The sequence below is a fragment of the Nostoc sp. JL33 genome (genome assembly GCF_017114985.1).
Classification (GTDB): Bacteria; Cyanobacteriota; Cyanobacteriia; order Cyanobacteriales; family Nostocaceae; genus Nostoc.
Genome location: NZ_JABXKP010000100.1, coordinates 197775 through 255445, shown reverse-complemented (window position 1 = coordinate 255445; position 57671 = coordinate 197775). Strand labels below are relative to the sequence as shown.

The following is a 57671-nucleotide window of genomic DNA, read 5'->3' as shown; positions in this document are numbered from 1 at the left end:
GGGGCAAATTTTAGGTTATGGTGCGATCGCTTTAGGATTTGTTGTAGATTTTTTGACCAGAGAATTAGTCACTGGTTTGTGGATTGCGCTGTTAGGTTGGTTTGCTGTCCGCAACGCCAACACCTATGACAACATGACTACATTACAAGAAAGCCTACTCAAGGTAGTGGCGGCTGATGCAATGACCCGTGACTTTCGCGTAATTGATGCTGACCAGACATTGCGCTCCTTTGCCGATTTATACCTGTTGGAAACCGCTCCCTCACAGGTTTATTTTGCTGCTTCTGATGGACGTTACCGGGGTCTGGTTTCCATTGACGATTTGCGTTTAACCCAAAGGAGTGAATGGGAAACCCAAACCTTACACAGCATTGTGCATCCCCTGACAGAAATACCTACCGTTACAGAAGCAACATTGATAGCTGAGGTAATTAACAAGCTGGAAAATGAGCAATTACCTCGAATTACCGTACTTTCTCCGGCTGGCGCTGTAGCTGGTGTAATTGATCGGGGAGATATTGTGCGATCGTTGGCACAAAAGTTAAATTTGCGAATAACGGATGCAGAAATTAAGCGGATCAAAGAAGAAGGTAGCTATCCGCCTGGGTTGCAACTGGCAGGAATAGCGAAATCAATTACAAATTAAACGTCATACACTCGTCATAGTTTTGCAATAGACGCGTCAAAAGAGTGTGTGATATTTAAATTGGTATTTGGTTACAAAATGCTTTTTTTGGGTAAAAGGTAGGATTTCCTACCTTTTTTTATTTTAAAAGTATGGCGATCGCCCATTGGAGAAAAGTAACGAAGTTCAATTAGACGTAAGCTAATGAATGGAGTCTTTTTCGTACCAGAACCCAGACATATCAAACGGTTTCGTAAACCAGATTTACTCGCTTTTTACTTGTCACCAATAGCCCGGAAAACCTATTTAAGGGTTCTTTGTTGGAGTTTCACCTGGAATTGTAGTGCCATACGGTAGTTTTTGGGCAGGTGGCTCCACTTTTTCTCCAGGTAATGCTTCCGGCTTACCTTGTTGTGGGTCAACAAGCTTTGATTCATCTGGCAATGTTGAGTCGTTAAGGGCATTACGGAAGTATTTTCCTGTCAGCCCTGTTGCTGTTAAACTAGGTATACCAGCTCGGAGGTCAAAAACATAAGCAATATACTTTGTTGAGCGAGGAGGATTTGAAGTTTGAAAACGGCGAGCTACAAAACCAGTAGTGTCAAAGTCTCCTTTAACTACTACTAACATCAATGGCGGTTCTTCACCCATAAAGTTAATCTCACCCAAACCAGTAGAAGGAATTTCAGCAGCTTTGATTGGACGGGCAAAGATTGCTTCAGGTGTGCCGCTTAGTATATTAAATTCAAAAGAGTGAGCAAGGGTATAGTTGACAGCAGCTTGCTTAATTTCCTTTTCCGAAGCTGAGGTTAGCGGACGTTTTTGAAATATAGTCAACCGATTGATTTCTTCAGGAGACATTTTTTTGAGTATTTCAGAGGGAATGTTGCTTGGTTGATTTTGAGTTAAACCACATCTGATGGAAAGTTATTAAAACTTCCAGTTTAAAGTGAGTAAAATGTAAGTACATGATATACTACGTCTCTCACTTACCCTGGTTTTATGGCACTGCCAATTGTTGCAATTATCGGACGCCCAAATGTGGGCAAATCCACCCTGGTTAATCGACTCGCCGGGGAACAAACGGCGATTGTCCATGATGAACCGGGAGTGACACGCGATCGCACTTATCTACCAGCTTTCTGGAACGACCGGGAATTTTTAGTGGTAGACACTGGTGGTTTAGTTTTTAATGATGATACCGAATTTTTACCACTGATTCGCCAACAGGCAATGACAGCCCTTGCAGAAGCGTGTGGTGCTATTTTTGTCGTAGATGGTCAAACAGGCCCCACATCGGCAGATTTAGAAATCGCCGAATGGATGCGCCAACAACCCGTACCAGTGCTACTAGCTGTAAATAAATGTGAATCCCCAGAACAAGGCTTAATGCAAGCTGCTGAATTTTGGGTATTGGGATTGGGCGAACCTTACCCCATCTCCGCAATTCATGGTAGTGGCACAGGAGAGTTACTCGACGAGTTAATTAATCACATACCTGCAATTGAAGACATCCCAGATACTAATGAAATCAAAGTAGCAATTGTGGGACGTCCGAATGTGGGCAAATCGAGCTTACTCAATTCTTTTGTCGGGGAAGAGAGGGCAATCGTCAGCCCAATTTCTGGCACAACCCGCGATGCTATTGATACCGTCATTGAACGAGACGGGCAAACCTACCGCTTGATTGACACCGCAGGCATTCGCAAAAAGAAACACATCGAATACGGCACAGAATTCTTTAGTATTAACCGCGCTTTCAAAGCGATTCGCCGCGCTGACGTGGTTTTATTAGTAATAGATGCCGTAGATGGAGTCACTGAGCAAGACCAAAAATTAGCTGGGCGGATTATCGAGGAAGGTCGAGCTTGCATCATCGTCGTTAATAAGTGGGATGCTGTCGAAAAAGACTCTTATACAATCTACGACTACGAAAAAACTCTGCAATCACGGTTACATTTTACCGAATGGGCAGAAACAATTTTTGTGAGTGCCTTGTCAGGACAACGGGTAGAAAAGATTCTCGAATTGGTGAAAACTGCGGCGGAATCACACAAACGCCGTGTCAGCACATCAGTAATTAACGAAGTCTTAACAGACGCTGTTAGTTGGCATTCACCGCCAGCATCTCGTGGTGGGCGTCAGGGCAAGATTTACTATGGTACACAAGTAAGTAGCCAACCACCAACGATCGCTCTATTTGTGAATGATTCCAAACGCTTCAACGACAACTACCGCCGCTACGTTGAACGCCAATTCCGGCAACAGCTAGGATTTAAAGGCACGCCAATTATTTTACTGTGGCGGAGCAAAAAAGTCCGTGATGCCGAAAGTGGTAATGTTAATAGAGCAACTCGCGTCAAAATAAGTTAGGAGACGCGATGAATCGCGTCTGTACAAGGGAGACGCGATGAATCGCGTCTGTACAGGAGTTATGAGTTAAAGCCAAAATTGCTAACTACAGAACCCTATCGACTTGAGTTTGATAGCGGCATAAGGTAAAAGTTATGAGTTAAAGTCAAAACTCCTAACTCCTCATTCCTCACTCATAACTCTAAAATGGATTTATTGCGATCGCTGCCACTTGGACTTTATTTAGAACAACCCCAAACTTGGTTGCATAAAATTGATCCGCGAGTTAAGTTCGCCTGGTTGATGAGCTTTTTAACAAGCTATGTTTTGGCTAACAACCTTTGGCGTGTACTGCTGGTGGTATTGTTGATTATTGCCACCGTAATTGCTAGAATTCCGCGACGAGTATGGCGGCAGCAAATGGGTTGGCTATTAATACTATCGTTTTTTGTCTTAGCGATCGCCGCTATCAGTCCTGATGGAATGGGTGTAGATTATCAGTCACGCCTGCCAGCGAATGAACAAATATTAACCCAGCCATCAAAGTCCAATAATATTGTTCAAGAGCAAGTAGTTGAGAAAAAAAAATACAGCTACGTGCTATTTCACAAAGGGCCAGTGAAAGTGACTCGCTACTCCTTGAGTTTGGCAGTACGCTTGAGTACACTTATATTTACCGTGATTTACAGCACTAACCTGTATCTGCTGACAACCGCACCAGAAGAAATCACATCTGGCATAGAAAGCTTAATGCAACCCCTACGACGCTTCAAGTTGCCTGTCACAGAAATTGCTTTAACTTTAACCTTATCCTTGCGCTTTATTCCTCTGGTTTTAGAAGAAGTGCAAAATTTATTTCGCTCCGTGATGACAAGGGCAATTAATTGGAAAAAGCTGGGATTAAAAGGAGGATTCAAGCTTTGGATGACAGTCGCAGAGAGACTTTTGGAAAATCTGCTCTTACGAGCTGATCAAATGGCCAATGCAATGATGGTGCGGGGTTTTACCAGTCCCAATGAGCATCGAGTCCAATGGCATGACTTACGATTAAAAGGACGTGACTGGCTTGCGATCGCAACTTTAATCTTATTCTGGGGAATACGGTTAGCTATAGGAACTCAAGTCTAAATAATCAAATACTCTCTTTTTATGCGTCTTTGTGTAAGCGCGTAAGAGATTTCCAACAAATAAATTAAATTATCCAATCTTGTGGGGTGGGCCGAAAAGCCCGCCTTTGGCTGTGGGCGGGCTTTTCGGCCCACCCCACAATAAGTAGTTGAGTATTTTTTTATTTTGAAGTCCCTAATAGTGTGCTGTTCATTCAACTACCTCATTCACAGGGAATCTATCAATCAACTGCATCGCCCGATAGGCATTGCGTTGGAAAGAGTCTGGTAAATGGGGAACGTGGGGTATTTGCGATAATAAATCTAACGTCCGCCGTAAAATTCTCACCACATCGCCTTCATCCAAAGTGGTGTTCTCGCAGAGTTCAGTCCACTCCATTCCTAGCGCCCATTGTTCCACGATCGCAATTAACTCAAACTCCAACCATATAGGCAACGCTACGTTATAGCGTCGTTGTAGTTGGAACATTTGGCGGCGAATTCCCTGCAATTTTTTCAAGGCTTCTGTCACTTCATTACTGAGTTCAAAGTTAACCTTGCTATCTGGACGGGGCGTTTCCATCACCAAAGCTGCTGCTGCTGCTGCTAAATGCTGCGGATCTAACTGGCCCAATTCACCACTAGCGAATACTAAACCCAGCCACAATTCATTCTCACCTCGAATGGCGGCAGCAATTCGCCCTAATACTGTGGGCACTAAGTTATCTAAAGCGCCAAAGTGTTGCAGAATTGAGATTAAATTCAGAAATTCTTCCCAATGACGTTGTGACTGTTGCTCTACTTGTCCTTGTAACTGTTCAAGTTCGGCTTCTAGTTCGACATAGCGGGCGCGGCGCTTGAAAAGCGTGGCAGCATTGCCTGATTGATGTAGGGGATGAGCTTCTAATTGCTCTTGGACGGCGGTAGTGCGACTGAGTTGTTCTGCTACTTCTGGTGCCAGATGCAATGATTCTACCGGATCAGGAATACGCCCAGCGATCGCAAATGTTTCTTGATTGCCACGGCGCGACTGTCCTGGTTTCAAAGGCATCTCTGGCGGTGGTAGTACATCAGGCGGCACCTCAACTCGTGGGAGTTCGGCATACAAATCGACTACATCCCCTGTCGTTGCTACATACCAGCGATTATCATTTCCCAAGCATACCAAGTAAGAAGCTTGACCAGAACCAGGCGATTTCCCCACTAAGACTGCGGTTACGGGTGAAGACACTGTGATATTTTTGCCTTTGAGACTCAACAGAGTTCCTGACACTGCAAAGTCCAACATCATCCCCAATTCTTCTTGTCTGTCTGAGAGCGCTTGCTCTTGCAGAGTTTTCAATATCTGGCGTTCCACTTTCAGGCGTTGCCGCAATTTCTCATAAACAGCCAGTTCATTTTCATCAACTGCGGCGATTTGCTCATGTAGTTGAGCTAATTGTGTTTGTAGTTCGGCAATCTCATCGTATTCTGGTCTTAAATGCAAGGTGGCCATGTACTGCCCAAAACTGCGCTCTATTAGTTCCCTAGTTTGCTCTAGGGTGTGGGTTTGCAGCAAATTGAGTACCATGCCATAACTGGGCGTAAACTGGCTAACAAGAGGGTCTGGCTTGGATGTTCCTAAATACGCGGCTTCTTTGGCTCCTTCAAAGGGAGTTTGGACTGTCACCACATGACCTTGTTTATCCATCCCTCGGCGGCCTGCTCGTCCCGCCATTTGCAAAAATTCCGAAGCGTTCAACAGGCGGTGTCCGGTGTCAGTCCGCTTAGAAAGGGTGGAAATTACCGTTGTCCGCGCGGGCATATTAATTCCCGCCGCCAGTGTCTCAGTGGCGAATACTACTTTAATCAGCCCCTGCTGAAATAGTTCTTCTACCAGTGCTTTCCAAGCAGGCAAAATTCCGGCGTGGTGGGCAGCAATTCCCCGGTATAGGGGCGCAATTTGTCCAGAACGCCCGGCATCGGGATTGCGGGCTAAAAAGTCATCAATCTGTTCCCGTAAAATTTGGGACTCTTCACTATTTACCAGCCATAAATCACCCACTTCCGCCACCGCTTTATCACATCCCCGGCGACTGAAGATAAAGTAAATCGCTGGTAACATATCCCGTTGCTCTAACTGGCTCAAGGTAAAAATTATTCCCGGAGCCTCTGGTCTACCACTTCTCCCCTTCTCCCTTTCTCCCCCTCTTCCCTTCTTTTTCTGAAGCCGGGGGTTAATTTTGGTTTTGCTATCATTCAGCAGGGGAAATAACCCTTTGGGATTGCAAAAGTGAAATTCTAAGGGGACTGGACGAAAATCGGAGTAAATCAGGTCTGTTGGGCCGTGAACGCGATTTAGCCAGTCGGTGAGTTGATCGCTGTTGGCAACGGTTGCTGAAAGGGCTGCCAGTTGCACTTCACGGGGACAATAGATGATTGATTCTTCCCAAACTGTCCCACGTTGGCGATCGTTCATGTAGTGGCACTCATCAAGTATCACCGCTTCAACGTCTACTAATGAGATGCCGATTTGGCCAATAGGTGTGCCATAGAGCATATTTCGGAAAATTTCGGTGGTCATCACCAAAATCGGCGCATCCCTGTTAATGGAAGCATCTCCAGTTAACAGTCCGACTTGATCAAAACCAAATTTTTCTCGAAAGTCACGTAATTTTTGATTCGACAGCGCCTTCAGCGGAGTCGTGTAAAATACACGTTTTCCTCGCACTAGGGCGCGATAAATAGCGTATTCCCCGACTAATGTTTTGCCCGAACCTGTGGGCGCACATACGACTACGGAGCGTCCGGCGTTTAGGGACGCGATCGCTTCTTTTTGAAACTGATCCAGTTCAAAGGGAAATATAGACCCTAAGTCAAGTTCTGGAGACGGTGCAGGATAATTCACTCAATCACATTTGCAACCAGATTGTTTACATACTAACGAGTCTTTTGTCAACTTCGTTAGGGGGAGAGGGGAGTGGGGAGTAGGGAATAGGGAGTAGGTGATTAGGAAAATAATAAATTTTATTGAATTTTCCCCACTCCCCACTCCCCATTCCCCACTCCCCACTCTCTTATTTTCCCAGTTCTTGCGATCGCTCGGTAGCAGCTTTGACTGCTTCAATTAAAGCTGAACGAAATCCTGCCTGTTCTAGCTTGGCAATCCCCGCAATCGTTGTACCGCCGGGACTGGTAACACGATCTTTGAGTTCTGCTGGGTGCAGTTTCGTTGACTGCAACAGTTTCGCTGTTCCCAGTACGGTTTGCAAGGCTAGTTGATTGGCAATTACTCTAGGTAAACCTGCGGCGACTCCGCCATCAGCAAGTGCTTCTACTAACAGCGCTACGTAAGCAGGCCCGCTACCAGATAGCCCTGTGACTGCATCCATCAGCGCTTCTGATACTTCCACAACTTCGCCCACAGCTGAAAAAACTTGCTGTGCTATTTGGTGGTGCTTGGGGGTGGTGTATGCACCTGAACAAATCGCGGTAATTCCCGCTCCCACAGTTGCTGGGGTGTTGGGCATTGCTCTAATAACTGGCAATTGCACAAATGCAGCTTCTAGATGACTTAAAGTTACACCCGCCAAAATGGAAATGATCAGGGGTGCGTGTTCTCTATTAATAATATCAATATCTGCTAGTTCTTGAGCGATCGCGCTAAACACCTGCGGCTTCACTGCCAAAAAGACAACCTCTTTTGCTTGAGTGAAAACCTGGCTATTATCTGTCGTCACAACAACATCATATTGCTGTTTTAAAAAATCTAGGCGTGAAGATAGCGGTTCGCTAACTATGACTTCTGATGATTGATAAATTCCACGCGCGATAAGGCGGGATAAGAGCGCTTCTCCCATTACCCCGCCACCAATTAAACCAAATTTTATAGTCATTGATCATTTGTCATTTGTCATTAGTCATTCGTCGTTTGTCATTTGTCACTATTACCAAAACTCAGGACAAATGACAAAGGACAAACAACTAATTTAACTTTATTGTGCCATTCGGTTAGTTTCGTTGCCCCAGGCTTGATTTGAAGAACCTGGAGGACGAGCGGGACGGGCTGGCGGTTGTGGTACTTCATGAAGAACGCCACCTTGGGTGCTAACTTGGACACAGCTTGGTGTAAACAAAAAGATGCTCTCACCGATGCGCTCTTGATGTCCATCTAGTGCGTAAGTACCACCCGCAACAAAATCTACAGCTCGTTGAGCTTGATCTGGGTCCATGATTGTCAGATTTAATACCACTGACTTGCGTTCTCGCAACGCTTGAATTGCCTGGGGCATTTCTTCAAAGGTGCGTGGTTCAAGTACTAAAACTTCCGAAATTCCGTTAATTGCTCCTGGCATACCAATCACATTCCCCATTGGCTTTGAACCTGCTGCTATATCATCTCCCATTGTAGGCACTGGTTCCCGCCAGCGTCGATTTTGAGCGGTTGCGCTCTCTTGTGGTGCTGGTTGGGGATTTTCTTGCTGATACAGATTTTGGTAATTATTATCTGTTTCTGGTTCTTCTTCGTAATACTCATATTCCACTTGCTCATTTAGACCCACAAAGTCTCTGAGTTTGGAAAATATATTGTTCATTGTGTGTGTACTCTCCTGATGCGAATAGCCTGCATTGACTTGGCTTAAGATTGATTGAGCTAGGAGCGATGCCTACATCGGTAAACTACGCTACCTCGGTGGATACTTCAGCAAATCTATTGATTGCTATTTGTAGCCTATACTACCGATTTTAGCGATGAACTGACACTTATTGCAAAGGTATGTGCATCGCCTAAACATCATAAGGAGTCAAGATTATATCCTAAGGTTTGTCCGAAGGAAAGTTCTTTATACCTTATTCTCCCTTGGCGATTACTCTTGTCAATACTATATCCTTTGTTTCCAATTGCACCAGTCTGTGAGAAAATTCTTGTGATCAAATTCTCAACTTCTATTAATACTGAAGAGCAAGGTTGATGAACAAGAGGCTAAGAGCGATCGGTTAAAAGTATTGGGCGAATATAATTTGCTACTACATAAGCTCTCGTCTACGTCCGTAGACTAATGCCATATCAAGGGCTTGCTAATCCACGTTCGTCCACCAGTCATAAATTAGACTTGACAAACATCCTTTAAGGGATTTCTAACAAATAAATTACTACTGATTGTGGCGTAGGTCGAAAAGCCCGCCCATAGCCAAAGGTGGGCTTTTTGGCCCACCCGACAATCAGTAGTTAAGTATTTTTTTATTTGTCAGCCCTTAAGAGCGATCGCCAAACAATATCGTTCCTAATCGTACCATCGTTGCGCCTGCTTGCACTGCTAGTTCGTAGTCGCCTGACATACCCATAGACAGGTGCTGCATTTTAATCTGCGACCAGTTTTGCTCCTGGATTTCTTTTGCCAGTTCACGGTTGAGATTAAACACACTTAAAATTTCGGAATCATTTAATCCTGAAGGCGGAATTGTCATCAAACCTTGAATTTGTAAATTTTTGTATTGATTGAGTGTGGGTAAATCAGCCAATAGTTCTGGTACACTCCAACCAAACTTGTTGGGATCGGGGAGAATTTTCACTTGCAGGCAAACCTGGGGACTCACTCCTAGCTGTTGTGCCAATTGATCTAAGCGCTGTGCCAGGTTCAAATTATCTACGGAGTGAATCCAAGGGAATTGTTCAATGGCTTTTTTGGCTTTATTGCTTTGCAAATGTCCAATAAAGTGCCAGGTAATATCCGGTAAGTCTTGCAACTCGACTTGTTTGCTGGCGGCTTCTTGGATACGACTCTCCCCAAAATCACGAATTCCTGCGGCATAGGCAGACCGAATGGCCTGGGCAGAAACTTGCTTGCTAACAGCAATCAATCGGACTGAAGTTGGCAGTGAGGAGCGAATGGAAATAATACGTTCGGAAATCGAACTACTCATTGGAAGGTGCGTTGGAAAACACTCTGAAGCTGATCGTACTCCTGAGATTGTCCACTGCGCCGCAGGGTACGTAAGCGATTTTCCAACATCATTCTAGCCTCAGTACGTCCTAGAGACTGGAATTTAACACCTTTAACGTCATTTGCGACCAAAAAAAATAAGCGCTGGGCATAAAGTGTGGTGAACAAATCCTGGTTCTCATCAACCATACAGATTTTGTAGAGTAAACCCCAAGTTGGATGGTTTATGTAAGTTTCTGGGTTTTCTGAATTCATTTAATGGTCAAGGTGGGAGTATGTATATCTTTTCGCAGTGAATTCCAAACATTCAGACGATAATAACTTCCTTTCGCCAGAATATTTGCTTAAAATGCAAAACTGCGGTTACAAAGACCTTGATCTAGTTCCTACTGGGCAGATAAAGCTAGTGGTAGTGAAGCGAAATGGTACAACAGAAGCCGCGAAGCGTAGATTCAAAGAGTAGAGGCTGGTGGATAAACATCACCATCTGTTTGGTGACTTCAATTTATCAATCTGTAGGGAGAAGGCACAAAATAGCCCTGATCCTCTTGTCCAAAGTTCGGCGTGGCAAGGAAAAACACCCTTTGAACTTCCCAACACCAACAGCCAACTTTTTAACTTCTTTCCATATTGCCACAAATGTCGCCCAATGGCACAAAATCTTGACACTCTCAGCGTCTTTAGACAGGCTCGATTCTTGGTTCTAAGATATAAATTGCTCAAACAGGCTTACACGCACTCCTTCGCTTAATCTGGGCAGGCTTCGGTGAGCTTTACGCTTACCGGCTAGCTTCTAAGAGCATCTGTCCATTCCTCAAGATTAATTTGAGGGGTTTGGAGTAGTGCTACAAACCGCCCCAACAATGAATTTACATTTGGCCAAATATATAGTAATGGTATGCAGTTAAAAATGCTTTTTTGGTTTCGTATATCTTCTATACATGATTAACCATGTATATCTGACAGAAGCTATAGTCGCTATCAGCCTTGTTCAACCTTAGTAGACCAAGTTTCCACTACCGCGCAACTGACGCAAAGAATTGATACATAATGGACAGTCACATTTAAATAACCTAATTGCAGCATCGCTTTCCTCGTCAGTAAAGTTCAACATGGCAACATTCTGATCTGATACCGATGTGACAATGGTTGAGGAACGTGCAGATGAGGTATAAGGTTGCTTTCTCTCTGAATCTCGAATGCAGACAAAATCTGCTCCACCATGTGGGTTAGTGATACAGGTACGACCGTCTTGTGTGTGCATTAATCGCTGTGTAATACTACCACTAGCATGGGCAGGATTAACTACTGCCAGGGTAGACATCAGGGACACAAAGATTGAGGAAGTGGAAAGCAAATTCAGGATAATTCTTTTGTTCATAAATTCCTTAAGAAAATTGTCTACTAGTTTAGGGTATTCGATTCACTTTCAAACTTCAAGTGAATTATCTCTAAGAATAGTTAGGCTGACACTTATTACCCATAAAAGTTCCATATCTACACGGTTTGATCGCAAATTAGATGGGTATAAATAAACATAATACCCAGAAGCCCGACTTTTCGCCATGCCCTGAGCGTTTTATGTTTAATTAAGTTGATCTACTTACCTGGTTCAAGTCTGCGTAGACGCGTAGCGGTGAGGCGGCGCTGCACAGAGAAGTCAACCAATTTTGGATTTTGGAGAAAGCGATAGCGCCACGGAGAGCGAGTCCGCGTACTCCTGCGGAGGACAAGCTAGCAAGAGCGTCTCGTAGAGAGCGTCTTTTGGATTAACCTCGCCCACAAGGGGACAAGGCTTGAAGATTTGGGATTTGGGATTTTGAATTTATTCCGTCCACTAGGGGCAGGGCATGAACCGAAATAATCTAAAATCTAAAATCCAAAATCTAAAATCGTTAGGTCAAAGCGGCGGCTGTGGATAAACATTCTAGCTAGGACTCAAAAACAGCCAGCTTGAAATAGTTTGCAATAACAGCCAAGCATTTAAACTGCCGATAATAATCGCTACTAACCACGATAAAATCTGCAACCACCAAGGATTGACAAATTCACCCATTAAGCCTTTATTACTTGTAAAGATCACCAACGGCACTACGGCAAATGATAGCTGTAAACTCAAAAGAACTTGGCTAAAAATTAGTAAGCCGCTTGTACTCTTTTCTCCCAAAACTATAATTGAAATTAATGCTGGGATAATCGCAATTAATCTAGTTGATAACCTACGTAACCAAGGTTTCAGACGCAGGTTCAAAAAGCCTTCCATGACAATTTGCCCTGCTAAAGTGGCGGTAAGGGTTGAACTTTGCCCGGAAGCCAGTAATGCCACGCCAAAAATGGCGCTAGCGGCATTCACACCCAATAAGGGAGAGAGCAATTTATAAGCATCTTGAATTTCGGCAACATCCTGATTACCAGAAAAATGAAACGTGGCAGCAGCAATAATCAAAATTGCTGAGTTGATAAACAAGGCGAAACATAAAGCAACTGTAGAATCGATTGTGCTAAACTTAATAGCTTCCCATTTCTTTTGGGATGTTGATTCCCAATCGCGTGTCTGCACGATTGATGAGTGTAGATATAAGTTGTGTGGCATCACCGTTGCCCCCAAAATACCAATAGCAAGGTAGAGCATTTCTGGATTCTGGACAATTTCTATTTTGGGAACATAACCTAATAAAACTCCGCCCAAATCAGGACGCGAAAAGATGATTTCTGCTGCAAAGCAGATGCCTACAGTTGCTACCAACAAGATTACCAAAGCTTCTGTATAGCGAAAACCTTTGTTTTGTAGCAGTAACAATACAAATACATCTAAGGCTGTTATACACACGCCCCAACTCAGGGGAATGCCAAAAAGCAGTTGCAGCGCGATCGCACTTCCCAAAACTTCCGCTAAGTCACAAGCGGCGATCGCTATCTCACAAAGTACCCATAACCCAAAGTTGACGCGCGGACTGAAGTTATCTCGACAAGCCTGCGCTAAATCTCGCCCTGTTGCTACTCCCAACCGCACACACAACGATTGCATTAAAATCGCCATCAAGTTGGAAAGCATAATCACCGCTAGCAAGGCATAACCAAATTTAGCCCCGCCAGCTAAGTCAGTCGCCCAGTTACCAGGGTCCATATACCCTACAGATACGAGATATCCTGGGCCTCCATAAGCCAGCATCTTCCGCCAGATGCTTTTGGTGTTAGGAATCCTAATGCTGCGGTGAACTTCAGGTAGGCTAGGCTTCCTGGTGGGTTTTTCTGGAAAGGGCATTGTTTACACTCTGATTTTTTCATAATTCTGTCATAATTTTTTAAAAAACTCACCAGGGTAGCTACTTCTATAAGGTTAGAAATCTTGATATTCACTAAATATTAGTAGAAACATTCAACAATAAACCTAAATCTTGTATTGATATAGATTCTCGTTCTTAAATTCTCAACTTGTAAAAACTTCTTTTTTTTATTACATTTGAGAATAGGCTCATATATTAAGTAACTTACTAGCCTCAACAGAAAAAATGAAGCAAAAACGACATTCAGAATCTTCAGGTTGTTCCAGCTGTGAACATGATCATCACGAGAATCATAATCATGATCATAATCATGATGAGAATCATAACCATGACCACAATCACGACCACGGTGGAGAATTCAATCTGAAAGATGAGGTATTGCCTTTGGTAATGATTTTAAGTTTATATGCGCCTGGTGTAATTTTTGAAAATCAATTACACAATACATTCTACTCGATAGGTGAATATCTGCTTTTCATCCCTGCCTATTTATTAAGTGGATGGAGTGTTTTAAAAACTGCTGGGCGTAATATCCTCAAAGGTAGAGTATTTGATGAAACATTTTTGATGACAGTAGCGACATTAGGGGCGATCGCAATTCATAAATTACCCGAAGCTGTGGGGGTAATGTTATTTTACAAAATTGGGGAATTGTTCCAAGATATTGCCGTCAGTCGTTCTCGTAGTTCCATCAAAGCCTTGTTGGAAGTGCGTCCAGATTATGCGAATATCCAAATAGAGGGAGAACTCAAGAAAGTATCGCCAGAAACAGTAAATATTGGGGATATTATTATTGTCAAACCCGGAGAAAAGATTCCCTTAGATGGCGAAATTATAGATGGTAATTCGCAAGTTGATACATCTGCATTAACTGGAGAATCTGTGCCGCGAACTGTGAGGCTGGGAGAAACAGTTTTGGCTGGGATGATCAACAAAATAGGTGTTCTCAGCATTAGAGTAACAAAACTCTTTGATGAATCTTCCATTGCCAAGATTTTAGACTTGGTGCAAAATGCCAAAAGTAAAAAAGCAGAAACAGAAAAGTTTATTACTAAATTTGCCCGATATTACACACCAGTAGTAGTTTTTACATCTCTAGCAGTTGCACTATTACCTCCTTTATTAATTTCCGGTGCAAGTTATTCAGAATGGGTTTATCGTGCCCTAATTTTATTAGTTATTTCCTGTCCGTGTGGACTGGTTATCAGTATTCCATTAGGTTACTTCGGAGGTGTGGGAGGTGCAGCTAGACGTGGTATTTTGGTTAAAGGCTCTACTTTTCTAGATACTTTAAATGCAGTTAATACAGTTGTTTTTGATAAAACTGGAACGTTAACTAAAGGTGTATTTAAAGTAGCAAATATAGTACCATTAAATGGCTGGAATGAACAAGAATTACTGCAATTAGCTGCCAAGGTAGAATCGCACTCAAATCATCCGATCGCTCAATCTATCCGCAAGGCTTATGGGGGAAAAATCGATGAATTTGAGGTGAGAGATTATCAAGAGATAGCAGGCTATGGAATTAAAGCCAAGGTTGAAAATAGGGTAGTGATAGCGGGAAGCGATCGCCTATTACATAGAGAGAAGATTGCTCATGATAATTGCCAGTTAGAGGGAACAGTTATTCATCTAGCAGTGGATAATATTTACGTTGGGTATATTGTGATTGCTGATGAACTCAAAGAAGATGCGAGACTTGCTATTCAAGCACTCAAGCGAATGGGTGTAGAGAGAACAGTAATGTTGACAGGAGATAATCAAGCGATCGCTTCCCGGATTGCTCAACAGCTTGGCATAGATGCCTATGAAGCAGAGTTATTACCTGAAGAAAAAGTTAATGCCATTGAGAAGTTACTCAGCACCGCTGGCAAGCATGGTAAAGTTGTCTTTGTTGGGGATGGCATTAATGATGCGCCAGTGATTGCTAGAGCAGATGTTGGTATGGCAATGGGTGGGTTAGGCTCAGATGCGGCGATAGAAACTGCCGATATTGTGATCATGACAGATGCACCCTCAAAAGTGGCAGAAGCAATCCAAATCGCCAGAAAAACAAGGCAAATTGTTTGGCAAAATATTGGGTTCGCTTTAGCAATTAAAGTTGTATTTATTGGATTGGGTATTTTTGGGATAGCGACAATGTGGGAAGCTGTCTTTGCTGATGTCGGAGTAGCAATGCTGGCAATTTTAAACGCAACTAGAGCGATGAAATAAACTTTCTAGAAAATCGGTAATCTGTAATTGGGAAATTGTAGTAGTTAAATTATGAGTACTTCTCACTCATATTCTACTACCCAATAATAGAACCTATGAATTCATCAATCAAAGGCATTGCTACAGCTACTTTAGCTTTACTGCTAAACTATTCAGCAAACCCAGCCTTTGCACTACCCCAGAAAATCAATCATCCAATTACTGTTGCTAAATCGCAACCATTAACAGACACCTTGATTGTTCCTGGGGAAAGAGTGGGGCCGATAACACGCACAACCACCAAGCAAGATTTAATCAAACTGTTTGGCGCGTCTCGTCTTGTTGATAAAACTATTTCCGGTGCTGAAGGAATCGGTAGTTTTGCAGCTACTCAGGTAAATCTAAATCAGGAGCGATCTTTATTGGTAGTTTGGAGTGATAAAACTCGTACTAAACCTTTAAATGTGCGTAACCTGGGTTCAGCTTGGAAAACCCGCGAAGCTATTGGAGTGGGAACCCCGTTGAGCGAGTTACGCAAGAAGTTAGGTGATTTTAAACTTTATGGATTGGCGTGGGATTACGGCGGTACTATTTTGTTAGATAGTAGTAAATTATCCCGTTATCAAGGCAAACTCATTTTACGAGTAGATACGGCTCCCAATGCTTCTGAAAAGTTCCCCAATGACTACCAAGCGGTGTCTGGGGATAGTACTTTTTCTTCTAGCAATCCCCACTGGAAACCTCTGGGAATTAGGTTAGCAGAAATTATCGTTGTATTGAATTCAAGTAAGTAGTGGTATGTTAAGACGCACTTTAGGCAGAATTTGACATCCGCAGCGAGAAGTTTAGGCAGATGAAGAAAGCTGTAGCAATTGAGGCTGGTACGGCAGTCAAGTTTCAATTAGAACAGCAACTTCTTGATGAAGAGGCAAAACTGGCACATCTTAGCGATGAACTGGATAAAATTGAGTCTGCATTGCGATCATCAGACTTGTGTAAATATACAGTTAATTGGTAGATGTAAATCAGGATTTGCTAACCCAGGCAACAAGGAAAATAGAGATATTAAGTTAATTGGTGTTTGTTTATACTATTTCAATTTTTTGTAGTGGTTATACTCATAACTTAGGTTCTACCTGGGAATTAGGAAGTGGCTTTGCCACTTCTTTTTATTTATCTAGTAGTCGATTAAAAGTTAAAAGTAATTTTGTTGAACTTTTAACCTTTATTAATTGTTATACTATTTCACAAAATATCTGCTAGTCATACATTGGTAGAGGCGTACATCTATACACCCCTACAAACGATTCATTTCTTGCAAAGATTGTTGACAATAGTTATGATACCGTGCGCGTTTAATTGGCCAAGCAGTCTGACGGAATTTTGGTCATATAGATATGATGTTAGTCATTACTCATTGTATCTTGCCATCTCTCACGTTTGGGCTTGCTCTCCACATCGCGCGATCGCGCTTCTTGCCAAGTCCCCCACATTAGGGATTGCTGTTTTTCAACATGGTTAATAAACTGCATGATTGGCTGATCTACTTTGATGGGAGTTTTCAAATCAAACTGAATTGTTTGGAGAATCTTGATGTCACCCATGAAAAAGAACTTACCTGCAATTTTAGTCAGCCATAACACAATTCGATTGCATAACCAACCAAAAATTCCTTTACGTTTCTTAGTGATCAACAAGATTTGACCTTCAGCTTTTCCCCCTTCGTGGAGGCGAACTGCTAACATCGTGTGGACATGGAAAAATTCGGGGCCAAGTGTCGCAATGCTAATGCTACCGTACCAATAGCAAATACTGTAAGTTATGGCATTTTTGTAGAAAAGACGGATGATCTTAATGAAAGAGGAATTATCTTTGATGGGTGTAGTGTTAGTGAAAATAATCGCATTCTCGTTCAGTTCCTGTCTTTCAAAAATAATTTCTATTGGCAGTTGATGAACTGTATTCAGGTGTTGAGCATCGATGGGGTTAATCATCACCACGTTGGGGTGACAGTTCATCACAAAGTGAGAATGGATGGCGACATCACACTCTTTTTGTTCCAACTCTGGAACAAAAGGTAAGGGTTGTTGTGGTATTTCTCCAGTCCAAACCCAAATCATCCCATACTTTTCAGCAGTGGGCCAAGTTTGTAATTTTAAGGAAGGCGGTGTATCTAAACAAGGGATATCAATACACATCCCTTCAGCATCAAACTTCCAGTGGTGGAAAAAACAACGTAGTGTATTACCCTCAACTTTGCCTTCAGCAAGGTGAGCGCCCATGTGTGGACAGTAGGCATCAAAGGTAACTACTCTTTTGTCTTTACCACGGTAAATCACTAATTCTCTACCCAAAATCGTGACAGGTTTTACTTCACCCACCCGCAGATTTTGAGAGGGTATTACCCAATACCATCCCTCAATAAAACGCTCTGGATTATTAAAAATTTTAGGTTTACGGGTTGAGCTAAAAGTCTGCGAGTTGAGATTCATTTTTATGGTTTCACTTGAAGTGAAGCAATTGATCTAGAAGTAACATGAGAACTATAAAAAAACAGTTACTTTCAGTACCATGACAAACAGTTACCCAATAAATGGATAAAATTAATCAGGTAAATTCTTAGGCAAATATTCTTAAAAATGTCAAAGTTATGACAATCAAATATCAGCTAGACTAAGCTAGTGTCCATTTAGAATAGATATTTGAAAAATTAAAACTTAGTAAAATCTCTAATTAGATAAAATTTTCAACTACTGATGCCAAGATTTTGCTAAACTCTCAAAGGATTTAATAATTAGTAAAATATGTCATAATAATTACAAGAGTTGGGAAAATCTACCGTGTTAACTCAAGATAAAAAACTGCTTTTAATTGGTCAGGTAACAGATTTAAGCAAAATCCCGATCAGGACAATTCGTTATTACGAAAGTTTAGGCTTAATCAATTCATCAAGACGAACAGAGGGAGGCTTTCGCCAGTTTTCATTGGATGTGCTAACTCGTCTAGCATTCATTAAAAGGGCACAAAATCTTGGTCTTAGCCTAGAGGAGATTGGAAATATTCTTCAGGTTTATGACCAAGGACAAGCTCCATGTGGTGAAATCAAAGAGAAGCTCGAAGATAAGGTATTGCAGATTGATCGCCAAATTGATCAGTTGTTAACTTTACGCTCTGAAATAGAGGGATTACTTTCAGGTTGGAAGAATATGGGCGGACAGCATGAGGATACAATTTGTCCGATTATTCAAAACACCAGTCATACAATTGACAAAAATCTTTGCAACAGATGAATCGGCTTTAGATCAATACGGTTCGGATAAGACTTGATCCCCCCAACCCCCCTTAAAAAGGGGGACTAAGAATGACTCTATTTCCCCCTTTTTAAGGGGGAATAAGGGGGATCTTTAGGGACTATGCACCTTAACCGAACCATATTTATTGGGCTGTAGATAGGTAAGATTGCACCCCTACGACGAACCGCAGATGTATCAAGATTTTCATGAATTGGTATCAGGACTTTTATAGAGAAGAAACCACCATAACTCTAGTCCAATTAAGGCTAAACCTGCGATCGCAACACCAACTTTCAAGCCCAAAGGTTGCTCAATACGATGAAATTGGCTGGTTTGCTCTGGCGAGTGGGCTGGCATTTCTGCTAATGCTACGCCTGATGTTCCAGTGAGCAGGACTAAAGCTGTAAGGCTTCCCCAAAGCGTTTTTTGACTGAACATTTCCTAAATTAACCTGCAATTATAAGATAGCTTTTGGTTGAAAGTTACGCAATCTGAGAGCATTGCTAACAACAGAAAGCGAAGAAAGAGCCATCGCCGCCCCGGCGATAATTGGATTGAGTAACCAACCAAAGATGGGGAACAGAATTCCCGCCGCAATCGGAATACCAATGACGTTGTAAATAAAGGCAAAGAAGAGATTTTGCCTAATATTATTGATGGTGGCGCGACTAAGTTGAATAGCTGTAACAATTCCTTGTAAATCTCCAGAAATTAGGGTAATATCGCTAGCTGCGATCGCTACATCTGTTCCTGTCCCAATAGCAATTCCCACATCAGCTTGTGCTAAGGCTGGGGCATCATTTATGCCATCACCTACCATTGCGACAATTTTGGATTTTGGATTTTGGATTTTGGATTTTGAATTGCGAAATCTCTCTATCTCCCCTTGCAGAGATTGGATAATTGCCGCCTTCTGATCTGGACGGACTTCGGCAAAGATTCGCTGGATGCCAACTTGTAGAGCGATCGCATCAGCAGTTTTACGATTATCTCCAGTGAGCATTACTACTTCTAAACCTAGCTTCTGTAAAGCTTTTACCACTGCTGTTGATGAAGGTTTGAGGGCATCGGCAATACCCATTATTCCTTGTAGTTCGCCATCTACAGCAATCAAAATTACTGTTTTACCAGCAGTTTCCCAGGCATCTTTATACTGTTGGAGAGTTATGGTGTTAATTCCAAGTTCGGTTAACCAACGTTGTGTACCAATTTGCACAAGCTGATTTGAAACAACTGCTTGTACACCACTACCTGCGATCGCCTGAAAGTTCTTTGCCTCTGTTAAACTCACCTCTTGAGACTGGGCGTATTTCACTACAGCTTCAGCTAAAGGATGCTCAGAATTTCGTTCTACCGTTGCTGCTAACTGTAAAAGCGTGATTTCATTACCATTAGCTGTGCCGTTGACAGTCACAAAGTCTGTAACTGTAGGTTTACCCTGAGTCAAAGTGCCAGTTTTATCTAAAACGATGGTTTTAATTTTGTGTGCTAGTTCTAAACTGTCCGCACCTTTAATCAAGATGCCATTTTCTGCACCTTTGCCCGTCCCCACCATTACAGATGTGGGGGTAGCTAAACCCAAAGCACAGGGACAAGCGATAATCAGTACACCTACCGTTGTCGTTGTTGCTAGGGTGAGGTTGCCTGTGAAATTAAACCAAATCACAAAAGTGGCGATCGCGATCGCAATCACAGCTGGTACAAACCATCCTGTGACTTGATCTGCCAAGCGCTGAATTGGGGCTTTAGAACCTTGCGCTTGTTGCACCAGTTTGACGATTTGAGCCAAAAACGTATCATTTCCGACTCGTGTCACCCGAAACTGAAACGCACCCGCACCGTTAATTGTCGCCCCAATCACCTCATCTCCTGGCTGCTTTTTGACTGGCAAACTTTCACCCGTCACCATCGCTTCATCTACCGTTGAAGCGCCTGTAATCACTTCGCCATCTACCGGAATCTTCTCACCAGGACGCACCAAAATCACATCGTTGATTATGACTTCGGCGATCGGAAGATCAATTTCCTTACCATAACGGATAACTCTGGCATCTCTAGCTTGCAGTCCAATGAGTTTGCGGATGGCTTCAGAAGTTTGTCCCCTAGCGCGATTTTCCAACAACCGCCCCAACAAAATTAAGGTAATGACGATCGCAGCAACTTCGTAATAAACATGAGGTATCAAGCCCTGAGCAATAAAAAATTTCGGGAAAACAGTCACAAACAAAGAATATAGATACGCTGCACTTGTGCCCAAAGCAATCAGCGTGTCCATCGTCGCCGTATGCCGCTTGAGCGATTTCCAGCCATTCCGGTAAAAAGATCCACCACACCAAAATACGACGGGAGTTGTCAGGACTAACTGTATCCAAGGATTTTGCAGGAAGCTTGGAATTAAGGGTAAGTTCAACCCAGTCATCATGGACAACGACCCCAAAAATAGGAAAATGCTAATTACACCTCCCACCAATACCTTGAGCGAGAGTTTGCGTTGTAATGCTTGCCTACTCGCAATCTCTGCATCGTCTTCTTCGGAGAGTATTTCTTCCTGGAGTGAGTAAGAAGAGTATCCCGCAGATGCGATCGCAGCTTGGATTTTCTCTAAATTGGCTAGAGAGCGATCGTATTTGATCGCGGCTTGCTCTGCTCCAAAGTTAACGTTGGAATCAATCACCCCAGGAACAGAGCGAATTGCCTTTTCGATGTTGTTAGCGCAAGCGGCGCAACTCATGCCTCGAAGTTTGAGTGTGAGAGTATCCATAACTAGATGAACCGCCGTGATTGGTGTGGAAGGATCTTAAACATTAGGCAACTGGATAGCCAGCAGCAGCCAACGCTTCCTTAATTGCTGTTTCTGATGCTTGGGTTTCTACACTGACAAGCTTGGTTGTTGGATCAGCCTGAACGCTAGCATTGGCATCGACTGCCTGAAGTGCTTTGGTGATGGTGCTTGCACAAGCAGAACAAGCCATGTTGGGAACTGTGAGTTGGAGAGTCATAGATTTACGGGATAAAGTGGAAAAGCTAGCCAAACCAAACTGGATGACTCAGCGTATCCCTCACACCTGAGAAATTTCTGGTTGAGAGTCGCCTTGAATTCATCCTAGACTCTCTAGCCGGCTGGAGAGTCTAGAGATTTTTAAAAGTTTTTCACTAAACTTCAAATTTCTTTACAATTTTGGTTTGGCTGAGTAAGTGTTGCCGATCAAAAATACAACGTACTACAAAACACTTGTCATCCGATGAAAGTGTGTGTTATTAAGGCTATATAACCTGTTGTTTTCCCCACAGTTCTGGGAAAATGACCCTCCGCACCACTTGAGACGCGGCTGCTGAACCCAAGTCTCCTAATCTCTTCACAACAAAGGGTCTTTTTTAAGACCTTATTTGGAGTTTTCATGCAGCCAAAAAATCTCAAACGTCTCCTGCGTGCCTTAGAGCGGCAGGGTTTGGATGTAACTTACAACAACCGCACTTATTCTATCCGTTTAGTTAATTCTCCTGATGCCCCTGTAGCAGAAGTGCTACTGCCAGAAGACTTTCCCGTAGAAGCTAAGGCACTCAAGCAGTTAGCGAATTTGGCAAGCGTCCGCCACCCGTCAGGTGGATACGTTTGTCGTGCCTGTGCTACGCCTGACTTTCACCCAGGTGATGCGGGTGTTGCCATTGGTTCAGTCATAGAAACTGTGGGTCAGGTTATCCCTGGCGCTGTCGGTTCTGACATCAATTGTGGGATGCGCCTACATGTTGCAGATTTGACAATCGAGGAATTTCTGGCAAAGCGTGACCAATTCGTAGAACGCATGAAGGGAGATTACTTCTTCGGTACGCGTGATGTGACGATGACTGCTCAGACAATGCGATCGCTATTTCAGTACGGAATTCCCGGTTGGCTGGATGCCATGCTAGATCAGCCTACGGGGAGTGTAGTCAAGTCTGATTTGGCACAACTTGCCCAAGAGAGCGATAGCTCCGCCAACGCCAAGGGCGAACGCATCTTTTTAGGTGGTTCAATGGATGGTAACTGGAAACTTGCGCCTGAAGAATTAGTTCCCGATGCTGGACTAGTACGCGATGGCGGACTGGCAACCATTGGCGGGGGTAATCATTTTGTAGAAGTGCAGCGAGTTGATAAAGTCGAAAATCGCACACTTGCCCACGCCTGGGGAGTACGCGAGGGACAGCTAGCTTTTATGATTCACTCTGGTTCTCGAAATGTCGGTAAGTATATTGGGGGAATGTGGCGAGATAAAGCTAAGGCGACTTGGCAAAAAGGTCTGAAGTACCCTGATTCTCAAATTTTTCCTCTTTCTACCCATTCTCACCCTGAACTAGTAGCTAGTTACCTGCAAGCTGAGGCCACTGCTGCTAACTATGCCTTTGTCAATCGCCTGCTGTTAGCGGAACTGCTGCGTCTGCGTTTGCGGGAAGTATATAAAGATGTGGAAGCACCTCTAGTTTATGACTTGCCGCATAACATCACCTTGCCACAACTTGAAGATGTAGAGACATTGTATACAACGTCTCTTCAATCCAAAATCCAAAATCCAAAATCCAAAATTGAAAAGTGGGTAACACGCAAGGGCGCTTGTCCCGCCCATGTAGGGCAACCAGTGATTATTCCTGGTTCAATGGGTGCTTATTCTTATCTGATGGTGGGTAGAGGCAATTCAGCATTTTGTAATTCTGCCTCACATGGGGCGGGAAGAATTCGTTCTCGCTTCGATCTCAATCGCAAAGGTGCATCTCAAAGTGAGGCGGAACTGGGATTAACTGGGGTAGACTGCATTACCCTGCGTGAAGAACGCCGAATTGAAGAAGCACCCGCCGCCTACAAACCGATTCAGTCTGTGATTGATGTGCAGGTTGAGGCAGAAATGGTGGACGTTGTGGCGCGATTGAGTCCGGTGTTGACGTTTAAGGCGTAGCTACTAAACAAAAAGCCCCTGGCGTTGACCAGGGGTATCCATCTTTATTCCCTGATATTAGGATTACATCTATAAAAAATAGTAGGTTGGGTTAAGGAACGAAACCCAACTTACCCAGTTTAAGGTTTTTGGCACTAACCCAAGCGTATTGTTCTGTAATCTGATATTAATCTCTTATTGATAAAAAGTTAGATTAAGAGATTGTGGAGTAAATATTTTACTAACTATTTATACGTTTCACTTGCTTAGTATTACTCACGAAAAAGGCAGCTTCAGTTTCAGTCCTTAAAAAACGGGACGCTACGCGTAGCTTGCTTCCACGTTCGCGTAGCGTCCTGTAGGGAAGTGGTACTACAGACTCAGGAACCATCGCAATACGCTTCAGTTAAGGCAAGAGACGCGATAAATCGCCGTCTTTACAAAGAACAGAACTTTCCAAGAGGAATTTTGAATTGTTAATATTCTGTTTGGTGAAGCAGAAAAACTTAAGTGTTTTTAGGTAGTTGCACAGTAAACAAACTACCTTTACCTAGTTCAGAAGTAACCTGAATAGTTCCGGCGTGCGCTTCTACAATCCGGTGGGATAGATGTAATCCTAAGCCACTACCTGAGCGTTTATTTTTACCTTGGCGAAATCGCTCGAAAATTGTTGCTTGATCTTCTGGCGCAATTCCATATCCTGTATCTTCTACCTCAATTGTTACCGAATCTGGATTGCCCGGATTTGGTGATCTTTCAAAAATGCGGATTGTTATGCCTCCTGTATCTGTAAATTTGATCGCATTTGCGATCAAGTTGTTTAGTACCCGCCGTAGTTCCAAGCGATCGCCCATAATAATACCAGCGTTTTTACTCAGGGGGTCTAATTCACGGGTGTCTATTTTTAGAGTCAAGCCTTTTTCACTAGTTAGAGGACTTATTTCACTCACTACTTCTTGACATATCTCACGTAAATCGCATAGCTCCCAATTCAACGTTTTTTTACCTGCCTCGAAGCGATAGACTTCTAACAGGGTGTTCACCATGTCCATCAAATTTTGGTTACTGCGAATCATCACTGCGATCGCCTGTTTCATTTCTGGCGAAATTTTGCAGAATGTTTCCATTTCAAACAAATTCAACATGCGATCGGAGGCTACTAGAGGAGTTCGCAAATCATGAGTCAGACGGGAAACAAAATCTTCCCGTTGGCGGGCCATTTTTTGTTGTTCGTCCAGACTGTGCTTGAGACGCAACAGCGATCGCACTCTTGCCAGTAGTTCATCAGTATCAAATGGTTTACGAATAAAATCGTCAGCACCAGCATCCAAACCTTCGACAACGCTGGATTCGTGAAAGGCAGTAATCAGCAGAATTGGAATATAAGAGATTGCAGGGTTATTCCGAATCCGACGGGTGACTTCATAACCATCTATTCCTGGCATCATCACATCTAATAAAATCAGATCGGGTGGAGATTGTTCAATTTGCTGTAAAGCCTTTATTCCATCTGAAACCAAATCAATTGCATACCCCTCACTTTCTAAAATTGCTTCAACCAAAATCAGATTATCTAGAATATCGTCAACTGCGAGAATACGATAAATTTTATTATTTTCAATTTCAGACATAATTCATTTATCAACTTTTATCAGTTTTTTTTGGAACTAATTAATTTATAGTTTAAATTTAGAATATCCTATTGATGCTTTACTGACTTGAGATGACTGATGTGTGCGAATTTTTACCAGAGCAAAAAATCTCGTCGCCATCTAACTGTAAAGCTGGAACATCAGCTGCTATCGATAATGTGATTTGACGCGGCAATTCTATTATAAACGTTGAACCGATTCCCAATTTGCTCTCAAGAAAGATTTTCCCGCCCATCATTCGTACCAGCGAATCTATAATTGCTAAACCCAGACCTGTACCTGGATATTTGCGAGTGATAGTTTGATCGACTTGCCAAAATGCTTCAAAAATATGTTTAAAATTTTTGGGTGCTATGCCAATACCTGTATCCCGAACAATAATTCCGACTCGATTTGCAGGTAGTTCCTTAACCTCAACCCAAATCTCACCAGACTCGGTGAACTTAATCGCGTTGGAGAGTAGATTAATTAAAATCTGTTTAATACGAACTGGATCATTAAATATTAAAGTATTTTGCAAATCGGTTTGCATTAACAATGATAGATTTTTGGCATCAGCTAGGGAACGCATTTCACCTACAGCAAGATTTACTACCTTTGATACATCAAATCTTTCCGCTTTTAAGTCTAATCGCCCTGCCTCCAGCTTGGAAAAGTCGAGAACTTCATTGACTAGCATCAGCAAATGCTTGCCATTATTAAAGATACGCTTAATCATATCTGCTTGCTGGTGCGTTAGTTGACCGAACTTAGGACGCAATAGTATTTGCGAAAAACCAATAATCGCATTCATCGGCGTTCTCAGTTCGTGGGACATAGTTGCCAAAAAATGTGATTTTAGCTGTGATGCCTCCAATAGCTTGAAGTTTTGCATTTGAATCTCTTGCTGTTGTTTTTCCAACTCTTGGTTCTTACGAATGAGTTGTTCATGACTTTCTCTGAGTTGCTGGATTGCCAAAGCTGCCTGCATTTCAGCCCGATAAACCCGAATCGCACTCCGCAAAACCTGGGACAATGTTTCTGGGGATATCTTAGACTTAGAGAGATAGTCTGTAGCACCAGCTTCGATTAATTGGACAGCAATTTGTTCATCTCCTTCACCAGTTAGAACTACTAAAGGAACTTTAATTTCCGAAGAACGTAGCTGTTGAATGAAGCTTAGTCCATTTTGGTCTAGTAAGCGATAGTTGAGTAAAACACAATCATAGGCAGTAGTGTTTAAGGCAGAAAACGCATCATTACCATCGCCTACTTCAGACAGTTTCATTTGAACACCTGCTTTAGTCAGGGCTGAACGGACTGCCATCCGGTCTACTTGGTCATCGTTTACAACCAAAATTTTCAGCGTCTCTTCCATCGCTTTTTATTTTCGCCGCCAAACATAGGTTAATATTTAACATTTATCTTTTCAGATTATCCAATTAAATAATATAAGATTTTCGGACATCTAAAATCTGTAACTTGAATAACTAAGGCATTTTGCACAATATCTAATACTTATTGGGCGTTGCCATCATTTCCAGATTCCTTAGGGAAGGTCAAAGGCAAATTCAGTCTGTTGTATCAATCTGGTAAATTTACCAGACTATTGAAATTAAACTCCTCGCAAATGAACAATGGCTTTCAAAAAATTAGCAATTAATCAAGGGAAAACTATTGATATGAATACAGCAAACATTGATATAAAGTAAAATCGAATATTTTACTAAACTTAAAACCAATTTTAAATCAGTCAACAAGCGACCGTCCTCAGTCATTGGTGAGAGTTGCATACCATTATCGTGTACCATATTGAGCAGTTTTACCCATCAGATAGGTTAGACCAAGTAAATAAGAAAGTATTGCCTATACCTATTTGTGAATCTGAAGTAATCCTACCTGCTGGAATTTTGGCAATTTTCTTAGCGATCGCCAGACCTGTGTTACTATTTTCCTGGCGATCGTTAAGAAAATTTTAGGAATAATACCAACTGCTTCCAAAGCTTCTGGCATTTGACCAAGGTTCCCTACAAGGGTTGAGCGAAAATTCCCAGCCTCTCCCCTAGAAGAAGAGAAGTCTTCCACATCCGGTGAAAAATCAGACAAACAAGCTTCCCACAAAGGACAACGAATTACTTTGCTGCTGGTCATTACAGCAAATTTTAACGCCGTCTGATTACCTTCCATGAGGATTACTATTGGCTGCATCAATCCGATGAATCCAAAGGTTTGCTTAAAAATCCCTCGAAACCATCGTTCACTTTCTCGTAAGGCAACTTTGAACTTTTGTAATTTGTCCATTTTTGAAAGTTTTATACTTAAATAATGGAACATACCAACTCAAAGCTGAATTCTAAGCAAGGGGGAACAATTTGGCATTCGTTTCAATATTTCATACTTTTTGTGCAAGTATCCATATATCTCCAGCTAGATTTGTCCTGTATCCAAATATGAAAAAATCAGGTATTTCTTATCTCTATCGGTGGATGCAGACGGGTTGAAATATCATCTATCTTTAGGTTGGGAAAAGAAAAGATAACGCTTACAAAAGGTCATACTTTGATTGAGGCAAATAGCGTAAGAGCGAGTGTAGCGATGAATGAAATTAGTATTATTTTAATTGAAGATCATGACTTAACGCGAATGGGGCTACGAGCGGCATTACAGGCTCACAGCGCATTGAAAGTAGTTGGCGAAGCGGCAAATGCTACCCAAGGATTAAAACTTTTAGAAACAGCAAAGCCAGATGTCGCTGTTGTAGATATCGGTTTGCCTGACATGGATGGTATCGAACTCACCCGTAAATTCAAACGCCAGCAAGCTGAAACTGGGCAATCGACTACGAAGATTCTAATCCTAACGATGGATCATACAGAGGATGCTGTACTTGCAGCCTTCGCGGCGGGTGCTGATTCTTATTATATGAAAGAAACAAGCATCAGTAAATTAACTGACGCCATCCAAGCAACTCACGCCGGTAATTCTTGGATTGATCCGGCGATCGCCAGTGTGGTATTGCGGAAGATGCGGCAAGGTATTCCTGGAGAGAGCCAAACCTCTGATAAGCCGAAGACTGTAAAAATTGAGGCGCTGGCGTCAGAATACGAGCAAGTTTTGGAAACATACCCTCTGACTCAGAGGGAACTGGAAATCCTAGAGTTGATTGTAGCTGGGTGTAGTAATGGACAAATTGCCGAGAAACTCTACATTACAGTTGGTACTGTGAAAACCCATGTTCGCAATATTCTAAATAAACTGTGTGCCGATGACCGTACCCAAGCTGCTGTGAGGGCGCTACGTTCTGGGTTGGTGGCGTAGGAACTAGGGATGAGGGAGCAGGGGGAGTAAGAATTTTAGATTTTAGATTTTAGATTTTAGATTAAAGAATTGAAATTTAATCCAAAAGACGCTCTCTACGCGGACTCGTTGCCGGAGCCTCTACGAAGGCGTAGCCCAAGGTAGAGAAGAGTTGAGGCTCCGCGAAGGCGCTAGCCACGCGCGTGAGGGAGAAGACCGCGCTGCTTCACGAAAATCCTTGCATTGAATTGTCCTGTTTGCCGAATACCCATTCAAAATCGTTCCTGTAAACATTCAGCAATCCGTCGTGCGGCTCCCGATTTTCCCATGCGTCGCTCACCATTTTCGGCAATAATTTGCAAAATATCAGGATCTTTGAAGAGAGACTGTACGATCTTGGCAACTTCTGCTGGCTGCTTAACTAAAATCAAAGATGAGCCTAAATGACGACTTTGAGCTTCAGCAAAGGCAGGGTTATATTGAGGCCCATTGCCAGAAATCGCGATCGCAGGTTTCCCTAAACCGATAAACTGTTCTGTAGCTGTACCTGCCATTGCGATCGCTATATCTCCCAAATGTAAGCAATCATTATAGGCTTGTTGTGTCAGCAGTAGATATGCATTCCTTTGTTTAAATGTCAATACATTTGGATCGTGAAGTTGGATAGGAGATGCTGATTCACTGCGCCAGCCTTGGGATTGCAGACTTTGGGATAAAATATTAGAGTCTAAACCCGGAGCGATCGCAGCTAAAAAAACCACTGTGCCAGAAGTGTAAAACACCGAATCTCGCTGCTGGAAACTTGCCATTAACGCAGATACGGCAATCATAATTGTTTCCCAGTTGGTGTATGCCTCTGGTGGACGGGAACCAGGAAGAAGAGTCACGATTAAAGGTCGAACTGTCTCTTGCTGTTGGCTATCCTGACTATAAAATTGTTGGCGTGAAAACGTCGCCTCCAGTCCATCCATCATGGGATTACCCAAATCAAAAGCGGGAATTGGCCATTGTTTTAATGTTTGGGTCGTCAGTGCATCTCTAGGAAACACTGCCTTACAACGGCGACGACTCATTAACCAACGTTCCCAAGGATGGTAAACTGAACCGGAAAAATTTTCCCAACGCGCACCTTGAGATTTTCGTGGTAACAATCCAGCTTCATCCCGCACATAATATTCAGATTTCGCCGTACCCACAAAAGCATAATTAGCGCCACTGAAAGTTGCAAACAACAGGGGGACAATATCTCCTACTGCTAAAATCGCTCTTTTATTACCTAATTTTTTTTGGGAACTCACCCAACGGCGGACAGCTTTAATCTGGCTGAGGGTAAGTTGCAATAAACCACCGCGTACATCCCGCACTAATTGGCGTCCATCCATATAAATAAAGCCGCCAGAAGGCATAGTGCGGACTGAACCGATCAGGGGGATATCCAACTGTTGATAAGCACGTCCTTCACCCACCAGAGGTAAAGCAAATACCTCTGGTGGGTTTGATTGTCGCTGGAATTCTTCCAAAATCCGAACTGCAATTACATCTTCCCCATGACCATTACTTAATACAAGTAACCGTAAAGGAGAAGTTGCAGCTTGCGAGTTAGAAGCTAGGGATAACTGAGATACATTACTCATAAGAAATAAAACATCAAAATTAACTGTCTGTTTGGCTAAGAGGTATAAATAGGGAAATCGGCGAAATTGAATGTAGTATACCAAGTCCAACCGATGATTGTGCGTTGGCGCAGCCCAACCCAGGCATCGCTGCAATTATCTGGTGCTATACTCATCGATCAGATACCCCAACAACGTTTGCAATCTCAGATTGGAACCACCATCAGTCCCGTTGGACTCCAGCAAGCAGTAGCATAAATTAACATCAATTAATAGACGAGCTTGCTTTGCGATCGCTTTTGCTGAAGCGATTGTCAATTGCATTAAATTGATCGCTATTGGCTGCTAATTAGGAGTCCCTAACTCATCCAAATAAATTCGCTGCACTTGGTCGCTGTTCAAAAATTAACCAAGGAAATCCCTTAAAGATTTGCTAATAAATGGAGTCGCCTTTCACTAAAATATCCGAAATAGACTGGTTATTAACTCTTCATTTTATCCTGAAAATAATCCCACATATATATAGCATTTCCTAATCACATGAGGTACATCATAGCCCCCTCCTCGCAAGTCACACAATTTTGGATTTTGGATTTTAGATTTTAGATTGACCCCAGCAATCAAGTCAGGGGCAAGTCATTTAATTTTAGATTTTGCGGAAAGTTGCTCTTGCGGCTCTGCCGACTTGAGCAAACTTTCCAAGACGGATTAAAGAATTATTCTCGCGTTTAAAGAAAGCTTGCTCTGGAACCTTTTTAAATAATGGAACGCAAGAATCTTCTCTTCTTAGGCAACGCCCAACAATTCCATTTTCCAAAATTTAAAATCTAAAATTCGGTGAGTAGGGCGTTGGGGGTGGGGTTAGAGTACCTCACAAAGACGGAGAACCGCTATATATCAAATTTTTACAGCAACTTTTCTAAATTAAAATATTAGTTAATGATTAATTATTAAGTTATTGTTATGATTCCTATAGTCGTTGATGCCCAGAAACTTGCTCAACAATTCTTTCTTGTCTACCTGATCTCTTTATCTAATTATAAAGATTACTGAATTGCTCTTTGGCTTGTAGCAAGTAGCGTGTCTAGTAGTTCTTCCTCCATGATATCACGGAGTGAAGATAGCTTGAGCCTGTTTCCTACTTCAGGATTTCTTGACTCCCGCGTTATCCTATGAAAAAGATAAAACTTTTGTGATCATGGGTAGGTCTTTCTCACTTGGAGAGTTCCAACAACCAAATTATCCCGTAGCATAAACAGGTATGAACTCTGCTTGATAAAAATATGGGAAAATTTTTGGAAATCTCTTAAAAACTCAGAACTCGCTAGTTATCTGCTCACTCAAGGCTCAGGACTCTCTATGTTAGCAGGCACAATTTTGCAGGATGGAAAATATACCCTAATCCAAGAAATAGGGCGGGGTGGCTTTGGCATTACGTTTAAAGCTACCCATCACTACTTGGGTCAGGAGGTGGTGATGAAAACCATCAATGAACGGCTGCGACAACATCCTGATTTTGCCAAATTCGAGCGCCAATTCCAAGATGAAGCCAGACGATTAGCTACGTGTATCCACCCAAATATAGTCCGAGTCAGCGATTTTTTTGTCGAAGATGGACTACCTTACATGGTGATGGAATACATTCGTGGCGAAACCTTGGGAGACGCATTTGTATTACCTGGAATACCAATGTCAGAAGCCACAGCAATTCATTACATCCGGCAAATTGGGGCAGCCTTGCAGGTAGTACATAACAATGGTTTGCTGCACCGGGATGTCAAACCAGATAATATTATCCAACGCCTGGGAACGCAGCAAGTAGTACTGATTGATTTTGGCATTGCCAGGGAATTTAATGGTGGTGTCAGGCAGACTCACACGGGTCTGGTTTCTGAGGGCTATTCTCCAATTGAGCAGTATTTGACGCAAGCATCGCGCACACCCGCCACGGATGTTTATGGTTTAGCAGCAACCTTATATGCGCTGTTGACAGCCCAAGTTCCGATGCCAGCATTATTGCGCGATCGCGAGCAAATGCCTTCCCCCCGCGAACTGCAACCACACTTGAGTGCTGCTGTCAACCAGGCGGTAATGCGCGGTATGGCGGTGGAATCTCGTTTTCGGCCAGCGACAGTTGCTGAGTGGTTACAACTGCTACCTGGAAATGAGGAGAATCTGACACCGCAAGCCTTAGCCACTTACGCAGTGCCAACTGTCAATCTATCTGCCCAGCAAGCAGCAACTTTAATTGGGAAAACTGCCCAAAATCCCATTCATAGACGATCTGCGTTGGCGCAGCCCAACCCAGGCATCGCCAAGGAAACTGTACTGGCTAAAAAACTGGGATCATCTAAAATATTTATTGGTATAGGTGTAGCCCTAGTTGCTGCTACAGCAGGTTTTGGGATCACGAGCATGTTACCCAAATCTCAGCCGCAGCCAACCGCAAAGCCACTTTTTGAACAGCCAACTAAAGAAGCACCCGCGAAAGTGCCTAGCTTCGATAGTAAATCTTCATCTCCGGGTGAAGAGACTAATACCACCTCAAGAACCGAATCACCACCTGTCTCTAATTCTAGGCAGCGTCGGCGCAATCGTCGGACTTCCCAAGAAGAATCTTCCACCAGCAGCCCTAGAGGAGAATCGCAACGCGGCGATTCCGAAAAATCCCCACCTTCACCTTCACCTAACGTTTCCCCCACACCCTCACTAGTGGAAAAACTACGGGCGATCCGGTCATCTCGTAAAGCCTCCCCTGCACCATTGCCACAAAATAACTTACCCGCTTCTAGTCCAGATTCTACCTCCCCCCAACCTGTGAATCCGTCAAAGCCTGTGGTCATCCCAGCAGTACCACCAACGCAATCCAAACAGTCAGATCCTTCTGGTGTAGTAGTACCAACACTAGAAAAGCAAAATTTACTGCCTAATAGTCAACCCCAAAATGATCAGCAATCCAAAGAAAATCTCCAAGATGACAATAATTAGTCAATTTGAGATTTTGAATTTAGGATTTTAGTTGACATTCGGAAATTTTTTTGAACGGAGAGGGGGAGATTCGAACTCCCGTTGAGTTTCCCCAAAACGCATTTCGAGTGCGTCACCATCAACCACTCGGACACCTCTCCAGCTATATCATTTACACATTTGAGTATCTATTGTATATTCAAATGCCGTGAGAATGAAGGGAAATTTTGGCGTATTCCCTATATTACTATAACATTATTGCTTTATCTGCGTAACGGAATGCTCCAAGAACGCCAATACTGGTAATGGGTTACGAACAACTTTGCAAACGTTGGTCAGAATTTCAACCTAGTATAATACCCTAAAACTTACTTTATCCATCAATGCTCAAATCAAAATCAATCAACATTCCCAAACCAACGCGCTACCAAAATGCGGCGATAGACTATTACATGGGACTGACAAATTCCCCCTATCTCCATTACGGATATTGGGAGCCACTACCTGCTGTGGGTGAGGAATTGACCATAACTCGGATGCGTGCGGCGCAAGTTGCCTATGCAGTCAAGCTTTTCAGTTTCATTCCAGAGGGTACAAAAACTGTGCTTGACGTAGGCTGTGGTATTGGTGGTAACGCAGCATATTTGTGCGATCGCGGTTTTGACGTTGAGGGATTAGCACCCGATGCAATCCAACAAGAAAAGTTTATCAAGAATACCAACTCTCAAGTACCTTTCTACTTAACCAGATTTGAAGATTTTCACACCTCAAACTCCTATGACCTAGTTCTGTTCAGTGAAAGCAGCCAATATATTGCTGCTGACGATTTAGCTCAGGGTGCAGCTCGTGTATTAAGTAGTGGTGGCTACCTATTGCTTGCGGATATGATGCGTTCTGATCCTGAATATCGAGAGGGCATTTTCTCTAATTGTCATGTCGCTAGCGAGCTTCAGGAAGCGTTAGAGCAGGCTGGATTTAAGTTAATAAAGACAGAGGACATCTCCAGCCAAATTGCGCCAACGATTGACTTGTGTCTTGATAACTTTCGTACTTTTGGACTGACTACCATCAAATATATTGCTGATGTTGTAGCGATCGCAGTCCCACCAATACACGCACTCGGTCGTTTAGCGTTCAAACGCTGGCTGGAAAAGCCGATTGTCGAGGGTTTAGCAGCACGCAGCATTTTTGATCGCCATCTCTGTTATCAAATCCAACTCTGGCAGTTATCTAAATCATCAGGTTAACCAAGATCACCTCTAAAACAAACACCTAAGATTGGCAATAAGCTTTTATCGCCAACAATATATTAGCAATTGATTAGAGGATGTTTTAAAAGAGTCTTTTACTCTCATGGTGAGTACAGCGAAGCATCTCAGTACATGGCTGAAACCTTGTTTTTTCGTTGTAGTTGATTCAAGTTAGAACCACAAGATTATACCTTCTGGGACGAATGGCACTAAGTTAAGATACAGCCCTTGCCCTGGCTTGTTAAGAGCCTCCTCTTTCTTGACCACAGGCAGAGAGAGCCTCTGGTCATACATTAAGAGTCTTAAGATTCTTAACCAGGCAACACAAGCCTTTGGGCTTTTATATAATGCCATTCCCTTTTGGGACTTTTAAAACAACCTCTTATATCATGTCCGCATAATTAGTTATGCTAACCACAGTCATTACACCCCACCCCTAACCCCTCCCCGCAAGCGGGGAGGGGAGACAAAGCGTAGCTTTGGCTCTTTGGGGTTCTTCGGGTTTAATAAGCAATCAAGCGGACATGATATTATCCCTCTTGTGTCACCGAATTTTAGATTTTAAATTTTGGAAAATGGAATTGTTGGGCGAAGCCTAAGAAGAGAAGATTCTTGCGTTCCATTATTTAAAAGCGCTCTTTTATGACTCTCACGAGATAAAAATCAGAAACCAATGTTTCTGATTAGTTTTTATAAATCTAGGCGTAGGCTCTTGTTGGGGAGTCACTGCTACAGGTGCGGTTTCCCGATTAGCCTTGCAAGTGGCGTTTGAGGAACGTAGTTGGCTTCGAGCAGGGTAAGCCAACACCAAGATTGATTTTGTTGGGTAACACGAATGTTCAACCCAACCTACAAATATTTGATTTTTTCAGAGTAATAAAAGAGCTTAATTTTCAAGATATGGACAAACACTCCATAGATGGATAGCCTTGGGCAGAAATTAGCTTACAGTTTCTAACTTGGTTGACTGACAATCTTCAAAGATGCCGCAGCTACGCTCGTCGTAGACATCGCTTTTCTAACTGCCAAGTTATTATCTAGTCGAATACCGTGCAGCATACAGCTTGAGGTTTTGCATGAAAGTAGCAGTCTTCAGTACAAAAGTCTATGATCGGCAGTTTTTGTCAGTTGCAAATTCTCCCACCCAACACGAGTTAGTGTTTTTTGAACCCCGTTTAAACCGGGATACGGCTATTCTCGCCGCCGGATTTCCGGCGGTTTGCGTATTTGTCCATGATCAGGTTGATGCCCCAACTTTAGAAATTCTCGCCTCAGGGGGAACTCGGCTGGTTGTCCTCCGGTGTGCAGGGTTTAACAATGTAGACTTACAAGCCGCAGGAGACTTAGGAATTACCGTTGTGCGTGTTCCCGCCTATTCACCCTACGGGGTAGCAGAACATGCTGTGGGATTGATTTTAAGCTTGAATCGCAAAATTCATCGTGCTTATAACCGTGTCCGAGAAGGCAATTTTTCCCTAGATGGACTGTTGGGATTTAATTTGCATGAGCGCACAGTCGGGATTATCGGCACCGGCAAAATCGGTCTGATTTTAGGACAGATTATGAAAGGGTTTGGCTGTGAACTACTCGCCTATGACGTTTATCGCAATCCCGAATTGGAGGCGCTAGGTGGAAAGTATGTAGAACTACCTGAGCTATTTGCCAACTCCGATATTATTTCCCTGCATTGCCCTCTGATTCCGGAAACGCATCACTTGATTAACGCTGAGGCTATAGAACAGATTAAGCCAGGCGTGATGCTAATTAACACTAGCCGAGGAGCGCTGATTGATACCCAAGCAGTGATTGAGGGATTGAAGTCTGGTAAAATTGGCTATCTTGGTGTGGATGTCTACGAACAAGAATCGGAATTGTTCTTTGAGGATTTGTCTGGCGAAATTATTCAAGATGATATTTTCCAGCGTCTGACAACGTTCCCCAATGTACTAATTACCGGACATCAAGCCTTTTTTACAGCAGAAGCTCTCCACAATATTGCAGAAACAACTTTTGCTAATATTGCTGATGTTGAACATGGTCGTCCTTGCGCCAATGAAATTCGCGCTCAACCGTCAGCTTAGGTAATCCTTGGCGATCGCTATACCAACGCCAATCTGCAAATTCATGTACGCCTAAGGATAGGTAACGCGAAGACTTTGGACTAAAATCACCAGTCAATCCTGATCATCAGGCAAATTTTCCATTTCTTCAGTAATTAGCATCTGAAAATCTTCGTCAGAATGATTATGCAGATGAACCGCAGCAGCTAGGAGTTCTGCGAGAATTTCAGCTTGTTGGTTAGCAGTTAAACTAGGTAACTGTAATTGGTTAACTAAGGCTTGTACTTTCAGGCATTCTGTACCTAATTCAGCAATCAAGGTACTGAGCGTTGAATTCGTGATTGCAAGATGGCGATCGCTAATCTACATATTCATTGTCCCAATCTTTTACGCGCTTGTTGGATTGCCTTGTCAAAAGCACGAATCTCTTTTTCCTAATGCTTAATTAAACCTTCGTCAGGAAAACTCTTCTCTGATTCCAGTCTCATCTTTTCTTGATGTTCAGTAATTCTTTGAGCTAAAGATTCAATCGCCTTTTGATGGTGTCTCTTACTCATTACTTTGAACGATAGGCAACGCCAAGACTTTGGACTAAAATTACCAGAGATGCGATCGCCATTAACCCGCCCCAAAACCAGTAAGGTAAAAGCAAATATCGCTGCATTTGCGCTGTATCAGAGAGTCCAAGGGGGCCAGCAGAACTACTAAATAGATAATCAAGTTGATGGTACGTACTCACACAAGCTTGTACACCCAGAAATTGAATAACAAACCCTTGTGCCCAGCGAGGTGCTCTCAGAGCAATACCCAAGATTATTAAACCCAGTAAGGGAATTGCCACCAATCCAAACCAGGAACGTACCCAAATTAATGTGGAAAACAGCAAAAAACTCCCTAATATTTTTAAACAGAGAGTTGCTGTTGTAAAACTGCGGGAAGCCAGAATCAAAGCTGCACCAGCAAGAGGCGGCCCCATTGGCCCTGCGGCTGCGACTATTGCCGGGCCAATTGTCCCGAATGAGGAACGGATGCCATAAGTTGCGACACCGGAACCATTGCTAAAAATCTCTAATTTCTGAAACTGTCCCCCTAAGAGGAGTGCCATTAAGCCGTGACCCATTTCATGAAACCAGGTTGCTAGGATCGTAAATGGGTATAAGATATAATCACCTCCTGGTACTTGCCACAGTAAAGCAGTTGCGATCGCGGCTGCAATTAGCCACCTTAGCCCCATGCGTTCAACAACTGGCGGGGCTTCTTTGGTGAGCAAGGTTTTAAAATTTTTGTTTGCTTCCCTCATCGGTCACTCTATTTTGAATTTTAGATTTTAGATTTTAGATTTTCCCCACAGATGAATTTGGGGGGATTCAATTTTAGATTTTACCCATCCTAGTGTAACTATTAAGGTAATGGAGTTGTTGGGCAATGCAACAATTCGCACATCGAAGCGACGGCTTTAAACTATGGCGCTATCAAGAACAACATAGTTATCCGTCGCTTGTTTGATGCGGTTTATTTGTTTATCCTCCAAAATGGATGCTGGAGGATGGGCAGAAAATGCCTAGACTCATGTCACAATTGATCGAGAATCAGTTAAGCAAGTTGAAACAGGAATGTCATCAAGTCTCCTTTACCCAAGCTGATGCGATCGCCTGGACGCAAACGGTGACGATTCCCCGGTAAAAGCGGCGAATTATTAATGTAAGTGCCATTAGAACTTCCCACATCCTCTACATAGTGAGCGTCTCCCTCGACGCGAATATCTGCATGAATCCGCGAGACAATTTCTGAATTGGGAAATCCTGAAACATCTATATCTGGGGGAATCCGATCATTGGGCTTGCCGATATGAATCACAGAGAGATTTTGCGGCAATTCAATTATGCGATCGCTTTGAACGTAGATTAATCGCGCTGTAACCTGCTGCAATTGCGTTTTGGAAGCAGTTGGTGCTGGTTTTACTTCGGCTTGGGAGGCTGGCGCTGATTCCAAAGGTGGTGGAGTAGGAATACTTTTTTCAAAGACTACGGGTTGAGCTGCGACGGTTGGCGTTGGTTCTGGGGGGCTGCTTTCTATAACAGATACCTGTGGCGGAGCTACTGGGGGAACTGCCATCTCTGTTGGTGGTAAAGATGAACTGGGAGGATGTGAGTTAGTAGATTCGCTCATTCCCAAGGCATCTGGTTGTAAAAGTTCTAACAGTGGATCGGGTGGAACTAACGGCGGTACTTCCACAGGAATATCGGGAGTAACTGTTGCAGCTACCGCAGTATGAACGTGTGGAACTCCTGCGGAGTGAAGGTTATAGCCACACTGACCGCAGAATGCAGCATCTGCCTGCACAGTTGCCCCACAACTGGGACAGTTAGTAGTCGCAGGTAAGGGTGTATAGCAAGCTTCACACTGGACAGCGCCATCAGGGTTGGGATGATTGCAATTAGGGCAGACGATCATCGATATTTAGCCTTTGTTCAAGATCATCATAAATATAGGTAGGACTGGCAAGCAGAGGGCGGCCCTAGCTTTAAATTCTAGCAATTACTGGTGATGGAACAATGAATTGGACGCTCTGACACGGGGAATGGGGAGCAGGGAGAGCAAGAATTTTAGATTTTAGATTTTAGATTTTAGAATTGAAATTTAATCCAAAATCCTCAATCCAAAATTGAATTGCTCTGTTTGGCCAAATTCAATGTTGGAGTTCCAAACCTGCTGCCGCATCCAGCAGCCACCAAAGTTCTCCTTGGGGCTGAATTAAGCGAGATGGGTAAGTGAAGTCATCGGCTACAGGTGCAAAGACTTGCGCCAAAGCTGGTCGTTTATTAGCACCAGCAACCACAAAAATCACGCTGCGAGCAGAGTTGATAAAGGGGTATGTGAAAGTTATCCGAGGGTTTTCGTCTTTGTTACCCACAGTAACTAGGCGATCGCGTACTTTGAGAGCCTCTGTGTGGGGAAACAAAGATGCGGTATGTGCATCATCACCCATTCCTAGTAATACTACATCCAAGGAGGGAAACTCGACCCCAGAAGAATTGAAAAATTCTTTGAGATGTTGTTCATACTTGGTAGCAGCCAGTTCTGGATTAGCTTCTAAAGTTGGTACGGCATGAATGTTAGCTGCTGGGATGTCAACACGATCTAGCCACGCACGCCGCGCCATCAGTTCATTGCTATCGGGATGATCTGCTGGTACGTAACGCTCATCCCCCCAGAATATATGAATTTTATCCCAAGGCAGTTTTTGATTAGCAATCGCTTCGTATAACGGTTTAGGTGTACTCCCGCCAGATAAGGCGATGGTAAACTGACCACGCTGCTCAATGGCAGTTTCTAACTTCGACAGAATTAATTCTAGCGCTCGTGCAACCAGTGCTGGCTGATCCGGTAGAACTTCAATGGTTTTGTTCATGGCTTCATGATCATATTGCTGGCTTACAGCAATACAATACCGAATTTATTACAATCCCCCTTTTTAACTTTTGAAACATTTAACATCGTGGATTCGGTAGGCTGGAAAAACGTAGACGCACCGTATCACCTTCAACGGTAATTTATCAGTAGTCTGTCGTAGTAACTACTCTGGTGATTATTTTTCTTTACACCCAGTTACTTGATACTTTGTTGATTAACGCCACATCGGATACATTTATTAATTCTTATCAAAAATTAATAAAACTAATTAATCACAAACAGTGCGTCCCAGTCAGCGATCGCTTCACGTTGGGCAATTAACAATTCCTGAATTCCTTTTTGGGCGACATCTAGCAGTTGATCCAACTGAGTGCGGCTAAAGCTGCCTTCTTCGGCTGTTCCTTGGACTTCAATGATTCCCAAATGTTGATTCATTACCACATTAAAATCTACTGTTGCAGCCACATCTTCGATATAATCCAGATCCAAAAATGGCTCTCCCTCCAGTAATCCTACGGAAACTGCTGCGATCTGTCCACACAGAGGCGATCGCTCCAACACCCCCTCTTGCAACAATTTAGAAATCGCATGAGCCAACGCCACAAACGAGCCTGTAATGGCTGTTGTCCGAGTTCCAGCATCTGCTTGCAACACATCAGCATCCACAGTCAGCGTGCGTTCTCCCAGTGCCTCAAAATCCACTGCTGCGCGTAAACTGCGGCCAATTAGACGTTGAATTTCTTGCGTCCGTCCAGATAATTTCAATAATTCCCTTTCTTGCCGTTTTTGGGTAGCAGATGGTAACATTCGGTACTCAGCAGTTAGCCAGCCTTTACCAGTTCCTTCAAGAAACTTCGGAACTCCCTTATTAACGCTAACAGTACAAAGTACTTGCGTATCACCGCATCTTGCGAGAACAGAACCGGGGGCAAAGCGGGTGAAATTGGGGTGAAAGCTGATCGGACGTAGTTCGTAGGGAAGACGACCGTCAGGACGCTGCCAAGCCATTGGAGTTGCCTCAAGTTTTAGAATACTGCCTTAAGATTACCTTAGTGTTGCAAATCATCTGAGTGGGGAGTGGGGAGTGGGGAGTGGGAAAGAGGAGGCAGAAATTCTTTAATTTTGAATTATGAATTATGAATTATGAATTATGAATTGATTTGTCTCCCCTGCTTTTTTATCTAAGGAACTGAAAGCAGAGTTAAAATATTTTGCTGCACCATCTCTGGTGACTGGTCGCCGTTGATGGTCAATAGGCAGCGACGACGGTCGTAATATTCAAGTATTGGAATGGTGCGATCGTAAAATAATTCTACACGGCGTTGCACGATTTCGGCTTGGTCATCTGGTAGCGATCGCCCCAAGGATCGGCTAACCATGACAGCTTCTGGGACTTGGAGATAAATTGCCCAATCTAGCTTTTGCCCTAAATCATCCAAGAAAAAATCTAATTCTTCAGCGAGTAAGGCAGTACGGGGATAGCCTTCTAAGACCCAATCGCAGTTAATATCTGGTTGTCTGAGGCGAATTTGGATCAATTCAATGATCATTTCGTCTGGAACTAACTCCGCTTTTTCCACGTATGCCTGTGCGTGGTAACCTAGTTCACTGAGGCTAGGGTAAACCGAAAGAGAAGTCAGGGGATCGGTTTTTGACCATCGAAACTCCGATGGCAGATTATCGCCAGATATTGCTTCTTGTAAAATCTCACCTGTAGAAATCAAAGGAATATCAAAGTATCTGCAAAGCCTTTGTGCTTGAGTGCTTTTCCCCGATCCTGAACCTCCCAGAATCACCAATCTCACAACAATTAACTCCTCATCCTGTCAAATTCACTACTTGCTAAGTCTGTTTTGCCCAAACAACCGGGAAATCTAACATTTAGCGATTTTCAGCCGTTATACCCAGCTTTTTTAAATAATTGGAACTCTAACTCATGTGTTTTCATTTTTACAACTACTTTCAGAGAAAAGACGAAAATAACTCTTGACTTCAGTACAAACGTAGTGTTTGACTAAGAATGAAATTTGCCAAATCTACCACACCTGTGAAAAACAGATTGATTATACACGCAGATTTGTCATAAGTACCGCCAGCACAAACCTTTAATTTATTGTAACTTTTTGAACTTTACCCTATGGTTGCCCAGCTAGAAACCCAAAGTATAAATTCAACCCTTACCTTACCATATCCAGTTGAGGGACTAGTGCAAGTTTTCACTAGCTCCCATCGCAACTTTTTTACGAGCGTGATGGCTCAAGCACTGAGAATAGCTGGACAAGGAACGCCAGTATTAATAGTGCAGTTCCTCAAAGGAGGTATTCGTCAAGGACAGGAAAGACCTATACAATTAGGACAAAATTTAGATTGGATTCGCTGTGATTTGCCTCGTTGTATTGATACACCACATTTAGACGATGCGGAAAACCAAGCCTTACAAAAACTGTGGCAGTATACACAGCAGGTAGTGTGTGAGAGTAAGTATTCTCTCGTTGTCTTAGATGAGTTAAGTTTAGCGATTAACTTTGGTTTAATTCCTGAAACGGAAGTTTTAGCGTTTCTGGCAAAACGCCCTCCCCACGTCGATATCATTCTCACAGGGCCAGAGATGCCTAAATCTCTCCTCGATGTGGCAGATCAAATTACAGAAATCCGTCGGAGTTATCGACCTTAAACAAAATACTCGGTTTGTGCTAATATATCGAGTCGGTTGGAATTAACGTTAGCAGCGAACTTGTGATTAAGAACGATATCTGGATTACTGAAATGGCTCAACAGGGTTTGATTTCGCCCTTTGAGCCGAGCCTAATACGTCACCTTGAGAATTTACCTGTAATTTCATTTGGTCTTAGCAGCTTTGGCTATGACATCAGGCTATCACCAGATGACTTTCGTATTTTTAGGCATATTCCAGGCACTGTAGTAGATCCTAAGAATTTTAATCCTGAAAACTTGGAGCGAACAGAACTCCATACAGATGTTAATGGCAAATACTTCATTCTGCCTGCCCACTCCTATGGGCTTGGGGTTGCCCTTGAAAGGCTGGAAATACCAGATAATATTACAGTAATTTGTATAGGTAAAAGTACTTATGCTCGCTGTGGAATAATTGCAAATGTAACTCCAGCCGAAGCTGCTTGGCGCGGTTATTTGACACTAGAGTTATCCAACGCTTCTAGCGCTGATTGCCGCATTTACGCCAGTGAAGGAATAGTACAGTTGATGTTTTTGGAAGGAGAACCATGTGCTGTAAATTATGAAGCACGCCAGGGGAAGTATCAAGACCAGCTAAAGGGTGTAACTTTAGCTAAGGTTTAAGCTTCAAAAGAATTATTTAATTTTCTCTCTGCTTTCTTTAGGAAGTGTCTGTATTTCCTGTTTACCTAAAGGCTGCACAATTTGAACTATTGTTAAAACTATGGTTGCAATAGTTAAGATAATAGTAAAGTAGGTCTGATTTGTATCAATAAAATCTCTCACTCTACTTAATAAATTCTTTCTAGAGTTTCCGGCAATTTTTTTAGACCCTTTCTGATAAGGAATAACTCCTTCTTTGACATCAATTACATAAAGTGTACAAAAAACTTGTCCTTTCTTAACTTCAATCGTTCTTTTACCTAAATTGAAAACTGTGATGGAAAGTTTTCCTTCATATCCAGGGTCTATCTTGGATGATGTATTAACCCAAGTTGCTAGTTATGCAGTCTGGTGATGACACGCGACCACTTAAGCAATAAAATCCCCTCCAGGCACGAAAATTAGGAGGGGCAGATGTTAAATGAAACAATTGCGATCTATGCTATCACCGACGACCTGCTTAAGGTGCCTGGCGCATCCGCACAGTTTGTTGTTGGCGATCGCATCAATCTCCACGTGCAAGGAACTCGGAGATTTATAACCCGCAACTTGGGTTACTAGGAGCAGCTAGAACTTGTTACCCTGGCTAAAGTCTAAGCAATTCAAAATAAATAAAAGTTTGAGTTTTGAATTGTAACGTAGCCAGTAGGTATCTAATCTCGCTCTACCTAGATGCTACTTTTCATACGATTGTGCGATCGCTCTAAATCTGAATCAAAACGATAGCTATCTGCATTGGTTGGAGGATTTGCCACTAGTTCAAACAGTAAAGTGGGAGACTGTTGAAACAGTTTGTAAAATATTGAATCTCGACGCATGAAAGCATTTAAGAAATTTTTTATAAGAAGAATTCAGAACTCAGGAGCGGAGCTTTGGATTGCTCCGCCGAGGCGTCAGAATTCAGTATGAATTTATTGTGCCAAAATATGATTATGGTGCTAATCTTGCTTTACCTAGACGCTGCTTTTCATACCATTGTGCGATCGCAGGTGCCCAATCTTCAAAATGAGGCCACATCATTTCACACAACTTTTGAATTTCAAGTTGAGCATCTTTCTTATTTCTCAGGTCACAAAAATGTAAGAAAGACCTTAAATTGAAACTAACTACAAAATGCTGACGATAATCAAAAGGTACTTTACCTCTTGCATGTTCTTCGGACATTCCACCCTCAAAATCAGCTTTATATCGTTTAGCTGCTTCTAGACACCACTCCAAATCTGCTGCTCGTTGCTCTGGTGAATAGTGGTATTTTTTGCCTTGCCTATCAGTGTAATAACCAACGGGACGTAGGTAAAAAACATCTTCTATATCTTTCTTACCTTCTACTACATCAATAAATTGGTTGCCTGTGTACCGGAAAGATTGTACATCAAATGATACACTTACGCGATGAGTACGGGCCTGCTGCATCACGCTGTGGGGAAAGTAGCCACAGTTGAAAACAATCTGGGGATGCTCTAGAGGGCCATAGTGTCCCCTTTCACCCGCTAAAAGTCGCTTAACAATTACTTCGCCGCTTTGTGACTCCGAGGGCCAGGAGTCGCGCTCATCAAACACGAACCCATCAGTATAGTCCTGGTGCATCGCGGCATAAATCACCTGCTGCGGGTTTGGTGTTTTGGCAATAACCTCTACTCGAAATCGATGCATTAGCTGTTGGGGAATGGATTGGTAACTGAGATTGCTTACGCAGAAGGAGCGGAGCCTGCTTGTTATACATAGCTTTTAACTCGATCCACGATCATATCTCTGGTTGGGACTTCTACTTAAGCAGATTAAGATACTTTACAAAAATTAATAACTTTGTTACAGTTATTTACATAACAGAGAAGACAGGGAAAAATCCATGCGTACAAACACTGCTATAATTGACGACCAAGGGAAACTGAACAACTTTGCGATCGAGCCAAAGGTTTATATAGATGAGCAAGGCGATCGCACAGGCTTTACTCCTTACGCAGAAATGCTCAACGGTCGTTTAGCAATGATTGGTTTTGTCTCTCTGATAGCATTAGAAGTATTCACAGGACACGGTATCATTGGTATTTTGGCAAGTCTGTAAAAACTTATTTCTATAAATTAATTCTCAACAAATATAAGAGACGGTAAATTTACCGTCTCTTAATTTATGGAAAACTTAGTGGTAGAGTAAAAATATACTGATAGCAAAAGCCGTTATCAGCGTAAAAATATAGGGTGAACTATGGCTTTAACTGCTTCGACTATGTTGCCGCTAGGCACAAAAGCACCAGATTTTAATCTACCTGAAGTAGTATCAGGAAAGGCAACTTCACTTTCCACCTTCGCAGATAAAAAAGCGCTGTTGGTAATGTTTATTTGTCGGCATTGCCCATTTGTCAAGCACATTCAACAAGAATTAGTGCAGTTAGGAAAAGATTATTTTACAGGTGATTTAGCGATCGTTGCCATTAGTGCTAACGATGCAAAAAATTATCCAGATGATGCGCCAGAGTCGTTACAAGCATTTGCCACAGAACAAGGGTTTAATTTTACCTTATGCTACGACGAGAGCCAGGAAACCGCAAAGGCTTACACAGCAGCTTGCACACCAGATTTTTTTGTATTTGATAGCGATCGGCAACTTGTTTATCGGGGACAATTAGATGATAGCCGCCCCAGTAATGGTAAACCCGTAACAGGCGCAGATTTACGCGCAGCCATTGAAGCAGTGCTGGCGGGTAAACCTGTTACGAGTGAGCAAAAGCCGAGTGTTGGTTGCAATATTAAATGGAAACCTGGAAACCAACCCAGTTATTTTGGTTGAAAGGGATTTGGAATGGGGAATTGGCCAAACAGGCCAAACAGGCCAAACAGGGCATTGAGTATTGGGAAAACTTTTCCCTACTCCCTAGTAGAGACGCGATTAATCGCATCTCTTCCTACTCCCCACTCCCCACTCCCCATAACTATCAATGTTTAATTTCCAAATTCAGTATGTAGCATCCTAGCTGGACTTTTTCTGCCCACAATTCATATTCCAGCCGCAAATGCTCTGGCAAGGGATGTCCGTTGAGAATTAGGCTACTAGTAAAATTTCGTAAACGAATCGGATTGTTAGGTTGCAAGGACTCAGTTGGCAACCAATAGCGACTAATGCCATAAACGCCCCGTTCCCAAAAGTGACGATAACTCACTTGAGCGTTACCTTGCATGGTCATGATAACCCGATAAGGGGAAATCTCCAGCCACAAAATTCTGGGACTGTTAGGCGCGTAAGCTTTGCTCTTACTTTGGGGAAGTGTATCCTCTGGACTTACGACGCTTTCTACTTCACAGCTAATTAGGGGCGGTGCGGTCAGCAGCAAATGGAATCTATCAGTATCTTTTTGATACAATGTCGCGGCAGTTTCCACAACAGACCAAATTGGTAGGTCAGTGGAAATAAGTGATAAGCACACGGGCTTGCGGTGATGGGTCAGCATGGGAGCGATAAGGGCTAAAAGCTATTGAACAAAGTGAAATGAACACTCTAGCTGTCTAATAGGTCAGGGTAAGAAACTAAATAGTAAAACAGGCTTAATATTAATGAATCCGTTGATTTGTTAAGCTACACAGATACCAATAGAAACAGGTTAGAATGTCAGCTTAGACACTAAAAACGGTACTTTCTCTAGAGAGAGGTAATTCGTAAGTAAAGCTTGTAAATATTCTAAGGCTATAGCCTCAAAACAGTGGGAGTCTTTTTAGATGCTAAGAAACCTTCTTGAGGGAGACTTGCCGTAGATTTGAGTAAGTTTCATACAGCAAAAAGCGATAGGATATTAGGCAGGAAGTCACCAGCAGCGATTTTGTTTGTTGCTGCTGAACTTCCGGTCTATTCAAAAGCCAGTGTATCCTAATGTCGCCTTCTGTTATAACCGTAGAAACTCACGAAGACCTTTTTCACAAGTTAATTATTTAACGGCCCCCTTTTGCCTGCCTTTACGGGGTCACATCCGGGTGTTGGGGATCTTCACCATCGTCTACTGTTGGGCGCTCTAACCGAAGATGAAACCGAATTTTTGTAACTTCTCTTAAAAGAAGAACCCCGTAACGCTGCTAGTTGTTTTCAAACTCGACAAAAGGACTTTTCAAATATCCTCTAAACTTTATCGAATTACTGTAATTTAGAGTATTTGTACTGGATCACGTAGATTTTGCAAAAATTAACGCTTTTAAATTTTTTACCCTAGATGAATGGCACTAAGTTCTGGGCTGCATGTAATACTCATGAAGCGATGACGCGACAAGCGAACAAAACAGTTAAAGGTCAGTAGTGTTAATCAAGCAAATATTTTATCTCGGTTATGGGGCGCATCAAAATCAATCAGTGGCCCTTTTGGGACGATGCGAGTTGGGTTAACTTGGGGGTGGCTTCTGTAATAATGCCGTTTGATGTGGTCAAGATTGCAAGTTTCTTTAACTCCCGGCAGTTGGTAAAGTTCTTTGAGATAATTCCACAGATTCGGATAATCTACAATCCTGCGTAAGTTGCATTTGAAATGCACATAATAAACTACATCGAAACGAAACAGAGTAGTGAACATACACCAGTCCGCCTCAGTAATTTGATTTTTGCAAAGATAGCGTTGATTTCCCAATACTTTTTCCCAGTAGTCGAGAGCGGTGAATAATTCCGTTACTGCTTCATCATAAGCCGACTGAGTGGTAGCAAATCCCGCCCGGTAGACACCGTTATTTATTGGTTGATAAATTTTATCAATTGTCTCGTCAATTACTTTTTGTAAATGTTCTGGATAAAAATTGATATTTTGTTTAGCGAAAGCATTGAATTCTGTATCAAACATCCGAATGATTTCGCGGGATTCATTATTGACAATTGTCCCATTTTGGATATCCCATAAAACTGGAACTGTCACCCGACCGCTATAGTTAGGGTCAGCTTTTAGATAAAGTTGCCAAAGATATTGACTCCCGTTGACTGTATCGGGAATGCACCCCGGTTCATTACCAAATTCCCAGCTATTCTGATCAATTTCTGCTGCAACGACTGATAACCCAATGACATCTTGGAGTCCTTTCAATTGGCGGATAATAGCGGTGCGACACGCCCAAGGGCAAGCCCAAGAAATATACAGATGATAGCGCCCTGCTTCAGCTTTCAACCCACTAGAACCATCAGCTGTAATGTGGTTGCGGAAAGTAGTTGATGGACGGATAAATTTACCTTCTGAGTCTTCTTGATCTCTTTGAGATATCCACTGACCATCCTTAAGAATTCCCAAACCCATAATTATCTCCTTAGTTATTAGTCAACAGTCAAACAATTTTGGATTTTAAATTTTGGATTTTGGATTGTTCCGCTTAACCAACGGCTTGCTCAGGGCATTGCAAGGGGCGGGTATGAACCGAAATAATTTTTAATTCTTTAATTCTTTAATCTAAAATTGGCACGGTCGGCCCCTTCCCTACGGGACGCTGCGCGAACGGGGAAGTCAAAAGTCAAAAGTCAAAAGTCAAAACTTTTGACTTTTGACTCCTTCGGGGTAACGCTCTCTACGTTCGCGCAGCGTGTCGCAGACAGACGCTGCGCGTAGCTTGTCCTCCGCAGGAGTACGCAAGCTCGCTAACGCCAGTCGCTCATGGGGGGAACCCCCTGTTCCCGCGCTGGCTCACTTTTGACTATTCAGCGTTGAGGATTTTTGGAACTTTGAAAAATTCGCCTTCTTGTTCAGGCGCACTGTTGAGGATGCTTTGTCGGTCAGGATAGGGTTGCAATTCATCCTCTCGTGTGATGTTGCTGACATCAATTGCCCGCGTTGTTGGGGGCACATTGCTAACATCAAGTTCATCTAACTGTTGAATATAATCCAGAATACTTCCTAACTGGGTAGTGAATTGTTCCTCTTCTTCGGGAGTCAATTCTAAACGAGCAAGATTAGCTACTTTATGAACTTGTTCTTGGTCAATCATATTTTTTTTAGTTAGGAGAGACGCGATTAATCGCGTCTGTACAGGAGTGAGGAGAGACGCGATTAATCGCGTCTGTACAGGAGTGAATGATTTATAATTCTTAACTCATCACTATTAGAAGAATACGTCAATTTGCGATCGCCCGGTGGTTTTCAACCAGTTTTGAGCTTCGATGTAGTTATTGGGAGCCATGCGAATAGCTCGAATCCAATAGTCTGCTGCTTGGTCAAAGAGTGCTTCGCCAGCCTCGTTATCTCCAGATTCTTTCTCCTTTTCGCCTTGGTAGTGATAAATCACGGCGATGTTGTTCAAAGCTTGGGGCATACGTGGGTTTAACTCAATTGCCTGGTGATACAGTTCTAAGGCTTTGTTGTGGTCACCGTTGCTGGCATAGATTAGCCCCATATTGTAGAGAATATAGCCGCGATCGCTGGTATCTTCCTCTAGTGTTAGAGCTTCTTCATAATATTCTAATGCTTCAGCATATTCCCCTTCTGCTTGGGCTGACATGCCATCTCGATAATAAACAAACGCTTCTTTAGCTTTTTTATTGGTTGGCAGGATCTTTAGGATGATATCCGCCATCACTGTAAAGGATTTGTCAACAAAATTATCGTTCTTTTGTGTTCTTGGCATAGTAGTCTCTGGGGATTGGGGATTGGGGCTTTGGGCATGGGGCATTGGGCTTTGGGCATGGGGCATTGGGCAATTATCAATAGTTTTTTTCCCTGTTCCCCATCTCCCTCATCTCGCCAATCCCCTAGCACACTCAATAGCTAATTTAACTGATTTGTGGGGGCATTCTTCTCACTGAGTGGGATGATGCACTCTGGACTATTATGCCGAGAGTTGTTTACCAAGGTGCTAACTGGATACGCAGTCATTGCTGACGCTAGATAGGGACGCAATAGCTGCTGTAGGGTTTGGGGCGTTTGCATTTGGGAATCTAGCCATAAATCGTAATCTTTTGGCTCTAGAATCACTGGCATCCGCTCGTGGATAGGTTGGAGTAATTCGTTAGCTGCCGTTGTCAAAATTGTACAAGAGATTATTTCTTCGTTAGCAGGCGATCGCCATTTCTCCCACAAACCTGCAAAGCCGAAGGGTTCCCCATCTTGAAGGCGAAAATAAAATGGCTGCTTTTTGCCTTGTTGCCTTTGCCACTCATAAAAGCCATCAGCTAGCACTAAACAGCGTCGATGCTTAAAAGCCGAACGAAAAGAAGGTTTTTCGGCAACAGTTTCTGCCCTAGCGTTAATCAGCTTTGCCCCCATTCCTGCATCTTTGGCCCATGACGGAATTAATCCCCAATGCAACTGCTTAAATTCACGCTTTTCGCTTTCGGGATTTTGTAACACTGTTGCCACCATTTGCGTAGGTGCAATGTTATATTCTGCTGCTAAATCTGGAACTGGCTCAACATGGAAAACTTGAGCTAAACTTGCTGCCGACTGGTTTAGAGTGAATCTTCCACACATACTTTTATTCTCGACCACTAACTAAATTAAACATCTCAATCTAGAAAAAAATAATACTTTTTTTATTTTTTTAATGATTTTCTCTAGTACTCAGAAGCCAAATAACAAAACAATTATCCGGTTTTGGGAAAATATTTTGGTAAAATATTATATTTTCAACCTTCACTTTACTTCACTTATCAACATATTCTTAACTGTATTTTAGCATGGAAGTATTACGTTTGTATGATTTTTTACCCTCTGGCAATGGTTATAAGATACGTCTTTTATTGACGCAACTAGGTATGCCTTTTGAGAGGGTAGAGCTTAACATCTTGAAAGGCGAGACTCGAACACCAGAATTTTTAAGTAAAAATCCTAACGGTAAGATACCCCTTCTGGAAATTAAACCAGGGAAATACTTGGCAGAATCAAATGCCATATTGGTGTATCTGAGTGAATGCACAGAATTTTTACCCTATGACCGATTTTTACGAGCGCAGGTGCTGCAATGGTTATGTTTTGAACAGTATAGCCATGAACCTTTTATTGCTAAATCAAGATTTTGGATTTCTATTTTAGGTAAAACTGAAGAATATAGTGAAGCTATCAAGCAAAAACATGAACTAGGTTATGCAGCACTTAACTTGATGGAACTCCACTTAACTTCTCACACTTTTTTTGTGGGGGAGTGTTACACGATTGCTGATATTGCCTTGTACGCTTACACTCATGTAGCTGATGAAGGAGGGTTCGATTTAACACAATTTCCTGCTATCCAAGCTTGGATAGAACTCGTCAAAGCTCAACCCAGGTATATCAGTATTACACAACCTTAAACAATTTAAAATTCAAAATTCTTGCATTCAAGACTGTTTCAGATGGGAATTTAAAGCCCGCCTGAAACGGAAGCTACGTGTAGACGCACTCGCGTTCGTCTCCAAGAGTTGAGGTATTAAAATAATAAGAAAATTTCAATTAAATATTAAACATTTGTCCTACCAGTTCATCTTTTTTGAGGTGTTGTCACTCTAATTCTATTGGGTTGATTTCAGAGCAGTATTTGGGTAAAAAGAAGATGTACAAACCCATGTGTTCCCACTTTGTCTATAAGTCCTGCACTTCTTTGCATGGATGTATTGGCTGGTTCTCCGTATTTACTTATCTTTACATAGGTTTATTTTTTCGTACCTGCCTACTTATAAGTTAGTATTACTGGTAACTACAATATTTTAGATTCTGCATTTTATTTCAGGGATTTATGAGCTATCAGCAGCAGGTCAGCAGAAAAAGTAACAGCAATCCTGATACTTCAATACACAATACTCAAAAGGTTAAGGACTCTAACGCAGCCCTAACACAGCAATATAATATAGAAAATCAACAATATCAACAGGATAGGTTTGAAGCTACAAAACTAAAAATTCAATCCAAAAATAACAAAAATAATATGGTTACACCACAACAACAAGAAAGATCGACTGTTTTACAAACAAAAAAAACTGACTTATGGCGGAGTTCTCTAGAAAAAGCTGACCGTTACGGTCATCACCTAGCAAATGTTTCTGTAAATAGTTCTTATGTATCATCACAGCAACCGATTCAAGCAAAGTTTGAATGCACTGTACCAGCCAAGAATCTAGTATTACAACTGGCACCCAAGAATCAACCGACCGCCAACGAGTCAGTACAAGGCTTGAAAGATGATGTTGATTGGGCAATGAACTTGTTGGGAAATGAGGCGTCTCCCACCCACAATAATTTGGATACAGCTATTAATATAATGAAGAAATCAATTGGATATCGAGAAGTATCGGCACTTAACCATGGAGGAGCTAATCCAGGACATGCCGTTCGGATTGAAAAGGAGAAAACTGCCTTGAGGAACTTAGAGGTGGCGCTTATAGCTAAAGGTCAACGACCCAGTGCCGCACCACGGTTTTCCGGTCCAGCACCAACAACAGATCCGAACGCAAGTCCATTGGGAAGTGCAACATGGGCGGCAAAGAAGAAGTAGGATGTAGTCCGACATTATTTGCACGTTCGGGCAGGCATCGCCTTCAGGAAAGTGACGCCTTTAGTGTATTAGTAATTAGACCTCTTGCAAAAGTCAAACACCTGCCCGGAAATAAATTTCCTTTTCTTATAGCTCAAGTCGGTTCAAACCGACTAATGACAGTATTTTTAGTCCGTTTCAACGGAGTTTTGCTATTAGCCAGGGACTCAAGTCCCTGGCGGTTCAAGTATTTTTGCAAGAGGTTTATTAGTTAAAGCCTTTACTTCTTGATAAAAATTCGGTTTTGCGAGTTTCTGTTTCTCATTTCTTGGCTTTGGCAGAGGATGTATTGGGTGGGATATAGGCTCACATTCAGGAGACAGATAGAGTTTTCTTAGAATGTGTTACTAAACAGCAATTAAATATCTGTATCAATTTCTATCAGCTTTTGCCGGGAGGACAAACCTGATTTAATTCTGATATGAGATTTGGGTAGATCAAATTTCTCTGCTAATAGTTTAATTAACTCTTGATTCGCCTTACCATCGACTGGGGGCGATTTTAAATACACAGTTAAACTGCCATCAGGTTGTTCTTCAATCTTTTGCTGTTTTGAATTAGGTTTAACCTTGACTTTTTTTTGCATAACCTATTCCGTGTAATTGTCGCAGCCACAACCAACCTAAAACAGAACCCAATACATAATGAGGAAAATCCCACCAAACAAAGGTAGTACCAAGTAACAATTTACCTATCAAGGTGGCGCGAATTTCCTCTAAGAGTGGCGGATGCCAAAGTTGCAAGAATTCTAGTATACAGGTGATGACAAAAACCCATATAGGAATTTGGATTACCGCCGCCCGACTTCTGAAAAACCAAAATGCGAACAGACACCAAAATATTTCGTAAAATACAGCTGCTCCGTAGTCATTAAACCACTCATGGGCAGGCCCAGTGTAGTATTTAAACAAAAAGCCCATCGGTACAACGATGAGCGCAGAAAGAATAATAAATATTGTTTGGTTACGATTTGGGCGCATTTTCTCAGGGCTAAAGACTAAGCAAAATCTTAGCCTCTGTACTGCTCTTTCTTAATAATTCGTAATTTTGGATTTTAATTACCAATTACTTCCGACTTACGAATGGAAAACCTGAAACATCGTTTGCGTAGCGCATTCCCCCCTTAAAAAGCTACGGTGTACACAAGGCTTTGGTGAGGCAATTTACGGTTAAGTCTCATAGCCCCTGAGATACCTCACCCTGGTTTTACTAGGTAAAACCTGTCCCTCTCCTTACTAAGGAGAGGGATGTCTGATAGGACTCTTTGAGGTTTTGGAAGATTTTTGGGCGATCTCTTGTGCGTAAGTGCTAACTTCGTTATGGATATCTTCTGCTACCAGCACCCACTACACCGATTTTGTGGCGATAGGAGAGTTCGGCACCGAACCACCCGGAAGCGCTAGTCAGCGTACCAACAAGGAGCGAGATTAACAGTCCCCAAGGTAGTATTCGGGACTCAGCGTCGCCCAAACGCAGGAGAAAGTTGACGAGTGATAAAACTAGGATAGAAACATTAAGTATCAAATGCACCCAACCGGCGGTACGCTTGCGAACTCGTTCAATTTTCAAAAAGTCGCTCAGACCGGTTCCTGCTGCGACTAAGCCTAGACCTAATCCGAGTCCGATTAACCATAGCGAAGCCCTAGCCCAAAAGAAATCATGAGTTAACCAGTAACCGACGTCACTTCCCAAGGCTGCGGCTAAAAAGGCGATGGGAAAGATTACAGTCAGGGGATGTAGGGGATGTCCTGCGATCGCAACTGTGCTAGGTACGCCAGTATCAAGATACTCACTATCGTTACTTTCAATAACTGGTGGAATATTTGGGAAAGGTGTTGAACCTGTTTGCGTTGTGTCTGTAGTTTCCATTATTAGTATCCTAAATTTCTTAGTGTACTATATTTTAAGCTGAAGGAATTTTTTCAACATAAGCTTCAGCTTGTAGGGTTAGTTTACCTACTTCTACTTTTAATTGGTTAACTTGCAGGCTGATTCCTTCTAAATCGAAGTTACTCAAATTCAGAATTTCGCTAGTTTGATCTATCAAAGCTTTTGTCAACTCTGGCGATATTTCCTCACTTTCGCCATACTCGACATTTTCCAAAGTAACTGTTTTTCCATTGCCGCTGATCCTGGGAACTGCGGAAAAAGCAACTTGCTGATTTTCACCAGTTTCTACTAATTTAATGCTGGCATTTAGTGCTACTTTCCCATCGCCAGGTAGTCGAAAGTCTACATGTTGAGGTTCAATAGTCCTGAGTTCCCCGTTAACGTGGATTTTTTGGCTTTGCAGTTGCGATCGCACATATTCTGAGTTAAAGGCGCGATTGATATCAGCTTCGGTTAACACAACCTGTGCATTAGCTTCAGTAGGTTTAGTGAGTTCAATTTTGCCAAAAGCCACACTCAGAGGATTGATGGCAACACTAGTCATTTGCATTTGCAATTCCTCCATGCGGAGGTCTTTCTGCATAACCAAGCCTTGACCTTCAATCGTCACTGCATCCACCTCACCCTGAACCAGTTTCAGAGGATCGGTTTTGATGTCTACATCTAAATTTTCTACTTCATCTAATTGGCTAGATAATCCTATTTCTGCCGCTTTATTCAGAGCCTGCTCTCCTAATCCAGGACTGTCTGCCATTATTAAATTAACTCCTATTCAAATAGCATAATTCTTTAATAAAGTTAACAAATTACCACCTGTATTTTATCTACCTGACGATGGAATATAGATTTAAATCTTGTCTATCTAAAAGTAGAATTAAAATATTTATAATAATCAAAATTTTTGCTTTTGTATTCAGAGTTTTTAAGGCGTAGATGCAGAATAGCTTGTCCTCAGATATCACTCAAAAGAAAGATTGAATATATTGAATTTAGTAGTTATATTGCTTGTTTAGGAACTTTCGCTGAAATCTGATTAATAAAAAAAGTTCGCAGCCTACTTTAGAATCAAATTTTGGTTTGGCGCATGATCAGATAAGATTAGTATAAAATGCGTAGGTGTAGCCAGCCGTAAGCATCGCTTTTACAATAATTTTTTCAAAGCCAAGGTAAACCCAGGCACAACATCTTCACCGCTCAAGATTGCCGTAGCTGGATATTGAGTAATTGAACCATCCCGGCGATAGACTAAAGCTTGTTGATTTTTACTATCAATTAACCATCCTAATTGAACACCATTAGTAATATATTCTTCCATCTTCGCTTTGAGTTTTCCCAAACTATCATTTTTAGAACGAATTTCAATTACAAAGTCGGGTGCTAAATTAATAAATTTGTCTTCTTCTTCATCCCAACCTTCTGGCAAACGTCCTTTAGCCACAAAAGCAGCATCAGGTGCTCTGACAGCAGTATTTGCTAATCTAAAACCAGTACTTGAACTAAAAACTTCACCTAAATCCTGACTTTCTACCCAATTCAACAAATAGGCTCCTGCTTTTATTTCTCGATTACCAGAAATTCCACCAGTTGGGGGCATAGTTTCTAAGGTTCCATTAGCATTGCGTTCAAAGCGCAGTTCTGGATTTTGCGAACTCATCAGCATTAATTCTTCATCAGTGACAGTATATAAAGACTGCACCGTTATTTTTTCGCTGGTCATGATCACGCCATAGTAAGCTTGATAGATATTTCAATTTTAGCTCTGTAGCCCTCTCATCCTTTGCGACCTCGAAGCCTGGAGCGGTTTGTTATAGAATTGACAGAAATCCTTTATGAGGTGGAGTTCTCTTAACTCATTTTATACAATGCTCTCAGAACGTTTTACCGCAGCCCTCACCTACGCCACTCAACTGCACGCCAACCAAGTTCGTAAAGGTTCAGGTGTCCCTTACGTTGCCCATTTATTAGGTGTGGCTAGTATTGCTTTAGAATACGGGGCAAATGAAGATGAAGCGATCGCAGCCCTCTTACACGATGCGATCGAAGACCAAGGTGGCGCCGCAACACGAGAAGAAATTCGCCGCCGCTTTGGTGACAATGTAACAGCAATTGTAGATGGTTGTACTGACGCTGATACAACTCCCAAACCGCCTTGGCGACAGCGCAAGGAGGCATACATTGCTCATATTCCTAGCGCTTCCCCATCAATTTTGCTCGTGTCATTAGCAGATAAACTTTACAACGCCCAATCTATTCTCAAAGATTATCGCGTTTTGGGCGAATCAGTTTGGGAACGTTTTCAGGGGCGTAAAGAAGGTACTCTTTGGTATTATCGGGCGCTTGTGGATGCCTTCAGAAAGACTGAAACCACTGTAATTATTGAGGAATTAGAACGGGTTGTTGCACAGATTGAGGTATTAGCATCTCAAGAAAAAATTTTATTTACCCAGAAGTAGATAAAAGATTCATGGGAACTAGACAAATAGCCTTTTTACAGAGACGATATAATCATGTGTCTCACAAGCAAATTTTGGCTTTTAGGTTCTCTCTCTAGATAAAAAATCTTTCTCTCGGTAGATAGGTGTACTTACATGATTATGGCTGCTATGTTACCAATATGACGATAGTAAGACAAAACACCCTAAATCCAACCGTAAGTCCTTCAGGAAGCCCTCCAGAAAACTTGGCAGAAAAGTATATGGAAGCAGAGCGGATGCATGATGTTCTGCTTTTACTGCAAAACTTGATTAACAGTGAAGAAGCCACTGTGAAACTAATTCTGGATTGTCTCTATGATGTTGGTTCAGTCAATCTGATCAATCAAAAGCTTCGCTTGAAACCCTTAAATAGGGTGATGAAATTAATTGCCCGAATGTCCAAACCAGTTTTTAGAACCTTAGCTTTAAATTGGTTTAAAAAGAACTGTCCCCAACTGATTACTACTTGGCTACATACGAAAGTTTCTTTTGAAAATCCCCAAAATACACCCCAACCAGTACCTATCGAAGTTGTACAACTTGAACCATATTCCATACCACAGAAAGAAAGTCTGAGCCAA

General features: G+C 42.4%; 56 protein-coding genes, 1 tRNA gene and 2 pseudogenes (2 of these 59 cut by a window edge). 23 read left to right on the top strand and 36 right to left on the bottom strand.

The window, feature by feature from the left end:
* Positions 1-646, top strand: partial view of a site-2 protease family protein gene (locus HWQ23_RS31150; RefSeq protein ID WP_292837366.1) — the 3' portion only. The gene continues 551 nt to the left of window position 1, outside the view; only the last 646 of its 1197 coding nucleotides appear in the window; the start codon falls outside the window, past its left edge; the stop codon is at positions 644-646.
* 285 nt (positions 647-931) lie between these two features.
* On the opposite strand, the gene HWQ23_RS31145 is transcribed toward HWQ23_RS31150, so the two are convergent.
* Positions 932-1486: a hypothetical protein gene (locus tag HWQ23_RS31145; RefSeq protein WP_292837364.1), complete on the bottom strand. Its 555-nt coding sequence runs from the start codon at positions 1484-1486 to the stop codon at positions 932-934.
* 141 nt (positions 1487-1627) lie between these two features.
* On the opposite strand from HWQ23_RS31145, the gene der reads away from it, so the two are divergent.
* Positions 1628-2998: a ribosome biogenesis GTPase Der gene (der, locus tag HWQ23_RS31140; protein WP_292837362.1), complete on the top strand. Its 1371-nt coding sequence runs from the start codon at positions 1628-1630 to the stop codon at positions 2996-2998.
* A 186-nt stretch (positions 2999-3184) separates the two neighbouring features.
* Entirely contained in the window at positions 3185-4105 is a 921-nt protein-coding gene (locus HWQ23_RS31135; protein WP_292837360.1) for an energy-coupling factor transporter transmembrane component T family protein, read from the top strand.
* Between the two features lie 189 nt (positions 4106-4294).
* Here HWQ23_RS31135 and HWQ23_RS31130 read toward each other — a convergent pair whose 3' ends face one another.
* From HWQ23_RS31130 to pipX, 5 genes are all read right to left on the bottom strand, one after another.
* A complete protein-coding gene (locus HWQ23_RS31130; RefSeq protein ID WP_292837358.1) occupies positions 4295-6970 on the bottom strand; it encodes a DEAD/DEAH box helicase in 2676 nt (891 codons plus the stop codon).
* 169 nt (positions 6971-7139) lie between these two features.
* Positions 7140-7958, bottom strand: coding sequence for a pyrroline-5-carboxylate reductase (proC, locus tag HWQ23_RS31125; protein ID WP_292837356.1), 819 nt, complete (start codon positions 7956-7958; stop codon positions 7140-7142).
* A gap of 99 nt (positions 7959-8057) precedes the next feature.
* On the bottom strand, positions 8058-8657 hold the full coding sequence (locus HWQ23_RS31120; protein WP_292837354.1) for a cell division protein SepF: 600 nt from the start codon (positions 8655-8657) through the stop codon (positions 8058-8060).
* 661 nt (positions 8658-9318) lie between these two features.
* A complete protein-coding gene (locus HWQ23_RS31115; RefSeq protein WP_292837352.1) occupies positions 9319-9987 on the bottom strand; it encodes a YggS family pyridoxal phosphate-dependent enzyme in 669 nt (222 codons plus the stop codon).
* Entirely contained in the window at positions 9984-10262 is a 279-nt protein-coding gene (gene pipX / locus HWQ23_RS31110) for a transcriptional coactivator PipX (RefSeq protein WP_292837350.1), read from the bottom strand. Before pipX ends, HWQ23_RS31115 begins: the two co-directional genes overlap by 4 nt.
* Before the next feature lie 167 nt (positions 10263-10429).
* Here pipX and HWQ23_RS31105 point away from each other — a divergent pair, with 167 nt between their 5' ends.
* Positions 10430-10714 (top strand): hypothetical protein, encoded by a 285-nt coding sequence (locus HWQ23_RS31105; RefSeq protein ID WP_292837349.1) that lies wholly within the window; start codon positions 10430-10432, stop codon positions 10712-10714.
* A 290-nt stretch (positions 10715-11004) separates the two neighbouring features.
* Here the strand turns inward: HWQ23_RS31105 and HWQ23_RS31100 are convergent, their stop codons facing one another.
* Positions 11005-11388, bottom strand: a complete 384-nt coding sequence (locus HWQ23_RS31100) for a hypothetical protein (RefSeq protein ID WP_292837348.1) — start codon at positions 11386-11388, stop codon at positions 11005-11007.
* A gap of 546 nt (positions 11389-11934) precedes the next feature.
* The gene (locus HWQ23_RS31095) at positions 11935-13272 is read right to left on the bottom strand and encodes an Nramp family divalent metal transporter (RefSeq protein WP_292837346.1); all 1338 of its coding nucleotides are present in this window, start codon (positions 13270-13272) and stop codon (positions 11935-11937) included.
* A 247-nt stretch (positions 13273-13519) separates the two neighbouring features.
* Between HWQ23_RS31095 and HWQ23_RS31090 the strand changes: the two genes are divergently transcribed.
* The 3 genes from HWQ23_RS31090 (at position 13520) to HWQ23_RS31080 (ending at position 16505) form a co-directional block, all read left to right on the top strand.
* Complete coding sequence (locus tag HWQ23_RS31090) at positions 13520-15508, top strand: heavy metal translocating P-type ATPase (RefSeq protein ID WP_292837344.1); 1989 nt, start codon at positions 13520-13522, stop codon at positions 15506-15508.
* A gap of 95 nt (positions 15509-15603) precedes the next feature.
* Positions 15604-16281, top strand: a complete 678-nt coding sequence (locus HWQ23_RS31085; RefSeq protein WP_292837342.1) for a hypothetical protein — start codon at positions 15604-15606, stop codon at positions 16279-16281.
* 59 nt (positions 16282-16340) lie between these two features.
* Positions 16341-16505 (top strand): hypothetical protein, encoded by a 165-nt coding sequence (locus tag HWQ23_RS31080; protein WP_292837340.1) that lies wholly within the window; start codon positions 16341-16343, stop codon positions 16503-16505.
* Between the two features lie 385 nt (positions 16506-16890).
* Here the strand turns inward: HWQ23_RS31080 and HWQ23_RS31075 are convergent, their stop codons facing one another.
* Complete coding sequence (locus HWQ23_RS31075; protein ID WP_292837338.1) at positions 16891-17979, bottom strand: aromatic ring-hydroxylating dioxygenase subunit alpha; 1089 nt, start codon at positions 17977-17979, stop codon at positions 16891-16893.
* 348 nt (positions 17980-18327) lie between these two features.
* Here HWQ23_RS31075 and HWQ23_RS31070 point away from each other — a divergent pair, with 348 nt between their 5' ends.
* A complete protein-coding gene (locus tag HWQ23_RS31070) occupies positions 18328-18777 on the top strand; it encodes a heavy metal-responsive transcriptional regulator (protein ID WP_292837336.1) in 450 nt (149 codons plus the stop codon).
* Positions 18778-18984: 207 nt separating this feature from the next.
* Here HWQ23_RS31070 and HWQ23_RS31065 read toward each other — a convergent pair whose 3' ends face one another.
* From HWQ23_RS31065 to HWQ23_RS31055, 3 genes are read right to left on the bottom strand one after another with little or no spacing between them, the layout of a single operon-like run.
* A complete protein-coding gene (locus HWQ23_RS31065) occupies positions 18985-19218 on the bottom strand; it encodes a hypothetical protein (RefSeq protein WP_292837334.1) in 234 nt (77 codons plus the stop codon).
* A 19-nt stretch (positions 19219-19237) separates the two neighbouring features.
* Entirely contained in the window at positions 19238-21541 is a 2304-nt protein-coding gene (locus HWQ23_RS31060) for a heavy metal translocating P-type ATPase (RefSeq protein ID WP_292837332.1), read from the bottom strand.
* Between the two features lie 43 nt (positions 21542-21584).
* A complete protein-coding gene (locus HWQ23_RS31055) occupies positions 21585-21779 on the bottom strand; it encodes a heavy-metal-associated domain-containing protein (protein WP_100898972.1) in 195 nt (64 codons plus the stop codon).
* A 399-nt stretch (positions 21780-22178) separates the two neighbouring features.
* On the opposite strand from HWQ23_RS31055, the gene HWQ23_RS31050 reads away from it, so the two are divergent.
* Positions 22179-23708 (top strand): RtcB family protein, encoded by a 1530-nt coding sequence (locus tag HWQ23_RS31050; RefSeq protein ID WP_292837329.1) that lies wholly within the window; start codon positions 22179-22181, stop codon positions 23706-23708.
* Between the two features lie 485 nt (positions 23709-24193).
* Here HWQ23_RS31050 and HWQ23_RS31045 read toward each other — a convergent pair whose 3' ends face one another.
* The 3 genes and pseudogenes from HWQ23_RS31045 to HWQ23_RS31035 form a co-directional block, all read right to left on the bottom strand.
* Complete coding sequence (locus HWQ23_RS31045) at positions 24194-25318, bottom strand: hybrid sensor histidine kinase/response regulator (RefSeq protein WP_292837327.1); 1125 nt, start codon at positions 25316-25318, stop codon at positions 24194-24196.
* Between the two features lie 45 nt (positions 25319-25363).
* Positions 25364-26696 (bottom strand): annotated as a pseudogene (locus HWQ23_RS31040) (ATP-binding response regulator).
* Between the two features lie 494 nt (positions 26697-27190).
* The gene (locus tag HWQ23_RS31035) at positions 27191-27619 is read right to left on the bottom strand and encodes a hypothetical protein (protein ID WP_292837325.1); all 429 of its coding nucleotides are present in this window, start codon (positions 27617-27619) and stop codon (positions 27191-27193) included.
* A gap of 294 nt (positions 27620-27913) precedes the next feature.
* Between HWQ23_RS31035 and HWQ23_RS31030 the strand changes: the two genes are divergently transcribed.
* On the top strand, positions 27914-28636 hold the full coding sequence (locus tag HWQ23_RS31030) for a response regulator transcription factor (protein ID WP_292837323.1): 723 nt from the start codon (positions 27914-27916) through the stop codon (positions 28634-28636).
* A gap of 251 nt (positions 28637-28887) precedes the next feature.
* Here HWQ23_RS31030 and HWQ23_RS31025 read toward each other — a convergent pair whose 3' ends face one another.
* Positions 28888-30249, bottom strand: a complete 1362-nt coding sequence (locus tag HWQ23_RS31025; protein WP_292837321.1) for a lipid-A-disaccharide synthase-related protein — start codon at positions 30247-30249, stop codon at positions 28888-28890.
* A gap of 66 nt (positions 30250-30315) precedes the next feature.
* On the opposite strand from HWQ23_RS31025, the gene HWQ23_RS31020 reads away from it, so the two are divergent.
* The gene (locus HWQ23_RS31020) at positions 30316-30486 is read left to right on the top strand and encodes a hypothetical protein (protein WP_292837422.1); all 171 of its coding nucleotides are present in this window, start codon (positions 30316-30318) and stop codon (positions 30484-30486) included.
* Between the two features lie 388 nt (positions 30487-30874).
* Here the strand turns inward: HWQ23_RS31020 and HWQ23_RS31010 are convergent, their stop codons facing one another.
* Entirely contained in the window at positions 30875-31045 is a 171-nt protein-coding gene (locus HWQ23_RS31010) for a hypothetical protein (RefSeq protein WP_292837319.1), read from the bottom strand.
* Positions 31046-31587: 542 nt separating this feature from the next.
* On the opposite strand from HWQ23_RS31010, the gene HWQ23_RS31005 reads away from it, so the two are divergent.
* Positions 31588-33216: a serine/threonine protein kinase gene (locus HWQ23_RS31005; protein ID WP_292837317.1), complete on the top strand. Its 1629-nt coding sequence runs from the start codon at positions 31588-31590 to the stop codon at positions 33214-33216.
* Positions 33217-33271: 55 nt separating this feature from the next.
* Here HWQ23_RS31005 and HWQ23_RS31000 read toward each other — a convergent pair.
* A tRNA-Ser gene (locus HWQ23_RS31000) sits at positions 33272-33356 on the bottom strand.
* Positions 33357-33578: 222 nt separating this feature from the next.
* On the opposite strand from HWQ23_RS31000, the gene HWQ23_RS30995 reads away from it, so the two are divergent.
* Positions 33579-34442, top strand: a complete 864-nt coding sequence (locus HWQ23_RS30995; protein ID WP_292837315.1) for a class I SAM-dependent methyltransferase — start codon at positions 33579-33581, stop codon at positions 34440-34442.
* A 1079-nt stretch (positions 34443-35521) separates the two neighbouring features.
* The gene (locus HWQ23_RS30990; protein ID WP_292837313.1) at positions 35522-36526 is read left to right on the top strand and encodes a 2-hydroxyacid dehydrogenase; all 1005 of its coding nucleotides are present in this window, start codon (positions 35522-35524) and stop codon (positions 36524-36526) included.
* Positions 36527-36619: 93 nt separating this feature from the next.
* Here HWQ23_RS30990 and HWQ23_RS30985 read toward each other — a convergent pair whose 3' ends face one another.
* From HWQ23_RS30985 to HWQ23_RS30960, 6 genes are all read right to left on the bottom strand, one after another.
* Entirely contained in the window at positions 36620-36823 is a 204-nt protein-coding gene (locus HWQ23_RS30985; RefSeq protein ID WP_292837311.1) for a hypothetical protein, read from the bottom strand.
* A 238-nt stretch (positions 36824-37061) separates the two neighbouring features.
* Positions 37062-37805, bottom strand: coding sequence for a M50 family metallopeptidase (locus HWQ23_RS30980; RefSeq protein ID WP_292837309.1), 744 nt, complete (start codon positions 37803-37805; stop codon positions 37062-37064).
* 293 nt (positions 37806-38098) lie between these two features.
* Positions 38099-38959, bottom strand: coding sequence for an FHA domain-containing protein (locus tag HWQ23_RS30975; protein ID WP_292837307.1), 861 nt, complete (start codon positions 38957-38959; stop codon positions 38099-38101).
* A gap of 235 nt (positions 38960-39194) precedes the next feature.
* On the bottom strand, positions 39195-39917 hold the full coding sequence (pgl, locus tag HWQ23_RS30970; protein ID WP_292837305.1) for a 6-phosphogluconolactonase: 723 nt from the start codon (positions 39915-39917) through the stop codon (positions 39195-39197).
* 266 nt (positions 39918-40183) lie between these two features.
* Complete coding sequence (gene rph, locus HWQ23_RS30965; RefSeq protein WP_292837303.1) at positions 40184-40927, bottom strand: ribonuclease PH; 744 nt, start codon at positions 40925-40927, stop codon at positions 40184-40186.
* Positions 40928-41100: 173 nt separating this feature from the next.
* Positions 41101-41724, bottom strand: a complete 624-nt coding sequence (locus tag HWQ23_RS30960) for an adenylate kinase family protein (protein WP_292837301.1) — start codon at positions 41722-41724, stop codon at positions 41101-41103.
* A gap of 332 nt (positions 41725-42056) precedes the next feature.
* Between HWQ23_RS30960 and HWQ23_RS30955 the strand changes: the two genes are divergently transcribed.
* The 3 genes from HWQ23_RS30955 to HWQ23_RS30945 all read left to right on the top strand — a co-directional run bounded on the left by HWQ23_RS30955 (position 42057) and on the right by HWQ23_RS30945 (position 43837).
* On the top strand, positions 42057-42593 hold the full coding sequence (locus tag HWQ23_RS30955) for a P-loop NTPase family protein (protein ID WP_292837299.1): 537 nt from the start codon (positions 42057-42059) through the stop codon (positions 42591-42593).
* 92 nt (positions 42594-42685) lie between these two features.
* On the top strand, positions 42686-43237 hold the full coding sequence (gene dcd, locus HWQ23_RS30950) for a dCTP deaminase (protein WP_230967836.1): 552 nt from the start codon (positions 42686-42688) through the stop codon (positions 43235-43237).
* A 453-nt stretch (positions 43238-43690) separates the two neighbouring features.
* Positions 43691-43837: a hypothetical protein gene (locus HWQ23_RS30945; RefSeq protein WP_292837297.1), complete on the top strand. Its 147-nt coding sequence runs from the start codon at positions 43691-43693 to the stop codon at positions 43835-43837.
* A 149-nt stretch (positions 43838-43986) separates the two neighbouring features.
* Here the strand turns inward: HWQ23_RS30945 and HWQ23_RS30940 are convergent.
* Together HWQ23_RS30940 and thyX are read right to left on the bottom strand one after the other, a co-directional pair.
* A pseudogene (locus HWQ23_RS30940) lies at positions 43987-44094 on the bottom strand (DUF2887 domain-containing protein); the annotation flags it as partial.
* 112 nt (positions 44095-44206) lie between these two features.
* Positions 44207-44929, bottom strand: coding sequence for an FAD-dependent thymidylate synthase (gene thyX, locus HWQ23_RS30935; RefSeq protein WP_190942978.1), 723 nt, complete (start codon positions 44927-44929; stop codon positions 44207-44209).
* Positions 44930-45125: 196 nt separating this feature from the next.
* On the opposite strand from thyX, the gene HWQ23_RS30930 reads away from it, so the two are divergent.
* Entirely contained in the window at positions 45126-45341 is a 216-nt protein-coding gene (locus HWQ23_RS30930; protein ID WP_292837293.1) for a chlorophyll a/b-binding protein, read from the top strand.
* A 141-nt stretch (positions 45342-45482) separates the two neighbouring features.
* On the top strand, positions 45483-46064 hold the full coding sequence (locus HWQ23_RS30925; protein ID WP_292837291.1) for a thioredoxin family protein: 582 nt from the start codon (positions 45483-45485) through the stop codon (positions 46062-46064).
* A 145-nt stretch (positions 46065-46209) separates the two neighbouring features.
* Here the strand turns inward: HWQ23_RS30925 and HWQ23_RS30920 are convergent, their stop codons facing one another.
* The 5 genes from HWQ23_RS30920 to HWQ23_RS30900 form a co-directional block, all read right to left on the bottom strand.
* Positions 46210-46722, bottom strand: a complete 513-nt coding sequence (locus tag HWQ23_RS30920) for a hypothetical protein (RefSeq protein WP_100898999.1) — start codon at positions 46720-46722, stop codon at positions 46210-46212.
* Positions 46723-47562: 840 nt separating this feature from the next.
* Positions 47563-48531, bottom strand: coding sequence for a glutathione S-transferase family protein (locus HWQ23_RS30915; RefSeq protein ID WP_292837288.1), 969 nt, complete (start codon positions 48529-48531; stop codon positions 47563-47565).
* Positions 48532-48922: 391 nt separating this feature from the next.
* Positions 48923-49213, bottom strand: a complete 291-nt coding sequence (gene gatC, locus HWQ23_RS30910; RefSeq protein ID WP_292837286.1) for an Asp-tRNA(Asn)/Glu-tRNA(Gln) amidotransferase subunit GatC — start codon at positions 49211-49213, stop codon at positions 48923-48925.
* A gap of 114 nt (positions 49214-49327) precedes the next feature.
* Positions 49328-49849 carry a photosystem I assembly protein Ycf3 gene (locus tag HWQ23_RS30905; protein WP_292837417.1) on the bottom strand — a complete coding sequence of 174 codons (522 nt, stop codon included), beginning with the start codon at positions 49847-49849 and terminating at the stop codon, positions 49328-49330.
* Between the two features lie 140 nt (positions 49850-49989).
* Complete coding sequence (locus HWQ23_RS30900) at positions 49990-50691, bottom strand: SOS response-associated peptidase (protein WP_292837284.1); 702 nt, start codon at positions 50689-50691, stop codon at positions 49990-49992.
* Between the two features lie 206 nt (positions 50692-50897).
* Here HWQ23_RS30900 and HWQ23_RS30895 point away from each other — a divergent pair, with 206 nt between their 5' ends.
* On the top strand, positions 50898-51509 hold the full coding sequence (locus HWQ23_RS30895) for a glutathione S-transferase family protein (RefSeq protein ID WP_292837282.1): 612 nt from the start codon (positions 50898-50900) through the stop codon (positions 51507-51509).
* 422 nt (positions 51510-51931) lie between these two features.
* Positions 51932-52687, top strand: coding sequence for a hypothetical protein (locus HWQ23_RS30890; protein ID WP_292837280.1), 756 nt, complete (start codon positions 51932-51934; stop codon positions 52685-52687).
* 397 nt (positions 52688-53084) lie between these two features.
* Here the strand turns inward: HWQ23_RS30890 and HWQ23_RS30885 are convergent, their stop codons facing one another.
* The 5 genes from HWQ23_RS30885 to HWQ23_RS30865 all read right to left on the bottom strand — a co-directional run bounded on the left by HWQ23_RS30885 (position 53085) and on the right by HWQ23_RS30865 (position 56333).
* Positions 53085-53312, bottom strand: coding sequence for a DUF167 domain-containing protein (locus HWQ23_RS30885; RefSeq protein ID WP_292837278.1), 228 nt, complete (start codon positions 53310-53312; stop codon positions 53085-53087).
* Entirely contained in the window at positions 53290-53706 is a 417-nt protein-coding gene (locus HWQ23_RS30880; RefSeq protein WP_292837276.1) for a ribosomal maturation YjgA family protein, read from the bottom strand. Before HWQ23_RS30880 ends, HWQ23_RS30885 begins: the two co-directional genes overlap by 23 nt.
* Before the next feature lie 337 nt (positions 53707-54043).
* Positions 54044-54595 carry a DUF2231 domain-containing protein gene (locus HWQ23_RS30875; protein ID WP_292837274.1) on the bottom strand — a complete coding sequence of 184 codons (552 nt, stop codon included), beginning with the start codon at positions 54593-54595 and terminating at the stop codon, positions 54044-54046.
* A 34-nt stretch (positions 54596-54629) separates the two neighbouring features.
* Positions 54630-55370, bottom strand: a complete 741-nt coding sequence (locus HWQ23_RS30870) for an LmeA family phospholipid-binding protein (RefSeq protein WP_292837272.1) — start codon at positions 55368-55370, stop codon at positions 54630-54632.
* A gap of 387 nt (positions 55371-55757) precedes the next feature.
* Positions 55758-56333: a Uma2 family endonuclease gene (locus HWQ23_RS30865; RefSeq protein ID WP_292837270.1), complete on the bottom strand. Its 576-nt coding sequence runs from the start codon at positions 56331-56333 to the stop codon at positions 55758-55760.
* 145 nt (positions 56334-56478) lie between these two features.
* Here HWQ23_RS30865 and HWQ23_RS30860 point away from each other — a divergent pair, with 145 nt between their 5' ends.
* Both HWQ23_RS30860 and HWQ23_RS30855 read left to right on the top strand, forming a co-directional pair.
* Positions 56479-57069: an HD domain-containing protein gene (locus HWQ23_RS30860; RefSeq protein WP_292837268.1), complete on the top strand. Its 591-nt coding sequence runs from the start codon at positions 56479-56481 to the stop codon at positions 57067-57069.
* Positions 57070-57230: 161 nt separating this feature from the next.
* A protein-coding gene (locus HWQ23_RS30855) for a hypothetical protein (RefSeq protein WP_292837266.1) crosses the window boundary here: on the top strand, positions 57231-57671 show its 5' portion. It continues 96 nt past the right edge of the window; 441 of the gene's 537 nt are visible here — the first part of the coding sequence; the start codon lies at positions 57231-57233; the stop codon falls past the right edge of the window.

What these genes read in the sequence shown, in the direction of transcription:
- HWQ23_RS31145 (WP_292837364.1), bottom strand. Translation starts at nt 1,486, where the DNA reads ATGTCTCCTGAAGAAATCAATCGGTTGACTATATTTCAAAAACGTCCG.
- der (WP_292837362.1), top strand. Translation starts at nt 1,628, where the DNA reads ATGGCACTGCCAATTGTTGCAATTATCGGACGCCCAAATGTGGGCAAA.
- HWQ23_RS31135 (WP_292837360.1), top strand. Translation starts at nt 3,185, where the DNA reads ATGGATTTATTGCGATCGCTGCCACTTGGACTTTATTTAGAACAACCC.
- proC (WP_292837356.1), bottom strand. Translation starts at nt 7,958, where the DNA reads ATGACTATAAAATTTGGTTTAATTGGTGGCGGGGTAATGGGAGAAGCG.
- HWQ23_RS31120 (WP_292837354.1), bottom strand. Translation starts at nt 8,657, where the DNA reads ATGAACAATATATTTTCCAAACTCAGAGACTTTGTGGGTCTAAATGAG.
- HWQ23_RS31115 (WP_292837352.1), bottom strand. Translation starts at nt 9,987, where the DNA reads ATGAGTAGTTCGATTTCCGAACGTATTATTTCCATTCGCTCCTCACTG.
- pipX (WP_292837350.1), bottom strand. Translation starts at nt 10,262, where the DNA reads ATGAATTCAGAAAACCCAGAAACTTACATAAACCATCCAACTTGGGGT.
- HWQ23_RS31105 (WP_292837349.1), top strand. Translation starts at nt 10,430, where the DNA reads ATGGTACAACAGAAGCCGCGAAGCGTAGATTCAAAGAGTAGAGGCTGG.
- HWQ23_RS31100 (WP_292837348.1), bottom strand. Translation starts at nt 11,388, where the DNA reads ATGAACAAAAGAATTATCCTGAATTTGCTTTCCACTTCCTCAATCTTT.
- HWQ23_RS31095 (WP_292837346.1), bottom strand. Translation starts at nt 13,272, where the DNA reads ATGCCCTTTCCAGAAAAACCCACCAGGAAGCCTAGCCTACCTGAAGTT.
- HWQ23_RS31090 (WP_292837344.1), top strand. Translation starts at nt 13,520, where the DNA reads ATGAAGCAAAAACGACATTCAGAATCTTCAGGTTGTTCCAGCTGTGAA.
- HWQ23_RS31085 (WP_292837342.1), top strand. Translation starts at nt 15,604, where the DNA reads ATGAATTCATCAATCAAAGGCATTGCTACAGCTACTTTAGCTTTACTG.
- HWQ23_RS31080 (WP_292837340.1), top strand. Translation starts at nt 16,341, where the DNA reads ATGAAGAAAGCTGTAGCAATTGAGGCTGGTACGGCAGTCAAGTTTCAA.
- HWQ23_RS31075 (WP_292837338.1), bottom strand. Translation starts at nt 17,979, where the DNA reads ATGAATCTCAACTCGCAGACTTTTAGCTCAACCCGTAAACCTAAAATT.
- HWQ23_RS31065 (WP_292837334.1), bottom strand. Translation starts at nt 19,218, where the DNA reads ATGTTCAGTCAAAAAACGCTTTGGGGAAGCCTTACAGCTTTAGTCCTG.
- HWQ23_RS31060 (WP_292837332.1), bottom strand. Translation starts at nt 21,541, where the DNA reads ATGGATACTCTCACACTCAAACTTCGAGGCATGAGTTGCGCCGCTTGC.
- HWQ23_RS31055 (WP_100898972.1), bottom strand. Translation starts at nt 21,779, where the DNA reads ATGACTCTCCAACTCACAGTTCCCAACATGGCTTGTTCTGCTTGTGCA.
- HWQ23_RS31050 (WP_292837329.1), top strand. Translation starts at nt 22,179, where the DNA reads ATGCAGCCAAAAAATCTCAAACGTCTCCTGCGTGCCTTAGAGCGGCAG.
- HWQ23_RS31045 (WP_292837327.1), bottom strand. Translation starts at nt 25,318, where the DNA reads ATGTCTGAAATTGAAAATAATAAAATTTATCGTATTCTCGCAGTTGAC.
- HWQ23_RS31035 (WP_292837325.1), bottom strand. Translation starts at nt 27,619, where the DNA reads ATGGACAAATTACAAAAGTTCAAAGTTGCCTTACGAGAAAGTGAACGA.
- HWQ23_RS31030 (WP_292837323.1), top strand. Translation starts at nt 27,914, where the DNA reads ATGAATGAAATTAGTATTATTTTAATTGAAGATCATGACTTAACGCGA.
- HWQ23_RS31025 (WP_292837321.1), bottom strand. Translation starts at nt 30,249, where the DNA reads ATGAGTAATGTATCTCAGTTATCCCTAGCTTCTAACTCGCAAGCTGCA.
- HWQ23_RS31005 (WP_292837317.1), top strand. Translation starts at nt 31,588, where the DNA reads ATGTTAGCAGGCACAATTTTGCAGGATGGAAAATATACCCTAATCCAA.
- HWQ23_RS30995 (WP_292837315.1), top strand. Translation starts at nt 33,579, where the DNA reads ATGCTCAAATCAAAATCAATCAACATTCCCAAACCAACGCGCTACCAA.
- HWQ23_RS30990 (WP_292837313.1), top strand. Translation starts at nt 35,522, where the DNA reads ATGAAAGTAGCAGTCTTCAGTACAAAAGTCTATGATCGGCAGTTTTTG.
- HWQ23_RS30980 (WP_292837309.1), bottom strand. Translation starts at nt 37,805, where the DNA reads ATGAGGGAAGCAAACAAAAATTTTAAAACCTTGCTCACCAAAGAAGCC.
- HWQ23_RS30975 (WP_292837307.1), bottom strand. Translation starts at nt 38,959, where the DNA reads ATGATCGTCTGCCCTAATTGCAATCATCCCAACCCTGATGGCGCTGTC.
- pgl (WP_292837305.1), bottom strand. Translation starts at nt 39,917, where the DNA reads ATGAACAAAACCATTGAAGTTCTACCGGATCAGCCAGCACTGGTTGCA.
- rph (WP_292837303.1), bottom strand. Translation starts at nt 40,927, where the DNA reads ATGGCTTGGCAGCGTCCTGACGGTCGTCTTCCCTACGAACTACGTCCG.
- HWQ23_RS30955 (WP_292837299.1), top strand. Translation starts at nt 42,057, where the DNA reads ATGGTTGCCCAGCTAGAAACCCAAAGTATAAATTCAACCCTTACCTTA.
- dcd (WP_230967836.1), top strand. Translation starts at nt 42,686, where the DNA reads ATGGCTCAACAGGGTTTGATTTCGCCCTTTGAGCCGAGCCTAATACGT.
- HWQ23_RS30945 (WP_292837297.1), top strand. Translation starts at nt 43,691, where the DNA reads ATGTTAAATGAAACAATTGCGATCTATGCTATCACCGACGACCTGCTT.
- thyX (WP_190942978.1), bottom strand. Translation starts at nt 44,929, where the DNA reads ATGCATCGATTTCGAGTAGAGGTTATTGCCAAAACACCAAACCCGCAG.
- HWQ23_RS30930 (WP_292837293.1), top strand. Translation starts at nt 45,126, where the DNA reads ATGCGTACAAACACTGCTATAATTGACGACCAAGGGAAACTGAACAAC.
- HWQ23_RS30925 (WP_292837291.1), top strand. Translation starts at nt 45,483, where the DNA reads ATGGCTTTAACTGCTTCGACTATGTTGCCGCTAGGCACAAAAGCACCA.
- HWQ23_RS30920 (WP_100898999.1), bottom strand. Translation starts at nt 46,722, where the DNA reads ATGCTGACCCATCACCGCAAGCCCGTGTGCTTATCACTTATTTCCACT.
- HWQ23_RS30915 (WP_292837288.1), bottom strand. Translation starts at nt 48,531, where the DNA reads ATGGGTTTGGGAATTCTTAAGGATGGTCAGTGGATATCTCAAAGAGAT.
- gatC (WP_292837286.1), bottom strand. Translation starts at nt 49,213, where the DNA reads ATGATTGACCAAGAACAAGTTCATAAAGTAGCTAATCTTGCTCGTTTA.
- HWQ23_RS30905 (WP_292837417.1), bottom strand. Translation starts at nt 49,849, where the DNA reads ATGCCAAGAACACAAAAGAACGATAATTTTGTTGACAAATCCTTTACA.
- HWQ23_RS30900 (WP_292837284.1), bottom strand. Translation starts at nt 50,691, where the DNA reads ATGTGTGGAAGATTCACTCTAAACCAGTCGGCAGCAAGTTTAGCTCAA.
- HWQ23_RS30895 (WP_292837282.1), top strand. Translation starts at nt 50,898, where the DNA reads ATGGAAGTATTACGTTTGTATGATTTTTTACCCTCTGGCAATGGTTAT.
- HWQ23_RS30890 (WP_292837280.1), top strand. Translation starts at nt 51,932, where the DNA reads ATGAGCTATCAGCAGCAGGTCAGCAGAAAAAGTAACAGCAATCCTGAT.
- HWQ23_RS30885 (WP_292837278.1), bottom strand. Translation starts at nt 53,312, where the DNA reads ATGCAAAAAAAAGTCAAGGTTAAACCTAATTCAAAACAGCAAAAGATT.
- HWQ23_RS30880 (WP_292837276.1), bottom strand. Translation starts at nt 53,706, where the DNA reads ATGCGCCCAAATCGTAACCAAACAATATTTATTATTCTTTCTGCGCTC.
- HWQ23_RS30875 (WP_292837274.1), bottom strand. Translation starts at nt 54,595, where the DNA reads ATGGAAACTACAGACACAACGCAAACAGGTTCAACACCTTTCCCAAAT.
- HWQ23_RS30870 (WP_292837272.1), bottom strand. Translation starts at nt 55,370, where the DNA reads ATGGCAGACAGTCCTGGATTAGGAGAGCAGGCTCTGAATAAAGCGGCA.
- HWQ23_RS30865 (WP_292837270.1), bottom strand. Translation starts at nt 56,333, where the DNA reads ATGACCAGCGAAAAAATAACGGTGCAGTCTTTATATACTGTCACTGAT.
- HWQ23_RS30860 (WP_292837268.1), top strand. Translation starts at nt 56,479, where the DNA reads ATGCTCTCAGAACGTTTTACCGCAGCCCTCACCTACGCCACTCAACTG.